This window comes from Cytobacillus sp. Bac17 (assembly GCF_024519925.1).
Classification (GTDB): domain Bacteria; phylum Bacillota; class Bacilli; order Bacillales; family Cytobacillaceae; genus Cytobacillus; species Cytobacillus pseudoceanisediminis.
Genome location: NZ_JALJRC010000007.1, coordinates 1 through 57,671, shown reverse-complemented (window position 1 = coordinate 57,671; position 57,671 = coordinate 1). Strand labels below are relative to the sequence as shown.

The 57,671-nt window shown below is 44.0% G+C and carries 52 protein-coding genes and 1 other annotated feature (1 of these 53 running past the window's edge); of the genes, 10 read left to right on the top strand and 42 right to left on the bottom strand.

Annotated elements, in window-relative coordinates:
• The 6 genes from NR125_RS11200 to NR125_RS11175 form a co-directional block, all read right to left on the bottom strand.
• Positions 1-636 carry the 5' portion of a cation diffusion facilitator family transporter gene (locus NR125_RS11200; RefSeq protein ID WP_071155820.1) on the bottom strand. It extends 315 nt beyond the left edge of the window, so only the first 636 of its 951 coding nucleotides appear in the window; the start codon lies at positions 634-636; its stop codon lies beyond the left edge, outside the window.
• Between the two features lie 129 nt (positions 637-765).
• Positions 766-1,398: a response regulator transcription factor gene (locus NR125_RS11195; RefSeq protein ID WP_009334963.1), complete on the bottom strand. Its 633-nt coding sequence runs from the start codon at positions 1,396-1,398 to the stop codon at positions 766-768.
• Positions 1,399-1,443: 45 nt separating this feature from the next.
• On the bottom strand, positions 1,444-2,460 hold the full coding sequence (locus NR125_RS11190; protein ID WP_019382578.1) for a sensor histidine kinase: 1,017 nt from the start codon (positions 2,458-2,460) through the stop codon (positions 1,444-1,446).
• Entirely contained in the window at positions 2,457-3,191 is a 735-nt protein-coding gene (liaF, locus tag NR125_RS11185) for a cell wall-active antibiotics response protein LiaF (RefSeq protein WP_009334965.1), read from the bottom strand. The genes NR125_RS11190 and liaF overlap by 4 nt, the downstream gene beginning before the upstream one ends.
• Positions 3,192-3,567: 376 nt before the next feature.
• Positions 3,568-4,200: a PspA/IM30 family protein gene (locus NR125_RS11180; RefSeq protein ID WP_009334966.1), complete on the bottom strand. Its 633-nt coding sequence runs from the start codon at positions 4,198-4,200 to the stop codon at positions 3,568-3,570.
• Between the two features lie 16 nt (positions 4,201-4,216).
• Positions 4,217-4,564, bottom strand: coding sequence for a lmo0954 family membrane protein (locus tag NR125_RS11175; protein ID WP_009334967.1), 348 nt, complete (start codon positions 4,562-4,564; stop codon positions 4,217-4,219).
• A 160-nt stretch (positions 4,565-4,724) separates the two neighbouring features.
• Here NR125_RS11175 and NR125_RS11170 point away from each other — a divergent pair, with 160 nt between their 5' ends.
• Entirely contained in the window at positions 4,725-5,324 is a 600-nt protein-coding gene (locus tag NR125_RS11170; RefSeq protein ID WP_251263841.1) for a hypothetical protein, read from the top strand.
• A gap of 111 nt (positions 5,325-5,435) precedes the next feature.
• Here NR125_RS11170 and shc read toward each other — a convergent pair whose 3' ends face one another.
• Positions 5,436-7,328: a squalene--hopene cyclase gene (gene shc, locus NR125_RS11165; protein ID WP_256815342.1), complete on the bottom strand. Its 1,893-nt coding sequence runs from the start codon at positions 7,326-7,328 to the stop codon at positions 5,436-5,438.
• 225 nt (positions 7,329-7,553) lie between these two features.
• On the opposite strand from shc, the gene NR125_RS11160 reads away from it, so the two are divergent.
• Positions 7,554-8,489 (top strand): VanW family protein, encoded by a 936-nt coding sequence (locus NR125_RS11160; protein ID WP_256815340.1) that lies wholly within the window; start codon positions 7,554-7,556, stop codon positions 8,487-8,489.
• A gap of 54 nt (positions 8,490-8,543) precedes the next feature.
• On the opposite strand, the gene NR125_RS11155 is transcribed toward NR125_RS11160, so the two are convergent.
• Together NR125_RS11155 and rraA are read right to left on the bottom strand one after the other, a co-directional pair.
• Entirely contained in the window at positions 8,544-8,801 is a 258-nt protein-coding gene (locus NR125_RS11155; protein ID WP_034297284.1) for a hypothetical protein, read from the bottom strand.
• A gap of 87 nt (positions 8,802-8,888) precedes the next feature.
• The gene (rraA, locus tag NR125_RS11150) at positions 8,889-9,368 is read right to left on the bottom strand and encodes a ribonuclease E activity regulator RraA (RefSeq protein ID WP_009334972.1); all 480 of its coding nucleotides are present in this window, start codon (positions 9,366-9,368) and stop codon (positions 8,889-8,891) included.
• A 434-nt stretch (positions 9,369-9,802) separates the two neighbouring features.
• On the opposite strand from rraA, the gene NR125_RS11145 reads away from it, so the two are divergent.
• Complete coding sequence (locus NR125_RS11145; protein WP_198286722.1) at positions 9,803-9,946, top strand: hypothetical protein; 144 nt, start codon at positions 9,803-9,805, stop codon at positions 9,944-9,946.
• 33 nt (positions 9,947-9,979) lie between these two features.
• Here the strand turns inward: NR125_RS11145 and mutM are convergent, their stop codons facing one another.
• On the bottom strand, positions 9,980-10,789 hold the full coding sequence (gene mutM, locus NR125_RS11140) for a bifunctional DNA-formamidopyrimidine glycosylase/DNA-(apurinic or apyrimidinic site) lyase (protein WP_009334973.1): 810 nt from the start codon (positions 10,787-10,789) through the stop codon (positions 9,980-9,982).
• A 169-nt stretch (positions 10,790-10,958) separates the two neighbouring features.
• Here mutM and NR125_RS11135 point away from each other — a divergent pair, with 169 nt between their 5' ends.
• The gene (locus NR125_RS11135) at positions 10,959-11,411 is read left to right on the top strand and encodes a hypothetical protein (protein ID WP_009334974.1); all 453 of its coding nucleotides are present in this window, start codon (positions 10,959-10,961) and stop codon (positions 11,409-11,411) included.
• A 42-nt stretch (positions 11,412-11,453) separates the two neighbouring features.
• Here the strand turns inward: NR125_RS11135 and NR125_RS11130 are convergent, their stop codons facing one another.
• The 5 genes from NR125_RS11130 to NR125_RS11110 form a co-directional block, all read right to left on the bottom strand.
• Positions 11,454-12,590 (bottom strand): trans-sulfuration enzyme family protein, encoded by a 1,137-nt coding sequence (locus NR125_RS11130; protein ID WP_009334975.1) that lies wholly within the window; start codon positions 12,588-12,590, stop codon positions 11,454-11,456.
• Between the two features lie 119 nt (positions 12,591-12,709).
• Positions 12,710-13,903 carry a Ger(x)C family spore germination protein gene (locus NR125_RS11125; RefSeq protein ID WP_071155816.1) on the bottom strand — a complete coding sequence of 398 codons (1,194 nt, stop codon included), beginning with the start codon at positions 13,901-13,903 and terminating at the stop codon, positions 12,710-12,712.
• Entirely contained in the window at positions 13,900-15,486 is a 1,587-nt protein-coding gene (locus NR125_RS11120; RefSeq protein WP_071155814.1) for a spore germination protein, read from the bottom strand. Before NR125_RS11120 ends, NR125_RS11125 begins: the two co-directional genes overlap by 4 nt.
• Positions 15,483-16,604: a GerAB/ArcD/ProY family transporter gene (locus NR125_RS11115; RefSeq protein ID WP_009334982.1), complete on the bottom strand. Its 1,122-nt coding sequence runs from the start codon at positions 16,602-16,604 to the stop codon at positions 15,483-15,485. Before NR125_RS11115 ends, NR125_RS11120 begins: the two co-directional genes overlap by 4 nt.
• 55 nt (positions 16,605-16,659) lie before the next feature.
• Positions 16,660-16,893, bottom strand: coding sequence for a hypothetical protein (locus NR125_RS11110; protein ID WP_071155812.1), 234 nt, complete (start codon positions 16,891-16,893; stop codon positions 16,660-16,662).
• A gap of 212 nt (positions 16,894-17,105) precedes the next feature.
• On the opposite strand from NR125_RS11110, the gene NR125_RS11105 reads away from it, so the two are divergent.
• On the top strand, positions 17,106-18,632 hold the full coding sequence (locus tag NR125_RS11105) for an FAD-dependent oxidoreductase (RefSeq protein ID WP_071155810.1): 1,527 nt from the start codon (positions 17,106-17,108) through the stop codon (positions 18,630-18,632).
• Between the two features lie 351 nt (positions 18,633-18,983).
• On the opposite strand, the gene NR125_RS11100 is transcribed toward NR125_RS11105, so the two are convergent.
• The 7 genes from NR125_RS11100 to NR125_RS11070 form a co-directional block, all read right to left on the bottom strand.
• The gene (locus NR125_RS11100) at positions 18,984-19,118 is read right to left on the bottom strand and encodes a hypothetical protein (protein WP_019382593.1); all 135 of its coding nucleotides are present in this window, start codon (positions 19,116-19,118) and stop codon (positions 18,984-18,986) included.
• 62 nt (positions 19,119-19,180) lie between these two features.
• A complete protein-coding gene (locus NR125_RS11095) occupies positions 19,181-20,656 on the bottom strand; it encodes an amidase family protein (protein WP_256815331.1) in 1,476 nt (491 codons plus the stop codon).
• Positions 20,657-20,784: 128 nt separating this feature from the next.
• The gene (locus NR125_RS11090; protein ID WP_009334990.1) at positions 20,785-21,909 is read right to left on the bottom strand and encodes a DEAD/DEAH box helicase; all 1,125 of its coding nucleotides are present in this window, start codon (positions 21,907-21,909) and stop codon (positions 20,785-20,787) included.
• 165 nt (positions 21,910-22,074) lie between these two features.
• Positions 22,075-24,465: an immune inhibitor A domain-containing protein gene (locus tag NR125_RS11085; RefSeq protein ID WP_071155807.1), complete on the bottom strand. Its 2,391-nt coding sequence runs from the start codon at positions 24,463-24,465 to the stop codon at positions 22,075-22,077.
• A gap of 233 nt (positions 24,466-24,698) precedes the next feature.
• On the bottom strand, positions 24,699-28,265 hold the full coding sequence (locus NR125_RS11080; RefSeq protein WP_071155805.1) for a bifunctional 2',3'-cyclic-nucleotide 2'-phosphodiesterase/3'-nucleotidase: 3,567 nt from the start codon (positions 28,263-28,265) through the stop codon (positions 24,699-24,701).
• 213 nt (positions 28,266-28,478) lie between these two features.
• Positions 28,479-29,717, bottom strand: a complete 1,239-nt coding sequence (locus tag NR125_RS11075) for an ATP-binding protein (RefSeq protein WP_009334996.1) — start codon at positions 29,715-29,717, stop codon at positions 28,479-28,481.
• Positions 29,718-29,855: 138 nt separating this feature from the next.
• The gene (locus NR125_RS11070) at positions 29,856-30,989 is read right to left on the bottom strand and encodes a zinc-dependent alcohol dehydrogenase (protein WP_256815330.1); all 1,134 of its coding nucleotides are present in this window, start codon (positions 30,987-30,989) and stop codon (positions 29,856-29,858) included.
• A gap of 272 nt (positions 30,990-31,261) precedes the next feature.
• On the opposite strand from NR125_RS11070, the gene NR125_RS11065 reads away from it, so the two are divergent.
• Complete coding sequence (locus tag NR125_RS11065) at positions 31,262-32,518, top strand: S8 family peptidase (RefSeq protein ID WP_256815329.1); 1,257 nt, start codon at positions 31,262-31,264, stop codon at positions 32,516-32,518.
• Positions 32,519-32,584: 66 nt separating this feature from the next.
• On the opposite strand, the gene tatC is transcribed toward NR125_RS11065, so the two are convergent.
• The 4 genes from tatC to NR125_RS11045 form a co-directional block, all read right to left on the bottom strand.
• Positions 32,585-33,310 carry a twin-arginine translocase subunit TatC gene (tatC, locus tag NR125_RS11060; RefSeq protein WP_009335002.1) on the bottom strand — a complete coding sequence of 242 codons (726 nt, stop codon included), beginning with the start codon at positions 33,308-33,310 and terminating at the stop codon, positions 32,585-32,587.
• A gap of 55 nt (positions 33,311-33,365) precedes the next feature.
• Positions 33,366-33,551: a twin-arginine translocase TatA/TatE family subunit gene (locus NR125_RS11055; RefSeq protein ID WP_009335004.1), complete on the bottom strand. Its 186-nt coding sequence runs from the start codon at positions 33,549-33,551 to the stop codon at positions 33,366-33,368.
• 9 nt (positions 33,552-33,560) lie between these two features.
• Positions 33,561-35,201 carry a PhoX family protein gene (locus NR125_RS11050; protein ID WP_009335006.1) on the bottom strand — a complete coding sequence of 547 codons (1,641 nt, stop codon included), beginning with the start codon at positions 35,199-35,201 and terminating at the stop codon, positions 33,561-33,563.
• Between the two features lie 184 nt (positions 35,202-35,385).
• Positions 35,386-36,843, bottom strand: a complete 1,458-nt coding sequence (locus NR125_RS11045; protein ID WP_009335008.1) for an alanine/glycine:cation symporter family protein — start codon at positions 36,841-36,843, stop codon at positions 35,386-35,388.
• Positions 36,844-37,109: 266 nt separating this feature from the next.
• Here NR125_RS11045 and NR125_RS11040 point away from each other — a divergent pair, with 266 nt between their 5' ends.
• A complete protein-coding gene (locus NR125_RS11040; protein WP_256815324.1) occupies positions 37,110-38,318 on the top strand; it encodes an MFS transporter in 1,209 nt (402 codons plus the stop codon).
• A 39-nt stretch (positions 38,319-38,357) separates the two neighbouring features.
• Here NR125_RS11040 and NR125_RS11035 read toward each other — a convergent pair whose 3' ends face one another.
• The 9 genes from NR125_RS11035 to NR125_RS10995 all read right to left on the bottom strand — a co-directional run bounded on the left by NR125_RS11035 (position 38,358) and on the right by NR125_RS10995 (position 47,500).
• Complete coding sequence (locus tag NR125_RS11035) at positions 38,358-38,717, bottom strand: VOC family protein (RefSeq protein WP_009335012.1); 360 nt, start codon at positions 38,715-38,717, stop codon at positions 38,358-38,360.
• 89 nt (positions 38,718-38,806) lie between these two features.
• A complete protein-coding gene (locus tag NR125_RS11030) occupies positions 38,807-40,141 on the bottom strand; it encodes a CoA-disulfide reductase (RefSeq protein WP_009335014.1) in 1,335 nt (444 codons plus the stop codon).
• A gap of 101 nt (positions 40,142-40,242) precedes the next feature.
• Positions 40,243-41,031, bottom strand: coding sequence for a class II aldolase/adducin family protein (locus NR125_RS11025; RefSeq protein WP_256815384.1), 789 nt, complete (start codon positions 41,029-41,031; stop codon positions 40,243-40,245).
• A gap of 205 nt (positions 41,032-41,236) precedes the next feature.
• Positions 41,237-42,508, bottom strand: coding sequence for a S8 family peptidase (locus NR125_RS11020; RefSeq protein WP_009335017.1), 1,272 nt, complete (start codon positions 42,506-42,508; stop codon positions 41,237-41,239).
• Positions 42,509-42,903: 395 nt separating this feature from the next.
• Positions 42,904-43,965 carry an S-methyl-5-thioribose-1-phosphate isomerase gene (gene mtnA / locus NR125_RS11015; RefSeq protein ID WP_019382605.1) on the bottom strand — a complete coding sequence of 354 codons (1,062 nt, stop codon included), beginning with the start codon at positions 43,963-43,965 and terminating at the stop codon, positions 42,904-42,906.
• 13 nt (positions 43,966-43,978) lie between these two features.
• Entirely contained in the window at positions 43,979-45,202 is a 1,224-nt protein-coding gene (gene mtnK / locus NR125_RS11010; RefSeq protein WP_009335019.1) for an S-methyl-5-thioribose kinase, read from the bottom strand.
• Between the two features lie 153 nt (positions 45,203-45,355).
• Complete coding sequence (locus tag NR125_RS11005) at positions 45,356-46,171, bottom strand: STAS domain-containing protein (RefSeq protein ID WP_009335020.1); 816 nt, start codon at positions 46,169-46,171, stop codon at positions 45,356-45,358.
• 120 nt (positions 46,172-46,291) lie between these two features.
• Complete coding sequence (locus tag NR125_RS11000) at positions 46,292-46,588, bottom strand: hypothetical protein (protein WP_009335021.1); 297 nt, start codon at positions 46,586-46,588, stop codon at positions 46,292-46,294.
• Positions 46,589-46,735: 147 nt separating this feature from the next.
• Positions 46,736-47,500, bottom strand: a complete 765-nt coding sequence (locus NR125_RS10995) for a hypothetical protein (protein WP_026041772.1) — start codon at positions 47,498-47,500, stop codon at positions 46,736-46,738.
• Between the two features lie 125 nt (positions 47,501-47,625).
• Between NR125_RS10995 and NR125_RS10990 the strand changes: the two genes are divergently transcribed.
• Positions 47,626-48,666 carry a lactonase family protein gene (locus tag NR125_RS10990; RefSeq protein ID WP_019382608.1) on the top strand — a complete coding sequence of 347 codons (1,041 nt, stop codon included), beginning with the start codon at positions 47,626-47,628 and terminating at the stop codon, positions 48,664-48,666.
• Between the two features lie 110 nt (positions 48,667-48,776).
• Here NR125_RS10990 and NR125_RS10985 read toward each other — a convergent pair whose 3' ends face one another.
• The 7 genes from NR125_RS10985 to NR125_RS10955 all read right to left on the bottom strand — a co-directional run bounded on the left by NR125_RS10985 (position 48,777) and on the right by NR125_RS10955 (position 54,803).
• Complete coding sequence (locus NR125_RS10985; RefSeq protein ID WP_019382609.1) at positions 48,777-49,772, bottom strand: zinc-binding dehydrogenase; 996 nt, start codon at positions 49,770-49,772, stop codon at positions 48,777-48,779.
• A gap of 78 nt (positions 49,773-49,850) precedes the next feature.
• A complete protein-coding gene (gene tyrS / locus NR125_RS10980) occupies positions 49,851-51,107 on the bottom strand; it encodes a tyrosine--tRNA ligase (protein WP_019382610.1) in 1,257 nt (418 codons plus the stop codon).
• 48 nt (positions 51,108-51,155) lie between these two features.
• Positions 51,156-51,363, bottom strand: a binding site (T-box leader).
• Positions 51,364-51,496: 133 nt separating this feature from the next.
• The gene (gene map, locus NR125_RS10975; RefSeq protein WP_009335026.1) at positions 51,497-52,237 is read right to left on the bottom strand and encodes a type I methionyl aminopeptidase; all 741 of its coding nucleotides are present in this window, start codon (positions 52,235-52,237) and stop codon (positions 51,497-51,499) included.
• Positions 52,238-52,295: 58 nt separating this feature from the next.
• A complete protein-coding gene (locus NR125_RS10970; RefSeq protein WP_019382611.1) occupies positions 52,296-52,862 on the bottom strand; it encodes a hypothetical protein in 567 nt (188 codons plus the stop codon).
• 17 nt (positions 52,863-52,879) lie between these two features.
• Positions 52,880-53,512, bottom strand: a complete 633-nt coding sequence (locus NR125_RS10965; protein ID WP_009335028.1) for an NUDIX hydrolase — start codon at positions 53,510-53,512, stop codon at positions 52,880-52,882.
• A complete protein-coding gene (locus NR125_RS10960) occupies positions 53,513-54,334 on the bottom strand; it encodes a DUF2268 domain-containing putative Zn-dependent protease (protein ID WP_009335029.1) in 822 nt (273 codons plus the stop codon).
• A gap of 58 nt (positions 54,335-54,392) precedes the next feature.
• Positions 54,393-54,803, bottom strand: coding sequence for a GNAT family N-acetyltransferase (locus tag NR125_RS10955; protein ID WP_019382613.1), 411 nt, complete (start codon positions 54,801-54,803; stop codon positions 54,393-54,395).
• Between the two features lie 188 nt (positions 54,804-54,991).
• Here NR125_RS10955 and NR125_RS10950 point away from each other — a divergent pair, with 188 nt between their 5' ends.
• Together NR125_RS10950 and NR125_RS10945 are read left to right on the top strand one after the other, a co-directional pair.
• Positions 54,992-56,761, top strand: a complete 1,770-nt coding sequence (locus NR125_RS10950) for a sensor histidine kinase (protein ID WP_009335031.1) — start codon at positions 54,992-54,994, stop codon at positions 56,759-56,761.
• A complete protein-coding gene (locus NR125_RS10945; RefSeq protein WP_009335032.1) occupies positions 56,730-57,461 on the top strand; it encodes a LytR/AlgR family response regulator transcription factor in 732 nt (243 codons plus the stop codon). The genes NR125_RS10950 and NR125_RS10945 overlap by 32 nt, the downstream gene beginning before the upstream one ends.
• The last annotated feature ends 210 nt before the right edge of the window (positions 57,462-57,671 follow it).

The following is a 57,671-nucleotide window of genomic DNA, read 5'->3' as shown; positions in this document are numbered from 1 at the left end:
CAAAAGCAGTCCAATTAAAATTGTGCCGACTCCATCCAGGAAGTAAAGTCCTGTAAAATGAGCAATTAATATCGAAACAAGGGCAAGCAAGGCGCCAAATGTCGCAATAATATCTTCATAAAAGACCAGCCGTGTTGGAGGGGAGGCTAACCTTACATTTTTAAAGGCAACAGGCACAATGCCAAATCCTTTGGCAGGATTCCTGGTTTCATGGCCGATTTCCTTCATGGCTTTTAATAAAATAAAACCATCGACAGCAACGGCAAGAAGCATAACTCCTACATTGAGCCATAGGTCGGTTGATTCCTTTGGATGCTGAATCAATTCCCAGCCTTTATGTATCGTTTCATAGGCCATGATGGAAATAACGATAACAGCAATTAATACGAACAGGTTGATCACCCGGCCAAATCCTGTGGGGAACCTTTTGGTTGGCGCCTTTTCGGCAAGCGCACTGCCAAAAAACACAAACCCCTGGTTCAGTGCATCAGCAAGGGAATGGAGGGTTGTGGCAAGCATGGCCCCGCTGCCGCTTGCAAAAGCTGCCAGCCCTTTAGCAATCGCCAGTGCCGTATTTCCGATTGCTGCCATTCCCGATGATTTATTTCCTTTTTTCAATAAAGCAATCACAGACATTTCATCACCGCCAAATTTTTTTGTTTGGTTTTATTGTTACCCTCATGAACAGATTCTGAATCATTTTTTTCTGGTTCCTCATTCAGGCAAAATAAAAAGAGCTAATATCACAATTAGCTCTCCAGAACATTATTTAACCAGCGAGTGCTTGAAGGCATAAATGACTGCCTGGGTTCTGTCCTGCACCTGCAGCTTGCTTAATATATTGCTTACATGTGTTTTGACTGTTTTTAAGGCAATGAAAAGTTCGTCGGCGATGTCCTGATTCGTTTTGCCTTGTGTCATTAAAAGAAGGATTTCCATCTCGCGGCTTGTCAGCTCTTCATGGGGCAGCTGGTGATTTTTCTGCCTCATTTTCACCATCATTTTGCCGGTCACTTCCGGTTCCAGCACCGATTGTCCATGATAGGTCGAACGGACTGCCTCAGCTATCTCACTGGCTTTCGAGGTTTTCAGCATATAGCTTGTCGCCCCTGCCTCCAAAGCCGGATAAACCTTTTCATCATCAAGGAAGCTTGTCACAATAATGATCTTAGCTTCTGGCCATTGCTCGATGATTCTTCTTGTCGCTTCAATACCATCCATTTCTTTCATAACAAGATCCATCAAAATGATATCCGGCCTCAATTCGAGTGCCAGATCAATAGCTGTTTTCCCATTATCCGCTTCTCCTATAACCTCAATATCCGGCTGTGCCGTAAGGTAGGAAGACACTCCAATCCGAACCATTTCATGGTCATCCACAAATAAAACTTTAATCATTGGCCTCACCCTCAGAATTTAGTCTTGCCTAACAGCAGACATTATTTACATAATCGGAACCTTAACTTCAAGACGGGTTCCTTTGTTTCTTAGACTGATGATTTTCATGCTTCCGCCAACTTCAGCGGCACGTTCATACATGTTCTGCAAACCGTAGGAGCCAGCCCTCGTCTCCTCTACATCAAAACCGACTCCATCATCAGCTACACGTAGTATGGCATAATCATCTCTTTGAATCAGGAGCACTTCAAGGTTTTGCGATTTGGAATGGCGGAGTGTATTGGACACCGCTTCCTGGAGGATGCGGAATAGGTGGTCTTCCACCCCTTTATCAAGTGGAAAATCCTCTACCTTCCATTCAATCTCCATCGCTACTTTTTGAAGCAATTCGACCAGAAGCTCTTCAATTCCTTCCTGCAGGCTTTTGCCCTTAAGGGCCGCTGGACGAAGGTGCAGCAGCAGGGCTCGCATTTCCAGCTGTGATTGATGGATCATTTCTTCCACCATTTTCAGCTGCTTTGCCTGCCTTTCTTCCGGATCCTGCTGGGTTTCAGTAATCGCAGACATCATCATGGATGCTGCAAACAGCTGCTGGCTGACAGAATCGTGAAGCTCGCGTGCAAGCCTGTTCCGTTCCTGGGAAACAATTTCCTGCATCCTGTTCTCGAAATCTTCCGCTTTTTCATTTGCCAGCTTTTGAGAAATCTTTGCCTGATCTGCCATATGCTGTTGAATCTTCTCGGCCCTGACTGCTATGGAATGCAATTCTTTACCTGTTTCCTGCACATCCAATTGACGGCCTTCCTCCACCTGGTGGAGCATTGTATCTACGGCAAAAAGCTGCCGGCGCCAGTAAATGCCTGACAATAATCCAAAAGTCAGGCCAAGAGCCAGGCTTACGCTCGGCACAAATAGGATAAACGGAATATCGAGTATTTCCGTTTCCCACAGATCCCGCCATCCGGGAATGGGAAACATCGTAAAAAAAGAAGCTGTCAAAACAGCAAGAATACAAAGGGACATGCCCGCTCCCCATGCAATTTGCCGCTGAATGATACTCATACGCGCTTCACCTCGATATCCCCTACTGCAAGTGAAGTGAAAATCTTAACGCGCTGTCCTGATTGATCATAGCCGGGAGTCTGAAGCTGAAGGAGCTGGTTAAACATCTTTGATTCCTCGTGCTCTAATATTCTGGCCTTACCCACAATAGCTGAATGGCTGACACTAACCTCAACGTCATAGGGAACAAGCACCTGCACGTTTCCGATGAAGTTCCGGATGAAAATAACGGTTTCTCCCTTGGGAATAACCGTATAGCTTAAATCTATGACCGTATCACCAATGCCGGTCTGGATATTGATATCATTCCATTCGTATACTTGCTCAGGTGTTTTTTGCTGGCCGACAAATATATTGGAAAAAAGAGGACTCTTCTTTATGACTGTTTCTTTCTGGAGATTTACTGCCGGTTCATTGAACTCCGGCTGAATCCGTTTAGGATCCTTTTTGGACTGCCCAAACTGAATCAGCAGGTGAATCAAAATCGCCAGGAGGAAAAATTTCAGCGTCATCATGCTGAAAATATTGATGAGCAGAAAAATTAGCCCCAGCCAGAAAAGCCATTTTCCGGAGCTCTTAGGCATCCTCTTCCTTCCGATATATACCATTCCAATTGGCACAAGAAGAGAGAATATCACACCGCTATTAAAAAAGGCTATTTCCACAAAGAGAAAGACAATGCCCAATATGATAATCCAGCTCATATAATCGCTTTTGTTGTTAATGTTCATGTGGCATCCCCCCTTTTGTGTATATGGAATGATAAGAAATGCGGCAGCGCCTTCGGAACAAGCCAAAACGCTTGTTCCTGCGAAGAACATCCAAGGAAGCCTTGCTTGGTGCTAACCCCCGACAAGCACAAGACGAGCCTCACGGAAAGGCGTCCTTTGCCTTTTTGAGAGGCTCGGCTTGTGACCTCGAGGGGGTGGCGCTGGAGCTAACAGTTATAGACTTAAAAGGCGCAGTATCTCTACGCCTTTTTAGAATACCATTTTTTGTTCATAAAATAGAAAGAGTTTTTATCTTTTTTGGGAAAAAGATAATACAGGCAGGCTTCATTTTTGTTTTATTGCATGTTCCAAACTATTTCTGACTTATTTTCGAATATTACAATACAGGCTTCTTCTCAAGCTCTTTTTCCAGCTGTGCGATGCGGGCATCAATTGTGCTGCGGTGATAGGAGCTTTTCACCTGATGTTCAAGATGGTCAAGATAGGATTCGATTTCCTGGAATCTTGTAAAGTTTTTATCATTGTTTTGATCAAGCACCTTATCCATTTGGTGATTTGCGCGTGTGATGTTTTCACGGCCCATCAGCTCCATGCGGCGGATATGCATATCCTTCAGTTTATGCTTCATTTCCTCGTATTTTCTTTCAAGGTCACCCATTTGCTGTACAGCCTGGTTCAGAAGATCCTTCAAACGGCTGGCACGCTCTTCATACTGCATTTGCTCCTGAGCTGCAAACTGATAGAGTTCTTCCTCACCTGCCTGCGATGCAACCTCTGCCTGGCGCTTGCGTTTGTCTGCAAGGTTTTTCGCCTGCTCGTATTCTCGAGTGAACTCTTCTTTCAATGTATATTGACGTTCCAAAAGCTTGCGGACCTTTTCGGTTTCACGCTCACATTCACGAAGGTATTGGTTTAAAAGTGCGATTGGATTCTTTTTCTCCTTTTTATCCAACACTTCGTGAAGGTCTGCCATTACTGTATCTTTGATTCTCGTTAATAGGTTTGCCATATCTATCTCTCCTTTTTTAGTTTCTGTTTAAATCCGCCCATTGCTTTTCAAAGTTAGCAAAAGGGTCATTTTCTTCTTCCACTGCACTTGAGCTTGAATCGTTCCATTTTTTATATACCAGATATAGAACATATGCAGCTGCAAGCCCTAAAATTGCCGGGAAGTTGGAAGCGGTTGCCATCAAAGCGATGAACCCGATGATTCCATAGCCGATTTTTGCCATCGTGCTTTCTGCTTTTATAAATTGTTTAAACACAAAGTATAGAATCGCCGCGCTTACTGCCAGACCCACTATTGGTCCAAGATTTGAAACCAGCACCATGGCTGCAATTCCACCTGCTATCAGTAATCCAAGTTTTTTCATTTTCGTTTCCTCCTTTCTTGATTTCATCTTACCTGTTTCGTGTAAATGCTATAACGAGCCTCAGCTTTATTTTCAAATAAGACCTGAGACGTAGCAGATAGTCGGCCTCTTTCGACCCAGATGGGAAATATGGAAAAAGAATGTACGTTAATGCGGAAAAATGCGGGGTACACATGGGGTAGGCAAACAAATAATGAAGCTGCATCGCGCAGATTTTTCATACAGCTATGGAAATGGAGGTCCTCCCATGTTTGGGTATGATGATTTTTTGAAATTTATTCAAGCCTTTTTTGTGGTTTACCCGGCGGTCACACTGATTCATTTATTGGGGCATATATTCTTTGCAGGCATTTTTGGCGGAAAAGGGATCCGTGTTATCATTGGCACAGGCAAAATCCTATTCTCAATGAGGTTTTTAGAGGTTAGACGGTTTTACTTCTGGTATGGAGGATGTGAGTTTTCAGCATTAAAATACAGCAATAAACTGACCAAATCTCTTATTTTTTTAGGAGGGTCTATTTTTAACATAGGCAGTATTTTTATTGTGAATTACCTGATCCGGCTGGGCATTCTGGATGCAAACATGCTGTGGTACCAATTTGTATATTTCTCCTTTTATTACGTCTTTTTCGCCCTGCTGCCAATGGATATGGCAGATGGCACACTTAGTGACGGGAAGGCTATGTACAAGCTCTTGTTTAATAAAAATAAAGATGATTCCTCAGCAGACTGCCAGCTGGTTGATGAGGAGAAAAGATAGGTGAGCTGCCAAAATTCTGTTTTTTTGGACGGAATTACAAAGTTATGAGCGAAACCTCAAAATTATCCGCAAAAACCCTGATTAATAAGCCAATAAAAAAGGAAGCCCCGATCATTCGGAGCTTCCTTTTTGCATGAATTTCTTTTCATAATGGCCTAGTGCCAATAGCGGCCAAATATACCGGTAACTGTGATAGTGCATGTATAGGAAACCGGCCATTCCCTGACCTTTTGGGTAATTTGTCGTCCAGTCATTTCTTTGGCCTTCGCGAATCAGGAAAGCCATGCCTTTTCTGATCTCAGGGCTGTTTTCATGAGAAACGGCAATTAAAGCATCAACGGCCCAGGCAGTATGTGTTAATGTACTGCTTCCCAATGGAACATAGCGTTTTTCAATATCGCTTCTGCAGGATTCTCCCCAGCCGCCGTCCTCATTCTGGACAGACTTCAGCCACTCAACCGCTTTTCTGATGTACTTCTCATCTTCCTTTTCCCCTGCAGCGGCGAGGCCGGTAAGGGCTGCCCAGGTTCCATACAGATAGCAAATCCCCCAGCGCCCATACCAGGAACCGTCTCTTCTCTGATTCTTTTTCAGCCAGCTTATTCCTCTTTTAATTGAAGTTTCAGCTCCTGTAGTGAAGGTACATAAATATTCAATGGTTCTGCCAGTTAAATCTGCTGTGGACGGATCAGTGAGAATAAACTCTGCTCCTTGAATAGGAATTAGATTCAGAAGGCGGTTATCTACGTTTTTTTCAAATGCCGGCCATCCTCCATCACGGTTTTGCATGGATAGAACCCATTGGTCTCCTCTCTGCCTGGATTTCTTGGCAGCTGCTCCCGTTTGATTGTGAAGGCTCCTCAGACTGGCGGTCGTATCATCTACATCGGGATGCATGGTATTGAAGTCTGAAAATCCCCAGCCTCCAGGAAGCCCCTTGCGGTTGTGGACCGTCCAGTCTCCGTGACGGGTTTGCTGCCTTGAAAGCAAATAGTTATTCGCGTTTAAAATCGCCGTATCTGATTCATCTACACCTGCCTCCTGGAGAGCGTGGGAAATTAAAGCCGTATTCCATACTTTAGCGTCTGTTAACTGAAAATGGATATGTCCATCTATTGTGCAGGACATTCCCTTTAATCCCTTTACCGCCTTGATGATTACTGGATCTTTTGGAGAGCAGCCGAGAGCGAGGAGGGCAAATATCATATAAAAAGTGCTGCTGAAATAATTTAATGATGTTCCATCCGGTTCAATCCGCTCGAGCAAATATTGCTTTGTTCCCTCATATGCCATGCTGCGGAGCCGATCAGGCAATCCAATTAAGCTTTCGGCCATATCGGTAAGAATATCAGCAAGTTTTCTCCATTCATCAGAACGGCTTTCTTCCCATAGTTCTTCCCTGTCCCTTGTTCCATAGATTTCATCCAAATCAGGACTATTTTCCGTTCTTCGCCTGAATTTTTTGCTGCCAAGCAGGATCACCGGCAAGAGATGAATTCTGGCAAAGCTCGAAAGCTGGTAGATGCTGATTGGGCTGGATGGAGGAAGCAGCACTATTTCGATTGGCACTGGAAAAACAGCCGGCCATGGATATTGGCCTGTCATGGCAAGCATGATTTTCGTAAATATTCCTCCTTTTTTTATCCCGCCCTTTGATAAAATAAATTTCCGTGCAGCTGAAAGAGCCGGGTCATTCTTCTGCCTATAGCCTGAGTACAAAAGGGCGTAGTACGCTTCAATGGTCAAAGATAGATTTCCTTCTTTTTCGTCTCTAAAAAGCTTCCACGCACCACTCTCATCCTGGCGGCTTTCTATTCTTTCCGCCAGTTTCCGAATTAGCTCTTCATCCTTCGTTTTGAGCGTCCTCAGCAGGATAATCATATAAACATCAGTCATGATTCCAATTTCAAACGGATATGCCCATGAGCCATCCTGTAATTGGCTCCTTTTCAGCAAATCGGTTAGCCGGGTAATTTCTGCCTTGACTAGCTGCACATTCCTCATTCCCTCACTAAAGTTTTATTACACTATATTCCTTAATCAATTAAAGAATTCGGCCTTCCGGGAGAATGTGCCAGGGGCTTTTTAACGGACAGAGGATGCAGAAGTCCGGGGGCATGATGACAGAGCTTCATGGCAGCTTCAAAGTGAAGCCAATAATCAATCATTTTTTCGGCACATGAAACAATTCTCTCCTGTCCATACTAAGGGCGGAGGTGCACCTGCGATATGAAATTCTCATGGGTATTGGGGATCATGCTATTAACACAAACACAAACTGCCAGTCTTCCTGATGACTTATCCATTGAAAATGACGGCAAATCCATTGCAAGAGTCAACAGGACGGAATATGAAATGCCTTTTCCCGGGCTTCCGCTAGTGGACGGTGAACGGTTCACTCAGCTGCTGGAAAAATTAAATCGCCAGACGTATATTCCGCCTAGGAACGCGTACATAGGCGAAAGCGGACGCATCGTTGCTGAGAAGCCTGGAAAAATACTGCACCGCAAAGCATTCACAGATATTTTTTATACATATTTTTATAATAACGGGCCAGCCAGAATTGAGATCCCAACGCTCCCCGTTTACCCGAGAGTGGATCGTGATCTTATCTCCCATATCCGAGTTAAAATGATCGGCCAGTACGTTACGTATTTTAATCCGAATAACACCTCACGCTCCCATAATATTCAGCTTGCAGCCGAAGCCCTTGATAATTATGTTGTTTTTCCGAATGAAGTATTTTCTTTTAACCGTGCTGTCGGCAAAAGAACGGCGGGGAAAGGATATCAGCGTGCTCCGGTCATCGTTAGAGGAGAACTGTCAGAAGATATCGGGGGCGGGATCTGCCAGGTATCCTCCACTCTGTTCAATGCAGTTGACCGGGCAGGTGTCAAAGTGATCGAGCGTTATTCCCACAGCAAAAAGGTTCCCTATGTACCGCCTGGCCGGGATGCAACGGTAAGCTGGTATGGCCCAGATTTCACCTTTAAAAACCGTTACAGTTCTCCCCTGCTCATTCGGGCACAAGCTATGCATGGCCAAGTGGTAATCAGAGTATACTCCTCTGATGAAATTGACTATGAGCCCCGAAGGGTCCCGAAAGCTTCAACAATGCTGCCGGAAGAAATCAGCATTGAAAAGGAAGCAGGTTTAGAGAACTGATAGCTTTGTCGCTGCATTCAGGCAGGCATCCAAATCTGACAAATTTAATGTCATCTATAAAAAAAGGCTGATGACCATTATTACCAGCCCGAAGATCGCAGAGCCGCGCTTCACGCTTCTATTTTGCCGGGGCTTTAGGAATAAACTGATTATAAAACCAACTGGCAATACAATGCCATTAATGCTAAAAGTAAATGTGCCTAACAGATAATAACCAATCAGTTTCAGGATCAAATGCTCTTCTTCCTCATTCCTGCTGCGGAACAAAAGATAAATGCCGGCTGCCCAAAATAGTATAAATATTATAAACATATGTGCACCCCCTCTTAATACGGTATTCTATGTTAAGCAGGAAAGTGCTATAAAAGGAAACACCCGCTTTTCAGCGGGTGTTCAGCTTTATATGAGGGCTTTTGATGAGACAATCACGCCATCTTCATCTGCATAGACATATTCTCCCGGCTTCCAGTCAATCCCTCCGAACGTAACCGGGATGTTTCGATCCCCTTTTCCTTCTTTTCGGCTTTTTAAAGGATTGCTGCCTAGTGCGAGGATGCCTGTATCAAGGCTTCCGAGCTCTACTGTATCCCGGACGCACCCATAAATGATCACACCGGCAAGCTTTCTCGATTGAGCAATTTCACCAAGCCTGTCACCCATTAAGGCGCATCTTTTTGATCCGCCGCCATCCACCACCAGCACACTTCCCTCTGGAATGGACTCCAGTGCCTCTACTACCAGCACGTTATCTTCAAACACTCTAACCGTTGAAATGGGACCGGAAAACTTTCTTTTTTGCCCATAAGATTTAAACTCCTGCTGACAAATGAGCAGTTCTTTGCTGTGGTCATCACATAAATCGGCCGTTTTGAAATCCAAAAGAGATCCCCTCCTTTAGCGCTTTTGGCTGTAAAACACTTTATGCCATCTTCTTTACTTCGATATGCAGCACCCTGTTCCCTTCCTTTTTTAATAATCGAAAGGGAAAGATTGAAGATTTCTGGCATATACCTTTTAGTAAGGAAACGCTCTTGGTTCAGAAAAGCGGAAGCGCCTTGCCCACAAAGGAATGCAGACTCGCTTTCGGTCGTGCGATGTTTATGCTTTCGAAGCCTTCCCTGTCCTGCGGGCCTCAGGCATAAGACGGTTCCTGTAAGAAGGCGTTCATCCTTCTGATAGTAAAGGCATAGATCTGAGAGTCCTTAGGAGCCGCAACAAGACATGCTTGCAGCATCGGGTGGGCAGGCGGCTGCTTGCGCTGGACAGTTATCGGCGTTCAAAATTCTATCTTTTAAAAATATGGAGGTTAAAGGATGGCTCTAATGTGGGCAATTACAATCGGTTTTATGGTTTCATTGGGACTGGCCGGATTTATGCTTGTCCATTTTTTAAAGGGTACAATGGATTCCAGTGATTCCACGACAGTTGATAGGATTCAGAGTGATCCGGAAGAGTAGAGAAAATAGGCTGCAGTATGTGCAGCCTCTTTCTTAGTTTTGGCAATTTGCGCAGTAAAACGTTTTCCGGGAAGAAATTTCTTCTTTCACTATAGGGCTGCTGCAGCGGAGGCAGGGTTCTCCTTCTCTGTCATACACTCTGCACTGCTCATTATATCCCCCGGTTTTGGCATCTCCTTTAAACAAAGGCTCTTCCATATAGCCCCCAAACTGAATGGCCCGGGTTAATACGCCCTTCATGGACTGATACAGGATTTTTATTTCATCCTCATCCAATTCATCTGCTTTTCTCATAGGCAGCAGCCCAGCCTCAAAACAGATTTCATCGCTGTAGCAGTTGCCGATTCCCGAAAGAAACTGCTGATTGATGAATGTCGTTTTCAGCATGCCTCTTCTGCTTCCGAGCCGTTCGCGGAAGGCCGGAAATCCCAGCGTTTGACCCAGAGGCTCCGGCCCAAGATCTGAAAGCTCCTTTTCCACCTCTGTGTCTGTCAGCAAGTGCAGATAGCCAAGTCTTAGTCCAATAAAATAGAGCTTTTTATCTCCAAAAGAAATAATAACCTGTTTCGTGCGGTCAGGATTGTCCGCTTCATTGCCAATATACATCCAGCCGCCCAGCATCAGATGCAGCAAAAGATTTTTACCGGAACTCAGCTTGAAAATAAGATGTTTAGCCCTTCGGGTGATTTCGGTTATTTGTGCATTTATCAGCTGACTTTTTAATTGGGCAGGCTGCACGTTGATGGACTTTTCCCGATTTACTTCTACATCAGTAATGACTTTACGGGCCAGCTGCTCCGTTAACAGCCTTCTGTAGGTTTCCATTTCCGGAAGTTCAGGCATAGTGTCAGCTCCTTCCTAAAATACTGTATCCTTAGTATTTAATGGAAGGAATCACTTCATTCCTGAAAACTGCCACCTTGAATTTTTTTACAAATGTTCAATATTTCGCAACAGTAGTTTCCAATATTTTGATGTTGGAAATGTTGAAATTAAAGGGAGGTTTTTCCAAATGAAAAAGAACTATTCCAGCAAGCAAACTTTTATGTTTTTTATTATTTATTTTGCGTTATTATGCTGTTTAATTTTTGCGGCTGTCACCCTTAAACCTTCTTTTCAACAAGAACAGCCTTCAGAAATTTCTTCTGCTTTTTCAAAAGAACTCCAGATTCAGAAGAACAAACAGGAAATGAAAGCAGCTGAGAATGAAGGGAAATGGCAGCCATCCAATACCTTTGTGATCACAGCCATTTCCATTGGCTCTTGCCTGGGTATCATCGTTGTGCTACTTTGGGCCCGTCATGAAAACAAAAAGAAACAGCAAGGGCAAGTCTCTAACCCGAATAGATTGACCAATAAGAAGTGGTTCTGGTACTTGGTTTCAATGGGCATTGTTCTGCCCAAGGATGGCAAATTGACATTCAGCCTGAAAAACTTCGTCTTAACTGTTACCTTGTTGGTTTAATTGAAGCATTGGCTGTTTGACCAGCTTGAGAGCATCTAATAGTCATCCCAGACTCCGAATAATAGCCTTATTCAGCTGCGCAATAATATCATCCGCATGTTCAATTCCGATGGATATCCGGACCACCTGCTTAGTAATGCCAAGTTCCCTGCATACTTCAGGAGGCAGTGCCCTGTGCGATGTGGTCAGAGGGTGGGATACGGACGTTTCAACACCCGCAAGTGTCGGCACAATTTTAATCCACCCCAGCTCTTTAAAAAACTCATTCACATCAGCACTGTCAGCCAATTCAATCGTAACAATGGCGCCGAATCCTTCTTCACCATGCTGAAAAGGATAATAGACATTTTTTATTTCTTGATTTTGCCTTAATGCCTTTGCCACTCTTCCGGCATTTGCTGACTGCTGCTTCATTCTGAGAGCCAGAGTTTTCGCTCCCCTGCATGTCAGCCAGGCTTCAAACGGACTTAAATTAACCCCGAGGTTTACAATTTTTCCGCGTGCTCTTCCGATCAGCTCTTCATCTCCAGCCAGGACACCTGCTGTAATATCGCTATGCCCGCCTAAATATTTGGTTGCACTGTGGACGACTAAATCAATGCCTATCAAATAAGGCTGGCAATGATATGGAGTGGCAAATGTATTATCGATCAGGGTTACGAGATTATGCTTCTTCGCCAGGCGGACGACTTCTTCAAGGTTTTCCACCCGCAATAAAGGATTTGTGATGGATTCAGAATAAAGAAGCTTTGTATTCTCCTGTATGGCTTCCTCCACCTGCGCAGCATCAGAAAAAGGAACAACGGTTACTTCTATGCCGAGCTGTGTCAGCTCTTCCTTGATTAAATGGAAGCTGCCGCCGTACAGGTCATCCGCTGCCACAATATGGTCGCCGCTTTTGACTACAGCAAGCACTCCCGCCAGAATGGCGGATAAACCGGATGAGGCAGCCGTCCCGGCCGGTGCTCCTTCCAGGGTGGCAATTAATTCACCAAGCTCATCCGTATTCGGATTGCCGACCCGGGAATAAAGATAATTGCCGTTTCCCTGATAAAATCCCTCCAGCTCATCCAGATCATTGAATGCGAAGGCGGAAGTTTGATAGATCGGTGTTACTTTACTTTTAATCTTGCGTTTGCTCTTATTTTTCAAGTGCAGAACAGAAGTCTCGAATTTCATTTGGCCTTTCCCCTTTAAAAGAAATAAGGGCTGGACAATGCCCAGACCTTCAAAAATTAGCTGAATTATAGAAAAATTATATCAATACAGCTTTTATGCGTCAATGAAGGAAAGAATCTCTATTTTACTTCCTTCAGAAAGCTTTTAGTCCTGATGCCTGTTCGCCGAATGATTAAAGTTGTGTCTACATTTATATCAGCATCAGCAAATTTTTCGTCCCAGTTTTTCTGGACTTTTTTGAAATTCTGATAATCCTGTCTAAGCACATCTTCACCAAAGCCAAAAATATCGGTGCCATATTCCTGCTGAACCTTCTCAATCGTTTTTGTGACCATTTCATTAATCTGTTTTTGGGCAGCTTCTCCACTTTCTTTATATGTCTTTGCTTTATCAAGCTGATTGTTGCAATGAGTTCCGTCAATATATGCCTCTGCTCTGATTTTTACATTAATCTTTGCTTTCCCATTTTCGAGTTTCCCTTTAATCTTTGTCCTTGTATCATATACTCTAAGCCCCATATACTCGCTTTCACTGCATTTTACGGTAATGGATGTTTTATTGATTTTATTCTGAATCCATAAGTAATTTCTTGAATCCTCCAGTGTCAGAAATCCTTCGAGCTTATCACCTTTGAATATAGCCAGTGAGTCCAGGACCACAAGCGCATCCGGGGTGACCTTCATCATATTTTCCGCACTCGCGCCAGCTTCCGGGTCACCCTTAATCCTGACAGCGGCCATTACAGGCTGACGTCCCGGTGCTGTCCAGGCTGTAATGACATCATTCATCCTCACTCCTGGGTCTCCCCCCCAATCCTTCATCATGGTGTCCAGCTGAGTGTGCAATTTTAAAGAAGTAGATTTCTGAAATTGATACGTCACTTTTAATACATCGGATCCCTTCCCCCCCCTTGCAATCAATATATTAAAATCATCCCGGATTTCCCGATTTCTCTCCAGAAAATCAATAAAGTCAATAATGCCTTCTTTAGCAAGTTCCTCCCCAATAATCAAAGTGCGCATGTGGGAATAGATCAAATGCCTGGATATCCCTTCATTCACTCTATAGGTCAGTTCTGCCAGTGTGTTTCCTTCAGCAGAATAAACAATAGATGGCGCATTTCCGCTGGCGGTGCGGTTATTCAATTCTGTCGCATTTATGCCTTCTACAGTCAGGATATACTTATCGTTCTCGCCCTTATCCACAGCCATTCCTGTTACAACAGTTATTTCACTCAGCTCTCTCTGATCCCAGCATCCTGAAAGCAGAATAGCCGTCAAAATAACGGCAAACATCACACCATATTTTCTCAATTGGACTGCTCTCCTTCCATTGGAGGAGGAGAAGGCGACCCGGTCTTTGGAAACTTTTCAGGATTCTGTGACTTTAGATAAGCTGGCCGCTTCCTCATGCTCCAAACCGGGAATCGGAAAAAGACATCTTTCTGCTGCTCGATGATAAATGGAGCAACCGGTGAAAGATACGGAACGCCAAAGGATCTGAGTGAGCTTAAATGGGCGACAATAAAAACAAGTACTATCAGGACCCCATACAGGCCCAGGAAAGCCGATACAATGATCAGCAGGAATCTTAACAGCCTTGCTGCTGCAGCAAAACTATAAGTGGGTGATACAAAATTGGCAATGGCTGTAATGGCAACAATGATGACCATTATATTCGATATAATCCCTGCTTCAGCTGCAGCCTGTCCGATGACGAGCGCGCCAACAATTGAAACAGTCTGCCCGACAGCCCTTGGCATTCGAACACCGGCTTCACGCAGAATCTCAAAGGTAACTTCCATCAATAACACTTCAATGACTGCCGGAAATGGCACCCCTTCCCGCTGTGCAATGATCCCGAGAAGCAGAGGTGTCGGCAGAAGCTCATGATGAAAGGTTAAGATTCCGACATATAAGGATGGCGTAATCAAGGCAATCATAAACGATAAATACCTGATCAATCTTAAAAAGCTTCCCATCATGAAGTTTTGATAATAATCTTCTGCAATGGAAAAGAAATCTACCAGAACAGCCGGAACCACCAGCACAAAAGGAGTCCCATCAACAAGGATGGCAATTTTCCCTTCAAGCAAATTGGATGCCACGGCATCAGGCCTCTCTGTATTCAGTGCCAGCGGAAAGGGTGTAGCGGATTTGTCTGCAATCAGCTCTTCAATATTTCCAGATTCAAAGATTGCGTTCACTTTGATTTGACTAAGCCTTTTGCGGACTTCCTGGACGATCTTCTCATTTGATATGCCTTCCATATATCCGATGTATACGGAAGTATTAGTCTCAGATCCAATGATGAATTTTTCAAAACGAAGATTTCTGTTCTTAATTCTTCTCCTCAGGAGACGAACATTTGTTGAAATCGATTCTACAAACCCATCCTTTGGACCCCTTATCACGGTCTGGGTGCTTGGCTCTGTTACTGATCGGTCTTCACCTGAAGCCATGGAAAGGGAAAGCGCTTTTTCCATATCTTTAAAAAAGATAATGATGTTTCCATAAAGCAGAGCAGTAATGATATTATCGAACGATTCAACCAGCTGGTAGCCTGCCCCTCCGAATTTCTCCTTGCATAGTGATTTCAGATCGTCCTCCGTTGTTAACTCAATGCCATCCTCCTTCCCGCTGAGTGATTGAAGAATCGTTTCCTTTAATAACTTTGTATCAATCATAGTTGTAAGGTAGATGAGCAAAGCATCTTTCCCTTCTGTTTTCAGCTCATCCATGCTTAAATCAACCGTGCTTCCGAACTCTGCATTTATTCTGTTTTTCAGCTGTTCCAGGCTCATGCTTTTAAGATCTGGGTCAGTGTTTGCAGCTTCCTGAGGCTGAACAGAATATTCTTTTTTGCGCATTTTTAATAGTGATTTAAGAATACTCAAAACTTCATCCCCTTCACGCCGGGTTTAGCCTTTTTCTTTCGCCGCTTCCATAAAACCGCGATCAGCAGAAGTGATGGCAGTCCGAACTGCAATGGCAAGTGCAAAAAGTATGGGACCATCTCAAGCCCCTCCTGCCAATGATCACCGAAGTTCACGGATATTAATATAGAAAAGGATGAAACAATCATGGCTACAGGCAATGAAAAATACCGGTAAGGAAGGCGGAAGGTGTACTCAAGGCCTTTCAATCCTGCAAACATGAATACAGAACCCTTTACCAGAATCCCCAGCATCATAATAAATACAACGAGTGCATCAATTCTTTCAATGAAATTGCCGATGGAGACCTCACGAGCTGAGCTGAGCATGGGAAAATTGGAACGCTGCAAAGCATCAGCCCCCAGTGTGACAATCATCAGAAACATTGCAAATAATAAAAGCGCACCTGCAATTCCCACTCCGAGCATGGACACACGCAGGCAATATTTAAAGTTGGTTACAACTGGAAGAATGAGTGTAAATGCGATAAGCTCTCCGAAAGGGAACACGATCAAAGTTGGAAATAGCGCATTCAAAACCGGTTTAAGCCCATCTCCGAGCACAGGCTTAATCTCATATAAATTGGCATTGCCGCTTGCAAATAATAGGATGGTCAGAAGAAACAAAAAGCCGAATAAATAAGGAGTAAAAATTTCCGAGGTTCTGCCAAGGACTTCAAGACCGAGATATAAAATATAGGCCATCAGCAGACAGATAGTCAGCGAGATAATTTCAATCGGCGTCGACGGCAGAATGGCCGAAGCAATCAATTCGCCAAAATCACGGACCACCCTGCAGGCAAGGTATAAGAAATAAACCACGTAAGTAATAGAAAAAATAATTGCAATCGGCCTTTTAAAGCCAAACTCCATAATCTCGAAAAAATTTTTTCCAGGCACCCGGCTAATTAGGAGGTAATAGAATAGCATGACTCCAAACCCTATCATTATGGCGGCTGCGATCGCAATCCAGGCATCCTTCTTGGCATCCCCGCCTACTCCGACAACAATGGCGCTTCCTAAAAGGAAATTGATCAACAATGTCAGCAGCTGGCTGAGAGAGATATTCTCTTTTAACATTCCATCACCAATCCCTTTTAAAATGTTCGTTCAGTTAGCATGTCCCAGCGATTCCTTACCTGGATGACCCTGATTTTTTTTTCGCTTTAAAAAGACGAAAATCAATGACTGCACTTGAAAGCAGTCCAATAAGTACAGAAACAACAACGATCATTCTTCCAGTGGCAATTTCTGTATACAGTAAATTCCTCAAAGCTTCCAATATCGTATAATCAAATATTTTCATATCAAAAAGTGCAGTTAATATAGTCAATAGCAGAAAAATGCTCAGATAGCTAAATGTAATCATGACTGTACCCCATTAACATTCGATACTGTATATCTTTTCTCGGCCTGCACATTTTATCCAGAAATGATGAAAAAAACAGTGAAAAACCGGTTTTACCCTTCCACCTGATTAATTAAGAATTTAATGGGTATGGTTATAGAAGGAGAATTTGTATAGGAATAGGGTTTGCAGGAAAAATTATGAACGAATATAACGTTACAGGAGGACAGGGTATGACGACATCCAACCACAAAACGCCCCAATATCCAGAGCCTTATTGGAGGGAGGAGGAACTTCCGGCCTTCGATAAGCTCAGAGAAGATGCTCAAACGGAAATTGCCATTGTAGGCGGCGGCATCACAGGCATTACAGCGGGTTACCTTCTTGCCAAAGAAGGCTTTAAAGTGTCCATTCTTGAAGCCGGCAATATATTAAACGGGACTACCGGCCATACGACAGCAAAATTAACAGCACAGCATGGATTAATTTATGATGAATTGATCAGTCATTTTGGCGAGGAAAAAACCAAACTCTATTATCAGGCTTCAACAGATGCTATAGAATTTGTCCGGAACATTGTATCAGAAAAACAAATTGATTGTGATTTCAGCAACGAAGAAGCAATCATATATGCTGTTTCAGAAGAGTATGCACGAAAAGTTGAAAAAGAGCGGCAAGCATACGAAAAACTCGGAATTCCAAGCGGAATGAAAGAGAGCATTCCTTTTAACATCAACACAACAGCGGTGCTCTCCATGTTTGATCAAGCCCAGTTTCATCCGCTGAAATACCTGAAAAAGCTTCTTAAAGACTTTGTGGATTTGGGCGGTATTGTTTATGAAAATACAACAGCTGCAGACATTGAAGATGGCAGCCTGCCTGATGTCGTGACCAGAGAAGGCCATCGCCTGAAATGCAAATATGTCATTGCAGCTTCCCACTTCCCTTTTGCGGATAAGAAAGGTTTTTATTTTGCCAGATTATCTCCGGAAAGATCTTATGTACTTGGCGTAAAAACTAAAGAGGATTTTCCTGGAGGCATGTATTATAGTGCCGATTCACCGACCCGCTCACTGAGGTACACACCCTATAACGGAGACAAACTCATTTTAGTGAGCGGCGACAGCCACAAGACGGGTCATGGACCAGATACGATGAAGCATTACGAAGCCCTTGAAGCCTTTGCGGAAGAGGTGCTCGGCATAACCGATTATCCTTATCGCTGGTCTGCCCAGGATTTATATACGCTTGATAAAGTCCCGTATATCGGCCCAATTACGTCCAAACAGAAGAATATCTTTGTCGCAACAGGCTACCGGAAATGGGGAATGACAAACGGGACAGCAGCTGCAATGCTGATAAAAGATCAGATTATGGAAAGGGACAACCCTTATGCCGAGCTGTTTACCCCATCCAGATTTCAGGCTGACCCAAGCATCAAGAAATTTATTGCAGCCAATACTGATGTAGCTGGACAGCTGATTAAAGGGAAGCTTGAATTTGTGCCTAAAGAAACGGCAGATCTGTCTCATGATGAAGGCGGAGTCGTAATGATCAATGGCAAGCGGACAGGTGCTTACAGGGATCCTGAAGGCAGCCTCCATCTTGTAGATACAACCTGCACCCACATGGGATGTGAATGCGAATGGAACCACGGCGACCGCACCTGGGACTGCCCATGCCACGGCTCCCGCTTCTCCTATGACGGAACAGTCGTTGAAGGTCCGGCAGCCAAGCCTCTGAAAAAGGTTGAAGAATAACTTGAAGAAAAAAGACAGTTCTCCTGAGAAAACTGTCTTTTTCTATGGATTTATCAGCATTTTTGCGAGGATTCACTTGCTTGTTTTGGAGATAGTACCAATTTATGAGCGGATAAATCTTTTTATGTGCGGATAGCTTATTTTTATGTGCGGAAGCACTTTTACTATATAAATCTGGCTGCCTGAGAGATTGTGACTGCTTTTACTTTCGGATAGCTGGGTTTTACTTGCAGATAGCTCTTTTTTATTTTCGGATAAACCCTTTTATTGCCGTATAACTCATTTTTATTTTCAGATAGCCTTTTTCACGCCTAACAAAAAATCCTCCTTCTATAAAGGAGGATTTGCTCATCAGTCCTGCACGTTGTTTTCTTTCTTTTCTTTGCTTCCCGTTGTGAATTCAACAAGCTCTTCGCTTGTGCGCTGCGGTCTGTGTTTATTGTTATTGCGCTGTGCATTGCCGTTTCCGCGTTTAGTTCTGCCCATATTCTCATCTGCTCCTTTTTTGTTTTTCAGAAGTAGTATGAGTCAATTAACCGGCAGTTATTCTATGCCAGCACTCCAAGTTCTGGAGCTTTCCTATGCCTGGTGGCATGCTCAAAGGCATAAGCAAGCTTAATAAGGAGCGGCTCACTGTAGGCAAGTCCTGTAAATGTAATGCCCACAGGCTCACCTTCAGGCGTATAGCCGGCCGGTACTGTGATGGATGGATATCCCGCTTTTGCAGGGATGCCTGCTCCATAATTATTCGGAAACACGATGGCATCGAGGTGATGCTCTTTCATCACGTAATCAATGCCCTTCTCTCCTGAAAAATAAATATCTTTCTCAAGTGCAGATATATAGGCCATTTCCGTCAGATTTCCGCTTGTCTCCTCTGCCTCAATCAGGATGGATTGGCCGTATTTTAAGCACTTTTCGCTATTATTTTCATTAAAATGAATGACATCGGACAGGGTGCGAATATTAAGGTGCGGTGCGACCGTTCGCAGGTAAGCATTCAAATCTGCCTTAAATTCATATGTCAGGACATCTCGGCTCCACTCCTCTTTAGTGGATGGGATCACCACCTCGTCTACCACCTCTGCACCCAGCTCCTTTAAATCGTTTACTGCCTTATTCATGACTGAGAGCTTTTCAGAACTTAGGTAGTCAAAATAAGTCTCCCGGGCAATGCCGATTCGTGTACCTTCTAATCCGGCTTCATCAAGGAAAACGGTAAAATCCTTGCCCCGCAGATCTTTATTTGTCATGGTAATCGGATCATTTTCGTCAGATACTGCAAGTACGTTTAATAATAAAGCGGCATCCTTAACCGTTCTCGCCATAGGACCGGCAGTATCCTGGCTATGGGCAATTGGAATAATGCCGGTTCGGCTGACAAGTCCGACTGTCGGCTTAATTCCAACGAGAGAATTCTGACTGGCAGGACTTAAAATGGAACCTGATGTCTCCGTTCCGATGGCTGCGGCCGCAAAATTAGCGGCGATGGCTGCACCCGATCCTGCACTGGAGCCACCCACATCAAATTTACCCGGTCCATATGGATTCAGCGTCTGTCCGCCTCGTGAACTGTATCCGCTTGGCATCCCTTCCGTCATAAAATTGGCCCATTCTGTCATATTGGTTTTTCCTAAAATGACGGCTCCCGCTTGCCTTAATTGAGAGGCCACAAACGAATCCTTCTGTGCACAATGATTCTTCAAGGCGAGTGAACCTGCAGTTGTCTGCATTTTGTCCCCTGTATCGATATTATCCTTTAACAATATGGGAATGCCGTGAAGAGGGCTGCGCGGCCCCTGTTCTTCTCTTTCCGCATCTAGAGCAGCTGCAATATGCAATGCATCCGGATTGAGTTCTAACACAGAATGAATGTTTTCATCCAGCTGTCCAATCCGGTTCATGTACATCATTACAAGGTCTTTGGAGGTAATTTCCCCATTCTGCAATTTTTCCTGCAATTCATCTATCGTCGCTTCAAGCAGATCTTCATCATGAAAGCTCTTTAGCCTTGGATTCTCCATTATTTGATTTCCCCTTATTCTTTAGTTAAATAAAGCTCCACTTACTAATTCGCTTAGAAAAGGGGAAATTCCTTTATATAAGAAAAATGCCAGGCACCAACTGATATAGGTGCCTGGCTGTTTGATCTTTATACGATATGGCCGCCTCGCATTACTTTCTTTTCTGCAGTGTGGCCTAGTTCTTTTGCCATTTTCTTGAGTTCGCGCTCTTCTCTTTCAGTAACCAGAGAGATAACGGTTCCGCTTGCACCGAATCTTCCTGTTCTTCCCGAGCGATGGACATATTGATTCATATCTTTCGGGAAGTCGAAATGCACCACATGGGTGACTCCTTTGATGTCCAGCCCTCTTGCCGCAACATCTGTAGCAATCAGCATATTGGTTTTGCCTGTGCGGAAGTTTTTGATTGCTTTCTGTCTGTCGAATTTGCTCAGATCGCTGTGCAAAGTGCTTGAAGAGATGTTTTTAAAATCAAGCTTTTCTGCCATGACGGTCAGGTTGCCAATATCCTTAACGAATACCAGTGCTTTAATGTCCTCAAGCCTTGAGATTTTTTCGAGCATCTTAATTTTATCCCTTGCTTCTGCCACAAAATAAATATGGTCCACACCTGCAGCCTGAATGGTTTCATCCTTCTCAACACGAATCACTTCAGCATCAGCTGTCAGCTCTTTCGCAAGCTGTTCAACAACCGGAGGCAGTGTGGCTGAGAATAGCAGGACCTGGCGTTCTTTAAGCGTAGACTTAACAATATTTTGGACAGTCTGAGCATGTTCTGGAACAAGAAGCTGGTCTCCTTCATCGAGAACAACTGTTTTCACTTCATGCATTTTCAGCTTTTTCTGTTTAATCAGCTCAAGCACCCGGCCTGGCGTTCCCAAAGCAATATGCGGATGCTTCTTCAATTTTTCAAGCTGCCTTTTTACGTTGGCTCCGCCAATAAAAGAAGCGGCTTTAATCCCGCTGCCTTCTGCCCATTTTTGGATCTCGCTTAATATCTGCATCACAAGCTCCTGTGAAGAGGCTAAAATGACGGCCTGAACCGCCTGTTTATCCGGGTCAATATTTTCAAGGACCGGCAGCAGGTAAGCAAGTGTTTTGCCTGTTCCAGTCGGGGACTCGGCAATAATATCCCTGCCTTCCAAAGCCAGCGGAACCGCCTCTGCCTGAACGGTCGTCGGCTGTGCAAATGCAGACTTTTCCCATGCCTTCTGGATAAATGGCTTCATATCTTCAATAAAAGATTGTGTCATATGTTACTCCTTTTAACTTTATTACGTGTAATCAAATAATTATTTTTAGTATAGCCGAAAATCGGAAAAAACTAGTATCGGTAATGATACTAGCTTATAGGCAGGAAGTTGTCCACCCTTAACAGAAAAAGGCGCGAAGCCATTTCTGGCTCGCACCTTTAAATCTTATTTGTGAATCCATACTGCTCCGGCAGAGTTGTCCTTTGCTTCACCGACCACTTGGAATTTCAGGCCATGTTCCGGAACAATTCGTCCAGCATCAGGAATGAGGCTGTTGATGTATGTTTTAGAATCATCAAAAACAGATATTCCCTTTAAACCTGGGTAGTCATAATCACCTCGGGTTGGCGAGCTTACTTCCCATGCTGGTGTTTTGTCCAAGGAAAACGCAGCATCTGCAATCTGATATCTTGTGCTTTGAGATACCGTTTCTTTTCCATCTAGCAGACCGGTAATGGCTTCCGGATGTGAATCCACCACTCCAAGGAAACCTTCTCCAGGATGAACACCAACCCAGTTATCTGTGTGGCTGTCATCTGCATACCAAACAACTAAACCAGTGTTATATTTTACTCCTCTTGATTGGGCAAGTGCCGTATCAGAGCCTGAGTAGTTTCTCCACTCCAGATAATAATGGTTCTTCGCATAGCTGATTCCGTTGGAAACAATGAATCCGTCAAGAGTCATCTGAGATTCGCCTTCAGCATCGTCGGTAAAAATAACTTCCTCATCAGCCGTTACGGAAATATTATCAATAGCAAATCCATCTAATGCCAGTCCACCATCTGTTACATATTCGAATGTCAGGCTAACTTTTTTACCGGCAAATTCGCTTAAGTCATATGTCTTATCTGCCCATTGTCCTTTTGAAGATTCAGCACGGGCATCGCCATCTGTATCATCATCACCAATTACATCGAGCTCAGCTTCTGTCCCATCGGCTGCTTTTGCAGTAACCGTTAGATAATCATAATCAAACTCAATATCATAATAAACTTTCGCATTGAAGGCAGCTGTTTCAGCATTTGTTAAGTCAAATTCAGGTGTCGTCAAAGTGGTATGAAGGTCATCGCCTTTTGTGCTGTAGTAATATTTCTCACCGAACGCTGGTGCAATTCCCTTCACTTCTTTTTCAGGAAGATTTACTTTTACAATTCCCGGGTTTTTAGATTTGGTTACACTTTGGTCAATAACAGTTGCCAAGCCTTTTTTATCAATATCTGCATAATTTATTTCCATAATATTGGCCCAGTTTCCGCCCATGCCTTTTTGAAAGAATTCTTTGTTTTGCGGCGAGAAGCTTGTAGGCTCAGTACCTGCAATTTTTCCGTTCCAGCTGCCGCCGCTCATGATGGACCAGGAAGCAACCGGCTCACCTTGACCGGTGTATTGTGTATCATACTCATCCGGCAATCCCAAATCATGTCCGAACTCATGTGCAAACACCCCGACAGCTCCGTCTTCAGGCTGAATCGTATAATCAAATGCGCCCATTTTTCCGCCCCAATAATCTACCTTGGCAGTTGTATTCGGAACTGCAAATACTCCGTCAAGCGTCCAGCGGTGAGACCAGATGGCATCATCACCGAGCGCACCTCCGCCAGCTTCCTGCCCTGTACCAGCGTGGATAATCATGAGATGGTCAACTAATCCATCAGGCTCATTAAAGTTACCATCTCCATCTAAATCATATAGATCAAATTCATCGTATGCAGAAAGATCCATTCCAGCGTCTGCAGCTGCTTTTAAAGCCTCTTTTACTAAGTCCCGTGGCCCAAGAGGAGATAGATTGTCATGGCCTCCGTTAGGGCTATCATCACCATAATCACTCGCATTTCCAGGGACCGTCAGCCATTCAGAAACAGTGCCGTCAACCGTATAGCTGCCTCCGGACTGTTCTTCATAGAACTGCTTAAATGTTTTTACTTTATCTCCATTAAATAATTCAAATTCAGTATCGCCAAACATTAGTTTTTCATAGTGCTCTTTGCTGAAATCATCAGCATACATATAGCCCTCTTCCTGTATTACATTGTTATGCTTGAAATCTTCAAATTCAGTTAATAGCACAAGCACTTTGTCTGTTCTGACACCGCCATTGTAGTTTGCTTCTTTGGCCGGATCTACTTTTACATAGCCGTCCGGTTTGCCCTTTTTATAGTTTTTATGGCCTTTATTCAGCTGCTTTGACAGCTTGTCTTTTTGTTTGGTTAAGAATTCTTTTGTTTTTTTGTCAAACTCATCCTTATGGTCATGGCTATTTTTTGTACTTCCAGGCTGCTTTTCACCTTGTTTTTCATTTATGTAATCCTTTACTGCCTTTTCTACTTCTTTTGAGGAAGCATCCTTTTTAACTAATCCTCTTTCTTTTAATGCCTTTCCCAGGCGTTCTTCATTCACAATGTTCAAATCAATCGGTGCAGAAAGTTCCTCAGCTGAAGCTTTTGAAGGAGCTGCTGTTGTCCCGGCAAAAGATCCCGCAAATAGTGCAGCTGCCATCATCGTGCTGGCTGTAATGGAAGATACAACCTTAAAAGGTTTATTCTTATTACTCATTCTTATAGCCTCCTATTTAGTTTTTCTGAATTTTCGAAGTGCGAGATTAATTCTATCAAACTAACATAAAGTTTTTAATAGTCTAACAATACTGTTATTTTAATATTTTGATAATATTTGAATGGGTAATTGTAATTAATTCATTCGCTGAAACGAGAAAAAATAGGTACTTTCACCTATTTTTAGGACATATAGAAAAGGGAGCATCAGACTACTCTGATGGTCCCTTCCTATTATTTATTCAATTTTGTAATCCTTCCTTCAACCGCTGGGTTTACTTCTTTCTGTTCTTTGATGTAGCTGATTAAAGCATCAAGGTCGACAATATCCACTGTGCGGTTTTTACCGTTTAAAAGAGCGCTGTAGCCGTCTCCGCCATCAGCCATATAGTTGTTTACCGTCACAGAATATTCCTGTTCAGCAGCGATTGGCGTTCCATCTGTCTTTACTAAAGATACGATCCGATCTCCGGCAGCTCTCGAAGAATCATACGTTACCTTTAAGCCGGAAACATGCATGATTCTCTCTTTTGAACCCCATTGCTGTTCAAAAAGTTCTTTTATCTGGGCACCGGTCAATGTCAATGTCACAAGGTCATTTCCGAAAGGCTGTACCGTAAAAGCTTCTTTCCACGTAATATCTCCAGCATCAATGCCTGCACGGACGCCGCCTGAGTTCATGAAGGCAAAATCGGTATTGGTCTGCGCAATCATGGAATCTGCAATCAGGTTGCCCATCGGAGATTCTCCATCAGCATTTACCTCTCTCGTAATACCTGTTGAAGTATGACCGATGACTTCATTTAAAATCGGAGCCACATCAGCAATATAAGCATCAAGCATTTGCTTAATTTCTGCAACAGGTTCAACGTCACGTGTGGCGCTTACGATTTCAGCCTTTTTAGCAACAATATCTTTTGTCACTGGATCAATTGTTAAGTCCACATCGGAAAAAGCAGTTCCATAGGAATAAGATTGAACAAGCAATTTCCCGTCCACCACAGTATTTGTGTACTGATGGTTATGGCCGCCAAACATCACATCCACTTCATCATCAACTGCATTCGCAATGTCAGCGAGTTCCTCTTGAGGATTAGACCCATCTATATCGGACTTTACAGGGTTATGAGTAATGACCACAATCGATTTAATACCCTGTTCCTTCAGCTCAGCTGTGTACTTGTTGATTGCTTCCGCTTCGTCCGTGAATTCTACACCTGCCGTTCCGCTTGGCGTAACAATTCCAGGAGTATCGGAATAGGCAATGCCAATAAAGCCGACTGGCACTCCATTTACTTCTTTAATTACATAGGGATCAAGGATTGGCTCCTTTGTTGTTTCATCCACTACATTAGCTGCAACATACGGGAAGTTTGCTCCTTCAAACTCGCCATACTTCTCCACAGTTTTTGGATGGGCCCCGCCATTGATAAGGCGTCGCATTTCGTCTACCCCTTCATCGAATTCATGGTTGCCGACTGTACCTATATCAAAGCCGATCTCATTAAGCATTTTAATTGTTGGCTCGTCCTGAAGAAGGGCCGAAACAGGGGAGCTCGCCCCTACTGCATCACCTGCATGCAGCATAATTGTATTGGGATTCTCTGCTTCACGCTGTTTTAAGTGTGCAGCTAAATACTCGATTCCACCCGCATTCAAACCGGAATTAAATGTATCAAGCTGACCATGGAAATCATTGATCCCCAAAAGTTGGACATCAAATGGCTTTGGCTCCGGGAATTGAAGCGAATATTTCGCAAAGCCATTGGCTGCTTCCCCCGCATAGCCGATTCCGCTGCCTTCAGCAATCGCATCCTTTGCATCCGGTGAAGATTCGAACGTTACATTTACGCCACCGGCAACCGGTACAAATGACCAATTGGCATCTGCAGAAGGATCGATGGTTTGTTCTTCTCGGATATAATCAATGATCGCCTGGCGGTTTTCATCCGGATAAAGCTCTACTGCCGTGTTGTTTCTAACTCCAGGGAAAGTGCCGCTGGCCCGATAATTATTTGTCACAACGATGAATTCCTGATCCGGATCAATAGGTGCTCCGTTATACTGAAGATTTTTGATTCTATTTGCATCAGCATTAACCTGCTTGCCATCTTTATCATACTTAGCAGGTTCTGTTACATCGATCTCATATGTCACACCATCGATTACATCATAGTTATAAGTAGGGAAATCATTATTAATGAGTGACTGTTCTCCCGCTTCATTATCTTTTATCTGATTGAACTGGCCTGCAGACATTTCAAGCCATTCCTTCACATCTGCCCCTTTAATTTTTACCGTAGCGACTGTATTCGGATACAGGTATAGATCGGCTACATTTTTAATGGCGATTGTGCCTTCAGGGATATATGTGTAATAGCTTGCCCCGTTGCGGCCGCCTGCTTTAAAAGGAGCTCCCGCCGAAAGCACTGGTGTATTTTCATCTGGTGTTCCTTTTAATTGCTTCTCAATATACCACTTCTGTGCATTCGTCACAATTTGAATGGACGGGTCATCTTTTACAAGTGCAAAATAGCTGTGGATATCAGCTTTTGTTTCCCCGACAGGCTGGCGGACATAATTCACGGTTCCTTCATGCTCTTCCTTTACAGCTTTCAAAATAGCAGGATCTGCATCTGCAAGGCTTTCCTTGACGGTCGCGCCGGATTCATTTTTATAACTTCTAAAAATAGACCTTAAAGATGACTGGGAATCCTTAACCTCCCACTTGCCCTTTACCTTGGCAATAGTCAGGTCCATAACGCCAAGCTGATTGCCCCAGCTGCCAGGCATGATGAAGGGCACCCCGTTGACCGTTCCCTTTTCTGCATCCACTTCAGGAAGATCGGTGAAATCTCCCGGAAAATTCTTATGGTTGTGTCCGGAAATAACCGCATCAATGCCTTCTACTTTTGTTAAGTCGTAGGCTGCATTCTCTTCCATCTCAGCATATGCTGCGTCCCCCATGCCGGAGTGCGCAAGTGCAATGATAATGTCCGCACCTTCATCTTTCATTTTAGGAATATTGGCTTCTACTGATTTTACAATGTCTTTTGTGATGATTTTTCCATCAAGATTGGCTTTGTCCCATTGTGTAATCTGCGGAGTCACAGCACCGATAACCCCAACCTTAATGACCTGTTTTCTTCCTTTTTCATCAACGACTTTTTTCTTGATGATTTTATATGGTTTAAAGTAATTTTTATCGTTTTCCGGATTATTATCATCGTCGTCTTTGTAGACATTGGCATTTACATAAGGAAATGGCGCATCATCCAGAACCTCATCCAGATATTCGAGGCCATAATTGAATTCATGGTTTCCTACCGTAGCGGCATCATAATCTAATAGTTCCATAGCCTTGAACACGGGATGCATTTCCCCATCCTCAAGCTGATCTACTTTTGCTTTATAATCGCCAAGCGGATTACCCTGAATGAGGTCTCCGTTGTCAAATAATAATGTATTCTTTGCTTCTTTTCTTGCCTGTTTGATTAAGGTAGCTGTTTTAGCCAGACCAAATTCAATGGTTTCTGCATCTTTATAGTAATCATAGTTATAAAGGTGTGTATGTATATCTGTTGTTCCCAGTATCCGCAGGCTTACTTCATGGCTGAATTTAAGTTCCGGTTTCCCTGCATGATCAGGCTTTGCCGCCATGACAGAATCATATGAAATAGGAGCTGCTAAGACAGATAGGGCCATCGTTGTTGCGAGTATCGTCTTTCCAAGTTTGCGCATAGGCTTTTTCAAATGAATACATCTCCTCAAATTATAGTAGATTAGGATGATAACATTCATAATTCTATCTATTTTTAGACTTATTTGAGAATGAGCAATTAGTCGGAATTAACATAGGAAAATCATTAAATTTTTGTAAAAAAGAAGCCTATTTACCTAATAAAATACAGCACCCTCATAGGGTGCTGTACGATTTCGAATAGTATTATTATAATGTCAGTTACTAATTTCCAGGTCTGCCCTGTATATTAAATGACATCACCCTGAATTCTTTTATTGGGTTGGCTGCTCTATAGGAATAGTAAGAGTCACAATTGTCCCTATCCCCTTTTCACTTTCAAACGTGATTTCCGCCTTGTGTTCATCCACAATCTGCTTGGTAACCATCAGCCCTAAACCGGTTCCATCCGGCTTAGTTGTATAAAATGGATCCACGACCCGTTCCATATTCTCAGCATCAATCCCGCAGCCTTCATCTTTAATGCTGATTAAAACCTTGTCACCCTCCGCCACTTTGGCCGAAATCAGGATCGTGCCGCCTTCTGGCATAGATTCCATCGCATTCTTGATCAAATTAATAAAAGACTGCTTCAGCATATTTTCGTCACACTGAACTTTAGGAACAGCTTCCAGATTTTCTGTTTCGACACGGATATTCTGATTGGCTGCCTGTTCATGTATGATCGAGATGACATAGTTAATCACTGCATTCAGTTCAACTTTTTTAAACAGAGGCAGCCTTGGCTTGCTTAGGATCATAAGGTCATCGGCAATCAGATTAATGCGGTCGATTTCCTCAATCATGATCTTGTAGCGGTCCTGATCTTCAGGATGTTTTTCCATCTGCAGCTGAGTAAATCCTCTTAAAGCTGCTAAAGGATTTCTTACTTCATGGCCGACTGCCGAAGCCATCTGTCCGACAGCAGCCAGCTTTTCAGTCTGGCGGAGCTCCTGGAAAACATGTGTCAGCGAGTGAATATAGGAATAGAAGCGGTTCAGCAGAACATATGAAACACTTGAAAAAATGGCCATAAGCACGATTGGCACCATTACCTTTTGGCTGCTCAACAGTAAACCAGCCAGAAGATACTTCGCAATCATTCCGCCGGTTACTATCCAAAAATAGCGCTTATTCACAAAAATCGGCGCAAATATAATAAATAAAAGTTCTACTGCGCTTCCGCTCTGAAATTCCTTCGACTCACCGAAATAGATCAGCATGCTGTTACTAAAATCTATCAGGAAAAAGCCTGCAAAAAATAAGTATTTTACCTGAAAAGGGCGTTTTGTCCTGATTAAATACAGCGCTAAGGGCAGGAGTCCGATAATAGCCAGATAATACCCCCATCCAAGCCCGCCCTTTGGCAGGCCGGTACTGCCGCCAGTATTGAGGGGAAGCAGATAATAATAAAACAAATCATAAAGTGTTAATATTATATAGAATAGCCATATAAAAAGCTTAACTGCTTTTGTTTCTTCTTTTATCAAAGTCTGTTGGTTAAAGCCTTTCATTTCCATGCTCCTTGGTTAACTCTATTAATAATGTGTCTTTAGCACTATTATATACGTTTATGTCGAAATATGTATATTATGTTATATTCTTAAACTTCAAAAAACCAGCCCGGGTATATCCAGGCTGGTTTGTGTTTGTTAAGGTTTTAAGATGACTTTAATGCAGTCATCTTCATGGTCATTAAAAATTTTATACGCCCGATCAGCTTCTTCGAGCGGAATCTGATGAGTGATGATAGACTTCGGATCGAATTCCTTATTCGTTATTTTTTCAAATAGCTCAGGCATGTAGTGCACCACAGGCGCCTGGCCCATTTTAATGGTGATGTTTCTCGAGAAAAATTCCTCCAGCGGGAACATATTATAAGTCAGCCCGTATACACCCGTCAGCTGGACAGTTCCGAATTTGCGGACAGCTTTCGTCGCGATTTGGATCGGGCCCAGCGTTCCGCCCTGGAGCTTAAGCTTCTGCTCGATTTTTTCAACAGCGGATTTCTTCCCGTCCATGCCGACACAATCAATGACTACATCAGCTCCGCCCTGGGTGATTTCTTTTAGATAAGCTCCCATGTCATCATATTTCGTAAAGTCATAGACTTCCACATCATTGGTAAGCTTGGCGTGATTGAGACGGTAATCGAGATGATCTACTGCAATTACCCGTTTAGCTCCTTTCATCCAGGCAAATTTCTGGGTCATTAACCCGATGGGACCGCAGCCGAGGACGATGACTGTGTCTCCTGCTTTAACGCCTGAATGTTCCACACTCCAATAGGCTGTCGGCAGAACATCCGATAAAAAGAGCAGTGATTCATCCTCCAGTTCGCACGATTCCGGTATAACAAATGGCATGAAATTGCCAAACGGCACCTTTAGAAACTCTGCCTGGCCGCCCGGATGGTTTCCGTATTTCTCGGTATAGCCAAAGTAGCCGCCTGAATCATGATGCGGGTTCGAATTATCACATTGGCTTTCCATATCATGCTGGCAATAGAAGCAATGCCCGCACGATACATTAAATGGGATGACCACCCTGTCGCCTTTTTTTACCCGTGTCACATCAGGGCCTGTCTCCTCAACGATCCCCATAGGTTCATGCCCGATAACATAGCCGGGCCGCAATGGCATATTCCCCTGATATAAATGAAGGTCCGATCCGCAAATGGCGGTTGACGTGATGCGGACAATGACATCATCCCGCTTTTCAATTCTGGGATCCTCTACATTTTTTACTTGAATATCTTTCGCTCCCTGGTAGGTTACAGCTCTCATATTTCACCCTCCTTTATTGTCTTAATAGGCTTTTACCCTCCTTAGAGCATGATTAACTTTATTAGTATCCAATTCATATATTGAAATATTTACCTATTACTGAAAGAATATTAATTTGCATGTGAGGATGCCAGCCGGGAATTTCTTGATATAAATGCTGAATTTGAGTAAAAATAGGCCCAAAGTATCGTTTTATTATTCTGAATTTTGTAAATATAATAGAGTCACAGCTATTCAGCTGTGACCATACATATTCTGAGAGGAGATTTTGGATGAAGAAAAAAAGAGTCATTGGGTCAGCATTACTAAGTGCAGCAATGGGACTATCTGTATTTGCGTCAGGGGCATTCGGTCAGCAGGTTGAGAGCAATGAAACCTATCGGGTTGTCATTCAGGGCCCAAGTGCAGAAAAAGCAAAGGCAAAATCGAACTATGGAGTACGATGGGATTTTGGCCAGAAAGGTTTTACTACTACGGTTAATGCTAAACAGTATCAGGCACTTTTAAAAAATAAAAACTTAAAGATTGATAAAGTTGAAGAAGTAAAGAACTCACCTGTGACCGCAGCAAAACCTGGATCAGGGGCTGCATCAGCTCCGGCAGACGGTACACCTTGGGGAATTGAGGCCATTTATAATGACAGCTCCATCCAAAGCACTTCAGGCGGAAACGGGGTAAAGGTTGCCGTTCTGGACACAGGTGTAAATACAGCACATGCTGATCTTGCCGGACAAGCTGAACAGTGTAAGGACTTTACACAAAGAAAGTCACCTTTAATTGACGGCAGCTGTGGGGATAAGAACGGACACGGCACACATGTTGCGGGTACTGTACTGGCTCATGGCGGTGATAACGGACAAGGTGTTTATGGGGTAGCCCCAGACGCAGATCTCTGGGCATATAAGGTGTTAAATGACAGAGGATCAGGGTATTCTGATGACATCGCCGGAGCTATTAAGCATGCGGCCGATGAAGCGGTCAGCACAGGATCTAAAGTGGTCATTTCCATGTCATTGGGTTCAAGCTCTAAAAGCACATTGATTGCAGATGCAGTTGATTACGCCTATAGCAAAGGTGTCCTGGTAGTTGCTGCTGCCGGAAATGATGGTCCTGCCGATAACACGATTGGCTATCCTGGCGCATTGGTGAATGCTGTTGCAGTAGCGGCTCTTGAAAATGTTCAGCAAAATGGTTCTTACCGTGTTGCAGATTTTTCATCAAGAGGCAACCCTGCTACTGATGGCGACTACCTAATCCAGGAGCGTGATGTCGAGCTCTCTGCACCAGGCAGAGCAATTGAATCCACCTGGTATGATGGCAGCTACAGCACAATCAGCGGCACATCCATGGCTACTCCTCATGTATCCGGATTAGCTGCTAAGATCTGGGCTCAGAATCCATCCATGAGCCACACCCAGCTTCGCAGCGAGCTTCAGAACCGGGCCAAGCAAAATGATATTCTTGGCGGAACAGGAGCTGCAGCAGGTGACGATTATGCATCAGGCTTTGGCTTCCCTCGTGTTAAGTAAGAGAATAATAGAAAAGCTTGGACATTTACGGTCCAAGCTTTTTTTGTGTTTTGATTTTTATTATAGTTACTGCAAAACAGCCTGCTTTTTCTGCTTTCGGTTATAAATGATTTTGGACAGGCTTACACTCGCCTCGTACAGCAGCAGGAGAGGCAATGTAACCAAAATATCTGAAATAAAATCGGGCGGTGTAACTAAAATCGCCACCACAATCAGCACGAAATAGGCATACTTCCTTATCTTCTGCAGCGAATAGGGATTGAGGATGCCAAGGCTGGTCAGGAACATAATCACAACCGGAAGCTCGAACAGAAAGCCGAATGGCAGTGTTAAATGCAGCACGAATTGAAAGTATTTTTCCGTTGTAAAAAAGGCGGTGAACATATCTCCCGATAAGGTCATTAAAAAATTCAGAACCAGCGGCAAAAGAATGAAATATCCGAATGCTATACCGGTAATGAACAGGAAAAATAACGCGGGAATATAGGATAAGGCTACCTTTTTTTCCATTCCGGTAAGCGCCGGGCTGACGAACAGCCAGATTTGATGGGCAGCTACCGGGATGGCGGCTGCAATGGCGACAACAGACGCAAGCATAAAATAGACCCATAGAATCTCAGAAGGACCGAGAACAGCCAATTTAAAATCCAGATCCCTAACCAGCCACTGGTAAATGTCGCTGACAAAAATAAAGGATAGTGCCAAGAACGCTATAAAGACAGCCGCTATAATCATCAGCCTCTTCCGAAGCTCTTCAAAATGCTGGAGGACATTTACTGCCTCATTATTCATATTATTCACCTCACTATAAAAGGAAGGAAGATATCTCTCCCTTCCCTATTCATTCTTATAGCAATTCTTTTTTCTTTTCTTCCGGCTGTTCGTCTGAAACCAGTTCGCGTGTGGATTTTTTAAATTCTTTCAGGGTTGTGCCGAATGCCCTGCCGATTTCAGGAAGCTTGGATGGGCCGAAAATGATCAGCGCCAGCACTAGAACAATAATCAATCCTGGTATCCCGATATTTGATAGCATAATAACCTCCTAGTATTTGAAGCCTGTAATCGCCACAACTCCCGGGCGCGGCATAGTATCTCCCTTGCGGTGCGGCCATTTGCTTGTCAGATTGTTCAGGTCTTCCGTCTCTTCTCCCGGATGCTGAATGGACAGGAACAGGGTTGTTTCGTTTGGTGTAAAGGATGGTCCAGTTAGTTCTGCTTCAACGGGAGCTGAAGCAAACTGAAAGGCTTCGCCGGTATTTTTTCCGATAGTCGGGATGACGAACATGCCATTGTTGGCGAAATGCGTGTAGATTCCTGTATTCAGCTTGCTTGATGACATATCTGTTACCGTCCAGAGATTGCCAAGGCTATCGAAAGTTAGATTATCAGGTGCACTGAAGCCGCTCTGTTTTCCGCCGGCTGCGAAAATTTCAAAATCAAAAGTCAGTGCACCCAAGTCATCTCCCTCTTCAATAAATCTAGTAATATGGCCGTGAAAGTTGCCATGTTTGTCATTGTTGGTGTGGGCAATGAATACCGTTTTATCGAACGGGCTGATTTCCACATCTTCCGGACGGTCAGTAGGTGTTCCGCCAACAAGCAGAGCTGCTTCATGGCAGTGAACAGCCACATCGGCCTGTGTTTGGAATTTCTTTAAAAGATCTGCATTCCCCTTGACAGCTTTCTGCACATTTTCGATAGTTAATGGCACCCATTTTCCGCTGCCCATATTAGCCACATAAAGCGTCCCTTCTTCAAGAAGGTCTGCATTTGCTTTTCCGCGGGATTTTACATATTTATTTTTGCTGATGAACTTATACACGCATGCATCTTTCTTATCATCACCCATATAAACCACAACCCGATTGTCATTGGTCAGGCCGACTGCTGCATTTTCATGGTTAAAGCGACCAAGGGCGGTGTGCTTGCGCGGCTTGAAATTAGGATCAAACGGATCGATTTCCACAATCCAGCCATAATGTGTTTCATTTAATCCTGCATCCTTTGAGGTAGATTCGAAATTCTCCTCAGCTGATAAAACCGTGCCCCACAATGTCATGCCGCCAGAACAATTAGCAAAAGTTCCCTGTACATTCGTTGCACCACCCACTGCTTTTGAACCTTTGGCAGGACCTGTGAGCTGGAATGGAGTCAAGCCTGTAATACGGCGCGCATATTTGGAATCCGTGTCCATTTTCCAGGTGCCTTCTTTATCACGGTATACCTCGATAATTGATCCTCCCTGGTTGTATAGCATTTTCTGAATTTGCGCTGCCGTATACTTGCCATTTGCCGGCCTTGCACCATGAACAAATAGATCGCTTGAATATTCATGATTCACCCATAAGAGACCACGCTTGTCCTTATCAATTGGAAAATATAATGTAAAGTCATTGTTAAAGCCGAATGTATCGCCTTTTTTGTTAATGACATCTCCATATGCTGCCACAACATCGTATTTGTATCCACGTGGTAAAACAAGGTCATCTTTATCTGTCGGGTCAATCGGCTTAAAATTTAATCCAGAGATTTTCTTCTGGAATCCGAATAAATGGGAGGCTGCCTCAACACCCTTAGCCTCCGCTTTTGGTACCATTGCCCCCAAACCTGTCGAAGCGACAGTCAATGCTCCAACACCTGTACCTACATACGTTAAAAACTTGCGGCGATTCAATTCAGTCATCCTAAGCACCTCTTCATATTATTCAATAATATTTGCATCGTATTTATGTACCAAACCAAACCCAAGTACAATACTAAAAGATGAATATTAAGAGAATGCTAAGAAATAACCTGAAAATTGTAAAAGTAGTTTAAAGATTGTAAAAAAAAATGCCCGGCATCAGCCGGACATCTCTTATCTTCTATTAAGATACTTTTTCTTCCTGCGGCTTGTATTCCTCTTCCCAATACTCAGCATTTTTAATGCCAAGCTTCTTGGAATTGAATACTGGATCAAGACCTTGTTTCTTCTGGGCCTCGTAATCTTTCAGTGCAATCAGGGCCGGTTTTCTTAAGATAACGATGGCAATTAAGTTCAGCCAAACCATCAGTCCCAAACCAACATCTCCGAGCGCCCACGCCAGGCCTGCTGTTTTAACAGCGCCATAGAATGTTGCAGCAAGCAAGACAATTTTCAGGATAAACATAGCCAGCTTGCTGTTCTTGCCATTAATTAAGTAAGCTACATTTGTTTCAGCTATATAATAGTAAGCCATAATTGTTGTAAAAGCGAAGAAGAACAGAGAAACAGCAACGAATCCGGCACCAAAACCAGGAAGTGCAGATTCAACTGCCGCCTGTGTGAAACCAGGGCCGGCTTCCACTCCAGGAAGGTTTTCTACAATTGGAGTCTTTCCATCAGCTCCAACTGTATTGAACATGCCTGTAAATAGAATCATGAAAGCAGTTGCGGAACATACGAATAACGTATCAATGTACACAGAGAATGCCTGCACGAGACCTTGCTTAGCAGGGTGGGAAACCTCAGCAGCTGCAGCTGCATGCGGGCCTGTACCCTGACCAGCTTCGTTTGAATAGATACCGCGCTTTACTCCCCAGGCGATCGCGCTTCCGATAATTCCGCCAAACATGGAATCTGCACCAAAGGCACTGCTGAAAATTAACGAAATAACACCAGGCAGTTCGCCAATGTTCATGCCAATAATAATTAAAGCTACTAAAATATAACCCACAGCCATAAATGGTACAGCATATTGAGCAACATTTGCAATACGCTTAACACCGCCGAAAATAATCAGTGCAAGTAACCCGATTATAATAAGGCCTGTTACTGTTTTATCAATGCCAAACGCATTTTCCATTCCAAGTGCAATTGAGTTTGACTGGATGCCAGGCATCAAAAGCGCCATAGCCAGCAATGCAGAAATAGCGAAAAGGACGGCAAACCATTTAATTCCGATTCCCTTTTCAATATAATAGGCCGGACCGCCTCGGTATAGCCCGTCTTTTTTCACTTTGTAAATCTGTGCCAGCGTCGATTCAACGAATGCACTGCCTGCTCCGATAAAAGCAATGGCCCACATCCAGAATACAGCACCAGGTCCACCCATTGCGATGGCAGTGGCAGTACCTGCGATGTTACCAGTTCCTACACGGCCGGAAAGAGCAATAGATAAGGCCTGGAAAGACGAAACGCCCGCTGCGGAACTTTTCCCTTTAAACATGAGCAGTACCATATCCTTGATATGGCGGACCTGTAAAAATCGAGTTAAGACTGAGAAGAACAACCCTATAGCTAAACAGATATAAATAACAGGTGTACTCCATAAAATGCCGTTTAGCTGATTAACAAAAGCTTCCAAACAACTTCCCCCTTTTTCATATATATTCTGAATCTTTTTCCTATTAGGAATTATAGAATAAATACTGTTATAAGACAATGTTTTTTTCACGGACTCTGGTAAAAATGTCATAGAAAATTCGGCCTTTCCTTAAAAAAGCCGTTTTTATCATGGTTATCAGGATATATAAAAATTAGATTGATAGCATAACCCTTCCTCTTTTTAGAAATTTTTAGTATTATATATTTAGGGAAACGAAATGTTTACCGGAAAGAAGTGTTTCAAATATGATAAAACAGACGAAAAGAAATCTAATGATCATGTGGTTTGCCAATTTCTTTGTGGCAGGCAGCATGACGATGGTGCTTCCCTTTATTTCGTTATATATAGAAAGTTTTGGCGACTACTCTCCAACTTATGTACAGCATTGGTCAGGGTGGACATTTGCGATCACATTTGTGACTGCATTTCTTTTTTCTCCTGTGTGGGGAAGAATCGGGGACCTTTTTGGGCGCAGGAAAATATTGATACTGTCCGGAATCGGGATGGGCATATCCATATTCCTGATGGGGTACGTGACAAACGTCTGGCAGCTGTTTTTTCTCAGACTGTTTACAGGGATTTTTACCGGCTTCATCGGAATGTCCCAGGCGTTTATATCCACACAGACTCCGAAGGAAATTGCCGGCAGGGTGATGGGGACACTGCAGACCGGAAGCATTACAGGTTCATTGATGGGCCCCCTTCTCGGCGGAGTCCTAGCTGATTTATTCGGTTTTTCAGATACCTTTAAATGGACCTCCATCGCCATCTTTGTTTCTGCCTTTCTTGTCTTTTTTACAAAAGAACACAAAGTCCAAACAAAAAAGGGCGAGAAAACGCGGTATTCAAGCAAGGCAGTCATCCAGCATATTATCAGCAACCCCGTTTTGCTGACAGTTATGCTGATCTCAACGCTTGTTCAAATCGCACACTTCAGCATTCAGCCTATATTATCTTTATATGTCAGTGAATTGCATGGACCTGAAAATCTGGCGTTCTTTGCGGGAATTGCCTTTTCGGCTGCAGGGCTTGGCAATCTGCTGATGGCCAGGCAATGGGGAAAAATCGGGGACCAGCATGGCTATATAAAAACATTGGTTATTCTCCTCTTCCTCGCAGGCGTGTTTTATCTGCCGGGAGGATTTGTCTCAAACATGTGGCAGCTTGTACTTGTCCGCTTTGCGCTTGGAATAACCATCGGGGGCATCATCCCTGTCCGGATCGCTTATATCCGCCAGGAAGCCCCGGTTGCCATGCAAGGTGAAGTGCTCGGCTACAACACTAGCCTCCGCTTCTTCGGCAACATTATCGGTCCGGTCATCGGCGGTTTTATCTCCGGCTATCTGGGTTTTTCTGCAGTCTTCGTTGTCACAAGCTTACTCCTCATCCTGAGCGGGCTGATTCTGCTCGGAGCGATGAATCGCCATCCCAAGCTTGCGAAGGATTCTTATTGATAACTGAAAAAGCTGCCATAAAGTGAGGCAGCTTTTTCCTTATTCTTTAAAATGGCATACGCCCAGCTTATTGCCGTCAGGGTCTTCAAACTCAAACCACTTTACCGTTCCATCATCCTGGATTGGGCCGGCTTTCACCTTATGCCCTGCCAGATGCTGATGTGCTTCAACAATATCGGAAACATAAAAGTTAAATGGCATATGAGAGGAAGGAATTACTTTTTCAGAACGGACAAGGGTTAAAGGTGTTTCCCCGATTTCCAAGGCTGCATACCCTCCCTGGTCATCCCTCCATCTTACCGGGAAGCCAAGCACAGTGCTATACCATTCAATGGCTTTTCCGAAATCAATTACCTGCAGAAAGACTGTATCGATTCTTGTAAACATTTCAGCCTCCATAAAAGGGATTTTATATGGACAATATTCAACATCTTCTTGCAAAAACCTCCTGAGAAAACTAAAAAGCCAGCGTTTCCGCTGACTTTAATCTATTTTTTCGCTGCGTTGCTTGCGATATGGACAGCATCCCAGACACCCGCAAAAGGCGGGGCATAACAAAGATCCACCATGCCAAGTTCTTCTGCTGCCATATTATTATGGATGGCAACGGCAAATACATCGATTCGGAGGACCGCCCCTTTATTGCCGATGGCGTGGGCTCCGAGGATTCGGTTTGTTCCTTTTTCACAGATCAGCTTGATCCAGATAGGGGTCTGATTCGGGTAATAGCTTGGATGATCTGCGGCTTTCACAAATTCAGTTGTATAGCTGACGCCAAGCTTCTTTGCATCTTCCTCGGAAAGTCCCGTTCTTCCAAGCTCCATATTAAAAATTTTAATCGCGGCGCTTCCCAGAGTTCCCACATAGTTTTCATGGCTGCCGGCTATATTGGCCCCAGCCAGGCGGCCGCATTTATTCGCGTTTGTTCCCAGCGGGATATAATCATTTTCTTCAAGCACTTTGTGATAAACCTGAGCGCAGTCCCCCGCTGCATAAACACCTTCAATATTTGTCCGCATTTCACGGTCGATGATGATGGCTCCATTTTCCGCCAGCTCTATACCCGAACCTTCCAGAAACTTGGTAGCAGGTTTTACACCTACAGCAACAAGCACTAAATCAGCTTTATAAGTTCCTTTATCCGTTTTCACACTCTCCACTTTCCCATTGCCGCTGAAGCTCTCTACCTTTTCTCCCAGATTCAATTCTACACCGTGATCACGAATTTCTTTTTCAGCGATATCTGTTATTTCCTTATCGAAAGGAGCCAGGATTCTCTCTCCCATTTCAATGACACGCACATTTTTGCCGAGGGTTTTCATCGCTTCGACCACTTCGATTCCAATATAGCCTCCGCCAACAATGACAACATCTTTCACTTCTGATTTGCGGGAAATTTCTTTTAATACCATCCCATCTTCCATTGTTTTCAGCACCTGAACATTCTCAAGATCAGCTCCAGGAAATGGAGGCATGATGGGAAACGTGCCTGTTCCGATCATCAGCTTATCGTATGTATCCGTAAACATTTCTCCTGATGCAAGGTCTTTAACAGTTACTTCCTTCTTGCTTGTATCCACTTTTAACACTTCATGCTGAAGATGTGTTTTGATGTTCCTCTCAGAAAATTGCTCCTGTGTTCTTGCGATCATTTTTCGGTAATCATCATTTTCTCCAGATATATAATAAGGAAGACCGCAGGCACCGTAAGATAAAAACTTGCCTTTTTCGTAGACGGTAATTTCAGCTTTTTCATCCATTCTCCTTAATTTTGATGCGGCTGACATACTTGCAGCCACCCCGCCAATGACCAGCAGTTTCATCGGAATCTCTCCTCGCGTTTCAATAAGGTATTCAAGATAGGTTTCGTTAAAAGGTTGAAATTATACAACATTACTATACCCTTATAGCTATCCCACTTCGGCTATTTTAAAACGTTTTTCAAGACTTCTTCGGTTACTTTTTGAACAATGCTTTCGATCATTTCTTCTTGCAGACCGGGAGCTGTCCGGATATTCTTATCATTGCCAGGAACCGGTATTCCGCCTGTTTTAATGCCCATTTCCTCACGGATTGAGATCAAATCTGCAATTTGTCCTGTGCTTAGTTCGTTTGACTTCTGCATGATGTGTTCTGAATACATCAGCATGAGTGCATAGTGTTCCAGTGATTCCATTCGAAAATAGGCCTCTGTGATGTCCCTGCCCCAGGTTAGGGCGCCATGGTTGGCAAGAAGAACGGCATTGTAATCCCTGCAGTATGGGGCAATTGAATCAGGAACTTCCTGTGTGCCCGGAGTGGCATACGGGGCAACCGGCACTTTGCCAAGCAGGACTATCGCTTCCGGTGATACAGGTTTTTCCAGGCTGATTCCGGCTATGGCAAACGAAGTGGCGACAGGCGGATGGGCATGGACAACTGCCTTTGCTTCAGGGTTTTCCTGATACACTCTGAGGTGCATCTTCACTTCGGAAGAAGGCTTCAGATTGCCCTCTAGCACGTTGCCTGAAAGATCCATTTTGACCATCATTTCAGGGGTCATAAATCCTTTGCTTACTCCAGTTGGTGTTGTCCAGAGTTCATGGTCGCCCACCTTAATGGAGATATTTCCGTCGTTTGCTGCAACGAAGCTTTTATTGTACACTCTTTTGCCGATTTCACAGATCAGTTCCTTTGCTTCCCGATCGCTTATATATGTATTTTGAACAGCCATGGCTGTCAGCTCCCTTCTATTTACATCCACTCCCTATTGTATATTCAAAAGTGATTTGCATCAGCAATTTTTACAAGTTTTCATTTTTCGCTAAAATATGATCATTTCCGCGGAAATATTATGTAATTCGAGGAGATTCATTCTACTAAAAAAAACCGCCCGATCAGAGGATCGGACGGTTCTTCGGGGGTATGTTGCTGATTGCTTATTTCACGCGGGGATATCCAAAGCCTGATGCATAGTCATCACCAGCTGCTGCTCCGTATCCGCCTTTAATGTCATATTGCTTGGCACGGTTTTGAAGCTCTGTGCGAAGCTGAGTATGGCTCATGGATGGGCTGGATGACCAAATTTTTGCTGCAAGGCCAGCTACGTGAGGTGTAGCCATGGATGTTCCGCTGATCGTGTTATAGCCTCCGTTATACCATGTAGACTCGATGCTTGCTCCCGGTGCAGACACTTCCACGTCTTTTTCCTGAATGACATAGTCACCGTCAGTGCTAGGATTTCCGCGGGACGAGAAGTTGGCTACACGGTATGTACCGTTTTGCTGGACGTTTTCAAGGGCTGCAACTGCAATCGCATTCTTTAATGCTCCAGGATAGCCGATTGTATTAGCGCTGTATCCGGAATTTCCTGCTGCGGCAACAACAAGGACACCTTTGCTGTAGGCATAATCAACCGCACTGCTGATTAGAGAATCTTTGCCGCTTGAACCAAGTGACATATTGATGACTACTTTTGATCCTGTGCGGGATGCTTCGTCCGCAACGTGGCGGATTGCTGCTGCAATATCATCTGAGTAGCCTGAGCCATTATCGCCAAGTACCTTGTATGCCCATAATTTCGCCTGTGGAGCTACTCCATAGATTCCCTGGCCGTCGTATCCCCCATGTGCTAAAACCGTCCCAGCTACATGTGTACCATGTCCCTGACGATCAGTACATGAGCCATTTACAATCGGGCTGGATTGAGTGAAATCCTTACATTGCTCTGCAGAGCCTTCCAGGTCAATATGGCTTGTATGAACGCCTGTATCAAGAACAGCAACCTTAATGCCGCTTCCGCCTGACGTACTGGTAATGCTGCTGTTATTATAGATGGAAGCAATTCCCCATGGTGTCTGATCACTAGGATATCCCGCTGCCTGAATAGAAACCGAATCTTTCTTGGACACTTCCGTTCTGGCAGTATCAAGAGTAACTTCGCTTACCTTTTCAATCTTTAAGTTCTTATTTTTGAGCAATGCCTGGTATTGCTTTGCATTGACTTCAGCAGTCATGCCATCACTGCCAAAATCCCAGCGCTTGTCCACCTGTGAATTCACAGAAGCTTTAGCGTTTGACGGCCCCTGGATCAATACCCGGTAGGTTTCGTTTTGAGTCTCTGGTTCTTTTGCAAATGCCCCCGCTGTAAAAACTGATAAACCCATTGTCATACTTAGAAGTGCTGCTCCTAATGCCCTTTTTTTCTTCATCCTTTTTCTCCTCTCGAATCTATATTTTTTCTGTCGGTTCTTGTTGTATTTAAAGTATATTTAAAATATTCAGACTCTAACAATATGCTAAATTATTTAATTCTCATACTTTAGAATCAGGTACAGAAACATAGTTTCTTAAAAAGTATCAGGTATTTTGGAGGGTTTACAAATACTTTCTACTATCTGAATGGTAATTACTTCATAATTTTTCCATAAACTATAGGATTACCCCAAATAAAATAGTACTTTTGATTGATGAAAAGAGTTAAATTACACTCTATTTTTATCGGAATCAGGGATATTTTCCTAGTTAAACGCTTTAAAGATATAAAGAATAGAAGTGGAAGCATGAAAATGCCCCCTGACCACTTGGCCAGGAGGCGGAATTCTTCCTATTTAAACATCTTAGACAGACTTTCAGTAAACGGTGCATAAGCTATGCCATTCTCCGTAATAATGCCTGTAATCAAATCATGATCTGTGACATCGAATGCGGGGTTATAGGTTTGTACACCTTCTGGCGCCATCGGCTTTTCGTACCATTTAGAAGTAATTTCTTCTGAATCTCTTAATTCAATATGGATATCGTCCCCTGTTTTGCATGCGAGATCGACTGTTGACAGAGGGGCACAAACATAAAAAGGTATTTTGTAATGTTTTGCGAGAATCGCAACGCCAGAAGTTCCAATCTTATTGGCTGCATCCCCATTGGCTGCCACGCGGTCACAGCCGACAAGTACCGCTTGAATCTTGCCTTCTTTCATTACGATGCTGGCCATATTGTCACAGATCAGCGTAACATCGACACCTGCTTCTTCGAGCTCCCATGCTGTCAGGCGGGCCCCCTGCAAAAGCGGGCGGGTTTCATCAGCGTATACTTTAAAATCATATCCCTTTTCCTGGCCTAAATAAATCGGAGCAAGAGCTGTTCCATATTTAGCGGTGGCAATCGTACCTGCATTGCAGTGTGTCAGAATACCCCAACCAGGCTCAAGTACAGAAAGCGCGTGCTGTCCAATCGACTCGCAAACCTTTTCATCCTCAGCCCGTATTTTTTCTGCTTCCACTTTTAGGGCTTGCTTTATTTCGGCTGCAGCTTTGCCTTCTTCCTTCAGGAAACGGGCTTCCATGCGGTCGAGCGCCCAAAACAGATTAACTGCAGTTGGCCGTGATGACGCCAGGTATTCCTTCGCCTTTTTAAAATCCATATAAAGTTCTTCATAGCTTACTGCTGCTGATTGCTTTGTGCCCAAATAGACACCGTAAGCCGCCGCTATTCCAATGGCAGGTGCACCCCGGACCTTCAAATGATAGATTGCTTCCCATATATCCTTTAATTCTTTCAAATGCAAAAAGTTCTTTTCATTCGGCAGAACTGTTTGATCTAATAGAATGAGCGTGTCGTTTTCATCATCCAATCTGACAGACTGGATGACATCCACTGGTTTTCCCATCATGCTGCCTCCTTTAGAACCTTTTTTCACAGTCTTTTAGAATACGTACAAAATCCTCACCTGTTTTAAAAGATTCCCTATCCATAATAAACATTTTTCCGGCTGCCAGACAAATCTTTTCCGCTGCAGCTCTGCTGCTGTATTCTTCAATGGAAGTGACATCCTTGACAGATGCCAGCCCGATAATTCTTCTGCACAGTTCAAGTCCCGTGACAGCTGCTGTGTCACGCAGGACTGCATCCAGATAATATTCTTTAAACCCATCATAACGGGCTGTTTGCTCAGTTGCTTTCTCCTCCCATGCCCGGAGGAATTTCTTTTTGAACAAGTCGATAATATCTTCTATTGTATTTTCGAGATATTCCAGCTGAACCTGTCTTTCTTCACCATCTGCCATTGTATATTTCGCGTTCACATAGGCGAAAATCAGGTTGGCGATCACGTTGCCGACATCGTAGCCGGCAGGGCCGCAGAATGCGAATTCGGGATCAATGATTTTAGTAGAATCTTCTTTTACAAAAATCGAGCCTGTGTGCAGATCGCCATGCAGAAGGGACTGGGCATGGGTCATAAACTCGAATTTAAGCTTTGCAGTTTCAAGCTGAAGCTTCGGGTCTTCCCATATTTCCCTTTTGGCAAATTCCCTGGTGCCTTCAAACACTTCATTTCTCGGACAATCGTAAAACGGTTCTGTGAAGACGAGGTCCTCTGAAATTTCGCATAATTCCGGGTTGGTGAATTTTTGGACCAGCTCTTTCTTTTCCTTATGCCCCATTACAACATCGGAAGTAAGCAAAAGGGTATTTACCAGGAAAGTCGAGATATGGTCAGCAAACAGCGGGAATTTTTCATGCCGCATTAAGGCTGTTCTCATGATGGTATAATCAGACAGATCCTCCATCGCGGTACAGTTCATAATGGGATCGTAGCTAAACACTTTTGGCACAAAACCTGGAGCGAGTTTGTTTTGCAGATCCAGAATTTCGTATTCAATGCGGTTGCGGTCAGGAGACAGCTTAAATTCATCAGAGATTCTGGCAACCGGACCAGCCTGCTTGATGATCAGAGACTTATTGTGTTTATGGTCCGTCAGCTTGAACACATAGTTTAAATTGCCATCGCCAATTTCCCTGCAGTCCAATTCGGCATCTGGAGCAAAATAATTCAGTCTTGTTTTGGCATATTCAATGGCTTCCTGTTCAGTCATTGTAAAATAGGCGGATGTAAAAACAGTCATGCAAAAAGCCTCCAATACGAATCTTTTTTGATAGTAGCTATGTTTTGTGAATTTAATATATTTGAAAATATCTAAATACTATCATGGGAGTGGGGGTTCGACAATATTTTTTTATATAAAAAGAAGCCGCTTCAGCAGCTTCAATCATTTAATTTATTTAATGCTTCTAATCGCCTGCAGGACGTTCGAATATACTTCAAGGGATGATAAGTCAATGCCAAGGGTAACGGCTTTCTTTGCCAAATCCGGTCTGACACCTGTGGCAATGGTGTTGACACCGATCAGCAGGAGGATATTCCGGATATCAAAGATGTGCTTGGCGATTTCAATATCTATATTCACCGTGCCGGAAAAGTCGATAATTAAGGTTTCAATTCCCAGCTGGCTTACCCGCGGGACTGTTTTCTCAATGATGATTTGTGCTCTGTCGTAGTCTATGCTGCCGATCAACGGCAGAATGGCAATGCTGTCCTGAATCGGTACAATGGCAGCAGACAGTTCATTTACCTGGGATTGGGTCTCCTTTAATTGTTCCTCCGAGTGCCGTTCAAAAGCAAATACGGTTTCATTAATGCTGATGTCGAGTATGTAGTTTACTTTTTTCACAATAGAAATAACTTCATCCGCTGTTAACTCAAATTCCATCCCTATATTACGTAATCTATCAGTAAAAACAATGCGGGTGTCCGGATATCGGGTGACTATATCGGAAATTTTTCCTCCCAGGGAGGCAGCCCGTTCGCCGTTTCCTTTACTCCACTCGACCAGTCCTTCAGGAACCCGATTTTCGCTGTTAGCAATCATGACTCCCAGATAATTTATAAACTCAACATACATCGAAACGGCCGCATCAATTTCCTGTTTGGGAATTTCGAAACCAAACCGGCTTACGATTTCTGCAACAATCTCTTCTGATAATACCTCCGCATTTTGAGTAAGATACGCTGAAACTTTTCGAATAGGCTCCATCTGTATGTATATCCCCTCTCTTATGTCCTGCTTCGATTATATCCTACTATATCTTCAAAATAACAGAATGGAGAATAAATAGGAGGATTTCCTTAAGAGGAAGAGTCATTAACTATGGTTTTAAAGCCATTCCTCATAATCTTCTTCCTTTATTTCGCTGATCAGCAGAGATTCAAACCTTCTGTAAAGCTCCTGAATGTCGGCATTGCTGTTAATCAGCGGCAGCTTGTTTTGATAGTCTTCTTCCGACTTAAAAAAACTGATTTCTGTCCACTTTGTCTCATCTATCTTGTTTTTTAACATTTTGGTCTGAACATCGATGTAATTCCGGTAGATATGACCGGCTTTCCGCTGGAGCAGCATCAGTTCCTGTTCGTTTTCCGGGCGGATATGATATTGATAGAGTTTTATGTACATGGCAGCTCCTTTAGTTCCTGGCGTTATGGGCAAGCTTGAGATGTTTTGAGTGATTTTTTGTGTTTATGGGCGAAAGTCAGATCTTATGAGCGAATCCAGTTTTTGAGTGACATTCAGATAAAAAGATTCTCAACCAGCATCAGTTTTTCAATCTCCCAGCTTCTTATAGAAGCCCAATGCTTCAATTAAAAATTCCTTATCATACCCTGTCTTTTCATGAATCCGGGCAGACCATTCTTCAATAGTATCCACAGGAGAGTCATGATACAGGCCTTCTGTTGTACTGAGGAAGCTTTCCCAATTATAAAATTCCCAATGGGCGGTTTCATTTTTATAGGGAATCCGCTGTTCCAGCAATGCCTTTGGATAAATAGTGTTCTGAGATCGTTCAGCTGCTTCCAGGAAAATGTTCATGGCTGCCGGATCCGTATCATAACTCTGCCGCGATATTTTTCCGTTTGGGCGGTGATAAGCAATTTCCAGCTGTCCGTCTTCAGATGAGACCTGAACATCTGCTGCCGGGAAAAATCCGCTTACTTTTTCCGGCGTAAAGTCTCTTGCCTCCGGATCAATTAATATGGGCTGCAGCCATTGGTCGCCCAGGTCACATAGAAAGCGGCGCCCCTCTTCATCCACTGCCACCACTGCTGCATGGGCTGAAGATGTTTTCAATTCGTGGCCAACCGGATAGGCATCGATTCCAGCCTGCTTAAATTCATGAAGAAGCCAGATCGCCAGGTCAAAACAGTTTCCGGTAATGCCATACTGATCATGGTGCTCCTTCATTAAGGAAACCTCCCGCTGCTTTTTAATGCCGGCTTTATCGTAAAACCATGCTTTTGTCAGGGTCTCCATCGGAAAGCGATCAAATTTTTTCCAAACTGACAAAATCGAATGGGGTGCGTTCAACATAATCATCCTTTCGTATATATACCATTTTACTATTCTTTGTCGATTGTAAAATTCCTCTTCCTTTTGTTTGAACCGCTATGTATGATAGAGTAATTTTAGAAGAAAGCATTTAAAGGAGGCTTCATATGGCCAAGTACAGAGGATACATAGGAACATACACAAAGGGTGAAAGTGAAGGGATTTATTCATTTGTTCTGGATGCAGAAGCAGGCAGAATTTCCGATGTGAAAACGGCAGCAAAACTGGATAATCCCACTTATTTAACAATCAGCCAGGATAATCAATTTTTATACTCGGTTGCCAAGGAAGGCGAATCCGGCGGAGTAGCTGCCTATCGTTTGGACAGCTGCGGTTCACTTGAGAAAATCAACAGCCAGGTGGCAGATGGCTCTCCTCCTTGCCACGTCAGTGTCGATACATCTGTCCGAAATGTTTTCAGTGCAAACTACCATAAAGGGACAGTGGAGTCCTACTTAACAAATGAAGACGGCTCTCTAAACCCTGCCGTTTCGGTAATTGAACATAGCGGATCCGGACCTGACAGCAGGCAGGAAAAACCGCATACTCACTATGCAGGACTTACTCCGGACGAAAAATATTTAGTTGCAGTTGACCTGGGAACGGACCAGGTGATTACGTATGAAGTGAATGATGGAATTCTGAAGGAAAAAAGCATCCTGTCTGTAAAGCCGGGCTGCGGTCCGAGACACCTTGTGTTCCACCCAAATGGAAGGTACGCCTATGTAATGACTGAGTTTAGCTCAGAGGTTCTTTTGCTTCAGTACCATGAGGATGGAAGCTTAGTTCAAAAGCAGGCTATTTCCACGATTCCGGAAGGTTTTACGGAAAATAACCAGGGAAGCGCCATTCATATTTCTTCAGACGGCCGCTTCATTTATGCCGGCAACCGCGGACACGACAGCATTGCGGTGTTCTCCGTCAATCCCGATAATGGAGAGCTTGCTTTTGTGGAGCATACCTCCACAGAAGGAAACTGGCCGCGCGACTTTGTGCTTGATCCAACCGAGAAATTTTTGATTGGCTCCAACCAGAATTCCAGCAATATTGTTTTGTATTCCCGTGATGAGAATACCGGGAAGCTTTCATTACTTCAATCTGATGTTATGGTTCCGGATCCGGTTTGTGTGAAGTTTTTACATGTGTAAGAAAAGCGAAAGAGCCTTGCCCGCCCCCGGCACCTCGAGGGGGCAGGCTCTGGAGCTAGACAGGAAGAAACAGGGTGAGACACTGCTTTTCGCAGAATCTCACCCCTTTTTTATACACTAATTTTAAAAGCAATCTTCCCCCATTGTTCTGCGTTATCGAGTCTGTCAAAAGCTTTCTCGAATTCTTCCAGCGGAAGCGCCTGATCCAATACCGGCCTGATTTGATGCTTTTCAATAAACTGGAGCATTTCATGGTATTCCTCCGCGCTACCCATTGTTGAGCCAAGCAGGTTTTGCTGGGCATAAAAAAGGCTGCGGAGATTTAGTTCCAGCTGATCTCCTGTGGAGGAGCCAAATGTTACGATGGTGCCGCCATTACGCAGGATTTCGAGCGATTTATTGAATGTCGCAGGGCCAACTGATTCAATGACAAGATCCACTTTTTCCCCGCCAAGGACTCCATTCCAGTCTTCACTGCTGTTCAGGGCTTTATCCGCACCGAGTTCAAGTGCTCTCTGACATTTTTCCTCCGAACGGGAAGCTGCGTAAACGGTTGCTCCCGCTGCTTTTGCAAATTGCATTAAGAAGGTTGCAACTCCTCCTCCAATCCCTGGAATGAACACCTTCATGCCTGACTGAAGCTTTCCTCTTGTGAACAATGCTCTGTAGGCGGTTAGTGCAGACAGGGATAGGACGCCCGCTTCCTCCCAGGTTAAATACGCCGGCTTGGGTGCTGTGTTTTCAGCAGGAATGGTGATATATTCGGCGAATGTGCCATGAAACGGCAAGCCGACGATTTCAAAGCCTGCTGGCGGTGCATCGCTCTTTTCCTTCCATCCCAGTCCGGGATTGATGATGACCTCATCACCTGGCTTCACGTGTGTAACGCCTTCTCCGACTGAGTCTATGACTCCCGCTCCGTCTGAACCGATGACAAGCGCAGGATCTTCTGGCTTGTGGCGGTTCAGGACAAATAAATCACGATGATTCAAGCCTGCCGTTTTTAATTTCACCCTCACCTCGCCGTTACCCGGATCGGACTTTTCCAGTTCACCATAAGATAATCCCGCGCGGCCTGCTACTCCTTCATGAATGATCGCTTTCATTTCCTTCACCTGCTTTTCTTTAAAAATTTCGTCTATTCTATCATATCTTGAAAGTGCCAGGAGGAAAAAGCGATATGCCTACTTTGCACTGCTAAGCCTTAGTTTCACAAATTTTCTTTTGCCTGCCTGCAGAACTAATCCGTCTGTGATTTTCACGAGCATCTGAACATCGCCGACTTTCTGTCCGTTTAAACGGATGCCGCCGCCCGCAATCATTTTTCTGGCTTCCGTTTTGGAGGAAAGCAGGCCGAGGCCGGCAAGCAGGTCTGTAATGAGGACTTCACCTTCACCCTTCCATTCGGCTTCCGGGATCTCATCCGGCATGGCTCCCTTTTGGAAAATAGTTTTGAAATGCAGTTCGGCTTTATCGGCTTCACCTGTGCCATGGTACATGCGGACGATTGTTTTACCTAAAAGCATTTTGGCGTCACGCGGATGAAGTGTGCCGTTTTCGAGCCCCTCTGCGATTTGCTGTTTTTCTTTTACTGGCAGATCTGTTGCGAGATTGAAGTATTTTGGAATCAGCTCATCCGGGATGGACATGGTTTTGCCGTACATATTATTGGGATCTTCATCGACACCAATGTAATTGTTTTTTGATTTGGACATTTTCTCTTTGCCATCCAGGCCTTCAAGGAGCGGCATCAGGATGACCACCTGCTTTTCTTTTTGGAAATGCTCCTGCAGATGGCGTCCCATCAGGACATTGAAGTGCTGATCATTCCCGCCAAGCTCGATATCGCTTTCGAGTACAACCGAGTCATATCCCTGCATCAGCGGGTAGAAAAATTCATGAAGAGAGATCGGTTTGCCTGTGGACAGGCGCTCTGAAAAGTCATTGCGTTCCAGCAGGCGGGCAACTGTTATGCTGGCAGACAGGCGGATGACGTCTTCAAGCTGGAGATCCGAAAGCCATGCTGAGTTGTAGTGAAGATCGACCTTATTCATGTCCAGCACTTTGCTGAATTGCTCGAAGTATGTTTTGGCATTACGTTTCACCTCTTCATCGGTGAGCTGGTTTCGGGCTGCGGATTTGCCTGTCGGGTCGCCAATTTTTCCGGTAAAATCGCCAATAATCAGCTGGATGATATGGCCATTGTCCTGGAACTGCTTTAGTTTATTCAGCACAACCGTATGGCCGATATGGACATCCGGTGCAGAAGGATCAAGCCCCAGCTTAATTTTTAAAGGCTGGTTTTGAAAAATGGACTTGGCTATTTTATTCTTTAGCTCTGCTTCAGGCAGAATATCCTGGACACCATTGCGGTATACCTCCAGCTGCCTCTCTGTTTCGTGTTTTTGCTGGGCTGTTAATTTTCCAAAAAAATCCCCCATGTCCCCTATCCTTTCTATTATCGGAATACAAAAAACCACGCCCCTAAAGAAAGGGACGTGGCTAACGCGGTACCACCCTTTTTGAAGATTGCTCTTCCACTCAGCGGATTAACGGCCCGTGCCGTTCCCTGCTACTCCTGTTCACAGAGAAAGTTCAAGAAGGTAATTCACTGTTATCTTTGTGCTGATTTTCACCAGGCATCAGCTCTCTAAAACAGGGAGATAAGCAGCTACTTGTTTCTGTCATTACGTTTAAATTTGAAATTTTTATTATTTTAGCGGAATGGAGGACATTGTTCAAGTGTTTTTTCTCAAGCAATATTAGATGAAGGTTTTTCAACCGTAATACTATATAAAAACCAGGAACATGCAATGCCCCTGGTCCATGGTTATTTCGTTAAGATAATCGGTCCTTCTTTTGTGATGACAACGGTGTGTTCACATTGAGCGACATGGCTTTTGTTAGGTGTAACGAACGTCCAGCCGTCGCTCATTTCCCTTACTTCTTCATCACCGCTTGAGATAAAAGGCTCAAAGGCAACAACCATGCCTTCTCTTAACAGCTGTTTATCCCATGGATCAAAATAGTTCAGGATATGGTCCGGCTTTTCATGAAGGGAGCGGCCGACACCGTGTCCAGTCAGATTCATGATAACGTTGAATCCATTGTTTTTGGCAACCTTGTGAACTGTCTTTCCGACAAGGCTCAGCTTGCCGCCCGGCTTTAATTTTTTCAGTCCTTCATCGAATGCCTCCTGAGCCGCATCACATAATTTTTGCAGTTTCTCGTCTTCACCAACGACAAATGATAGGCCTGTGTCTGCGAAGTAGCCATCTTTTGATCCTGAAACATCAATATTTACAAGATCGCCCTCTTTAATCACCCGGCTTCCAGGAATGCCATGGGCCACTTCTTCATTCACGCTTATGCATGTGAAGCCTGGAAAATCGTATTCTCCTTTAGGGCCTGAAATCGCTCCGTGCTTTTCAAAAAGCTCTCCGGCTAAGTCATCAAGCTCCTTGGTTGTTACACCTGGCTTAGTTTTTTCAATCATCTCATCGCGGATCTCCGCGACAATTCTGCCGATTTCCTTCAGTTTTGCTAATTCTTCTTCATTTTTTACAATCATAAGAATCCTGCCTTTTCAATAGTTGTTATTTCTCTATTATAATCTAAATGTGGCGTGCTTAATAAGATTTCGCCTTTTCTGTTGCTAAAAACCTAATAATCAACAGGAAAGTGATAAGGCCTGTTAAGGAAAACAGCAATGCTTCGAGCAGATGTCCTCCATCATTATTAGATTCTGCACGACTTGGTGTTCTTGCTTCACCGCTCAGTATTTTTCCGTAAAAACCCTCATGACCTGATAAAATTCTGCCATCCTGCACTTGGACCATTCCATTGGGACCGGCAACGGGAACAAGAAAGCGGGCTTCCTTTGTTTTCTCCAAAAATAACAGGAACTTGCCTCCATCCTGCTGATATTCCTCAGCCCATCCTTTATCGTAAACATCAATGCCTGCCGTGATGGTTTCTGTTGCTTTTCCTTTATATACTTTCTCGACTTGAAACTGCCTTCCGTAAAAATTCCCCTTGCTTGATTTTTGTTTGCTTTTAAAATTATATGTTCCCAGCACAATAACTTGTGAGCGGGATTCGACCATTTCGGGATTAAGTTCAAGCCATTTTGTTGCGAATGATGATGAACCCCCTGCCAGCAAAAGCGCAAAAAGTATGAAGAACACCTTTCTCATTGTCTTCTTCCCTTCAATCATACCTTTGATTGAACAATCTGTTCACGCATCGAATGCAGCACACGCTTATAATAGTAATCCTGATGCGGGACAAAGTCCGTTTTCCTTACATTTATGGAGTTGGGGATTCTTATGCCATTATCCACCTGGAATCCTTCTGCCTCAATGAGTTCTTTTCCGCCAAACCACAGTCCATAAAACTCCTCCATTGCAATCTGGTATATCCCAGTAACCTCTTCAGGCTGCGGGCTAAACTCTTCTAAGGAATAATTGCTGTGATACAGGAAAACGTGGGCCAGTTCTTTGTCGATAAAATTTTCTTTCTCTGCTATGTAATCAATGACGCCCAGTGGCACCAAGTCCGCAAAATCAACATGAATCCCCAGTTCTTCCTCCACTTCTCTCATGCCGTCCATGACAGATTCATGGCTTAAGAGGTGGCCAGCAGCAGTTATATCCAAAAGGCCAGGGTAATCCTTTTTCTCCTTGCTGCGGTATTGAAAATAAATATAATCCTGATCTTTTTCCCTGCTGACGAACCAGCAATGGAACGTTTCATGCCAGTGGCCTTGTTTATGGACCTCTTTACGAGATGCGACACCGATTTGTTTTCGGTTATCATCAAATATATTCAGAAGTTCTGTTTCCAATTAAATGGCCTCCTTGATTATATAGCTATTAAATATTTCATGCGGGTCTGCCTGATATAAATCCCGATACCTCTCAATCTTCTCCTGCTCCGCATAATGCCTTACCATTTTATAAGCAAAAGAATAGCCGGCAAATACCGGGATTCCCATCTCTTTATTGCCAAAACAGATTTTGCTTTTTAAGACATCGTCTGCTGTACTCAGGTTTTGCCGGGCAATTTCTATATAATTCTGCTCGATTTCCTCAGTAAATTCCTTCTTCCACCAGCGTTTATCCTTATAAAGCGAAAGACTGAAATACTCGGCGCCCCCCTCCATTTTATACCAGTCCGCGAGAGTAAAGGTTTCCAATGTAAGATTGTAGATCGGATTTTCAGGGGAAGCATGATGGAGCTCATGGGCAATCATATAGTTTAAAAAGTCGGTGTCCGGCTGTGGGGGAATAGCTATAATGATGGTATCTGGACCTATTGTGTAGCCATTTGTCCACATGGATTGATCAAAACTCTGAAACCATGGGAAAGGAAGTGCTGGAACGATTGTTATGGTTAGGCTTTCAAAGTGAAGATGGCTCTCAGCTTCTTTGCACGTTTCTTCAACGATCGCTTCGATTTCCTTAGGATTCCAGCTGTATTTAAGAGCCTCCGCTTCTGGCAAAGCTGCAAATGCAAATAGCTGAAATCTTTTGGCGAGCTGTTCCCAGTCCTGCATCCAGGATTTCCTGCCGATTAAGGGACTGATCTGAGATTGAAGGAAGCCCTTTAGGTTTATCCGGTTTTCAATTAGTTCTTCAGGTGTAATTTGATTGAGGGTGTACTTCATAGAAAGTCCTCCTTATTAGAGGTAAGCAGAAGGGATACTCATCTTCCGCCATCCCCTGTCACTGCTTTCCTGATTGGTTCTGATAATTCCGCTGCACCATTCCGGATGATTTAATCATTCCGAACTTTTCATAAAACGGCTGTAATTCAGGGTCACACATAATATCGATCATATAAATACCGTCCAGCTCTTCCAGCATGCGGGTGACCAGCTTTTGACCGATTCCCTGCTGCTGATAATCAGGCAGTACTTCAAGCAGCGGAATGTAGGCTGATAGCACTCCATCGCTGATTGCTGTGATGAACCCAACCACTGCATGTTTATCACGGTCAATGGCAAGCACGATTTTCGTGCTGTTTTTTAGAAGCTTCAGATGCTTTTCAGGGCTCGGCGGATTTTGCCACCCATCAAAAAAACCGTCCAGCATATCTGCTGATATTCCTTCTGGATCCACTGCATATTTGATCATTTTATCAGCTCCAATTTCTATCAGAAAGAAGCATCCAAAAATCCTCCTGACCTTTTAATCAATTAATTTTCGACAAATATGCAGGAAAAGCCTGTACATTTTTTTGAAAAATTCAAACGGGTTATTTTTCATTTACTCTTTAATCCATTAGAATAATGTTAACTAACTTGGTTAAAGGGGTTCTGAGGATGCTGGAACTGCTGATTACGATGCTGGAGCGGCTTGGAATCATTGTCACCATTGCGCTGATTCTGACAAGGTTCCGCTTTTTCAGAGAGATGATTTATGGCGAAAGATTAAAACGGCAGCAGGAGTATAAAGCCATTCTTTTTTTCGGCTTCTTTGGCATCATTGGAACCTATTCAGGGCTGGCCTTCAATACGGACACACTGCAGTTTAACCGCTGGGCATCCGAACTTGCTACAGATGAAGCCATTGCCAATTCCAGGGTGATCGGGGTTGTGCTCGCCGGATTGCTTGGCGGTCCTAAAGTAGGAGTTGGGGCAGGAATTATAGCAGGATTCCACCGATTTACGCTTGGCGGCTTTACCGGGATTGCCTGCGGTTTGGCGTCGATAGTGGCGGGGCTACTTGCCGGATTTTTCCGCCGGAAAAATGAACATGTGAAGCTATCGTCGGCATTCTTCATCGGTGCTACGGCTGAAGCCGTACAGATGCTGATTATTCTCGGTATGTCACGGCCTATAGAAAAAGCGGTTGCGCTAGTCGAAATGATTGGAATTCCCATGATTATAGCAAATGGTCTTGGCAGTGCCCTATTTTTACTGATCATAAAAAATGTCATAAACGAAGAAGAAAAAGCAGGAGCTTTTCATGCACAGAAAACACTTCGGATTGCTGACCAGACGCTTGCACACCTTCGTGAAGGGATTAATCATAAGTCCGCACTGGCAGTCTGCCTGATTTTACATAAGGAACTCCAGATGAAAGCAGTTGCAATCACCAATCACACCGAAATCCTTGCCCATGTCGGCCTTGGAAATGACCACCACCGCTCCGGAAGCCCGATCCAGACCCAGATAACACGGGATGTCATTCAAAACGGGGAAATTGTGGTTGCCAATGACCAGACCATTCACTGCCGGCAGGAAAACTGTCCTCTTGGCGCAGCCATTGTCGCTCCTTTAAAGCTGCGCGGCGAAACCATCGGAACGCTGAAGTTTTACTTCACTTCGGAAAAAGAAATGACTAATCTCGTGATGGAGCTAATTTCCGGGCTAAGTGTACTGCTCAGCAATCAGCTCGAAATCGCTGAGGCTGATAAAGCCTACCAGCTGGCAAAGGAAGCTGAAATTAAAGCACTGCAGGCGCAAATATCACCGCATTTTTTATTTAATTCATTAAATACGATTATTTCCCTTGTGCGGATCGAGCCTGCCCAGGCAAGGAAATTGCTCGTTTCCTTATCTCATTTTCTGCGGCAAAATCTGACGGCCACAACAGTCAGCTGTACGACCCTTGAACAGGAGCTCAGACATGTAAAGGCCTATCTGTCAATTGAAGAAACCCGGTTTGTGGATCGGCTCGAAGTTATATACGACATTGATGAAGATGCCCTTTTGGAAAGAATCCCGCCGCTCACTCTGCAGCCGATTGTGGAAAATGCCGTAAAGCATGGGATTAAGAACAAGGAACAGGACTGTATCATTATGATCAAAATTCAGAAACAGGATGGAATGACGTTAGTAAAAGTGAAGGATAATGGACAGGGAATGAGCCGGGAAAGAGCCGAACAGCTCGGCAAAGAAACCCTGCAGTCAGAATCGGGCTCCGGACTTGCATTGTACAATGTAAACCGCCGGCTGACCATGATGTTTGGTGAGGAAGCTTCGCTGCAAATTGCCAGCACTCCAGGCTTCGGCACTGACATACAATTCGCCATTCCGCAAACGGAGGAAAAAACTGATGGAAAAAACGATCCGAATTTTAATCGCTGATGACGAACGATACAGCAGAGATGAATTAAAGCATTTACTCGAGGAGTTTCCTGCTATCCAGGTTGTCGGCGAGGCTGAATCTGGCGAAGCGGCCGTGATGAAAGCCATCCAGCTTCAGCCGGACGTCGTTTTCCTTGATGTGGAGATGCCCAGGATGAACGGGATGGAAGCTGCCAAATCATTGCAGGAGCTAAAAAAGGTGCCGCTCATTATCTTTGCAACCGCCTACCCGCAGTTTGCTGCTGAAGCCTTCCGCTATGAAGCAACCGATTATTTACTGAAGCCCTACGACGAGGAGCAGCTCGAACAGACCATCAGGCGAGTGGAAAAATTGATTGGTGCCAAAAAAGAAAATGACACCAGCAAGCCCGCCGGCAAGCTGGCTGTTGAAGAAGATGGGGAAATACTTTACTTGGAGCCAAAAGAAATCCTCTATATCTACCGGGATGAAAAAGTATCCAGAATTATAACCAGAACCGGTGAGCATGAAACTAAAACCCCGCTGAAAGATTTGGAGAGCCGGCTGCTTCCCTTTAGCTTTTTCCGGATTCATAAAAGCTATCTGGTGAATCTGGATTATGTCACACGACTCACCCCCTGGTTCAACGGGGCATACCAGCTTGAGATGGAAGGCCGGGAAGAACTTCTGTCTGTGAGCCGGAACTATGTGAAGGCACTGCGGGTGCGATTGGAATTGTGAAAATGCATCGGTGACGGTGCCTTTTTGTTTTTTGTGGGGGGAAGTTTTTGAGGGGGATTGCAGTGATTCAGAGATTGATTGCTTTTCTGAGGGGGGTTCTGAAATCGGGTTTGGGCTCTTTTATTGGGAATTGCGCCAGAATCGATGGGGATTGCGCTCTTCTGCTTCGGTTTCGCGCTGTTCTTGTGTCTGTTTGCGCTTATCTGGGAG

Excerpts from the sequence above, each read along its gene's own strand:
- NR125_RS11195 (WP_009334963.1), bottom strand. The coding sequence starts at position 1,398 with ATGATTAAAGTTTTATTTGTGGATGACCATGAAATGGTTCGGATTGGA.
- NR125_RS11190 (WP_019382578.1), bottom strand. The coding sequence starts at position 2,460 with ATGAGTATCATTCAGCGGCAAATTGCATGGGGAGCGGGCATGTCCCTT.
- liaF (WP_009334965.1), bottom strand. The coding sequence starts at position 3,191 with ATGAACATTAACAACAAAAGCGATTATATGAGCTGGATTATCATATTG.
- NR125_RS11180 (WP_009334966.1), bottom strand. The coding sequence starts at position 4,200 with ATGGCAAACCTATTAACGAGAATCAAAGATACAGTAATGGCAGACCTT.
- NR125_RS11175 (WP_009334967.1), bottom strand. The coding sequence starts at position 4,564 with ATGAAAAAACTTGGATTACTGATAGCAGGTGGAATTGCAGCCATGGTG.
- NR125_RS11170 (WP_251263841.1), top strand. The coding sequence starts at position 4,725 with ATGCGGGGTACACATGGGGTAGGCAAACAAATAATGAAGCTGCATCGC.
- shc (WP_256815342.1), bottom strand. The coding sequence starts at position 7,328 with ATGAGGAATGTGCAGCTAGTCAAGGCAGAAATTACCCGGCTAACCGAT.
- NR125_RS11160 (WP_256815340.1), top strand. The coding sequence starts at position 7,554 with ATGAAATTCTCATGGGTATTGGGGATCATGCTATTAACACAAACACAA.
- NR125_RS11155 (WP_034297284.1), bottom strand. The coding sequence starts at position 8,801 with ATGTTTATAATATTTATACTATTTTGGGCAGCCGGCATTTATCTTTTG.
- NR125_RS11145 (WP_198286722.1), top strand. The coding sequence starts at position 9,803 with ATGGCTCTAATGTGGGCAATTACAATCGGTTTTATGGTTTCATTGGGA.
- mutM (WP_009334973.1), bottom strand. The coding sequence starts at position 10,789 with ATGCCTGAACTTCCGGAAATGGAAACCTACAGAAGGCTGTTAACGGAG.
- NR125_RS11135 (WP_009334974.1), top strand. The coding sequence starts at position 10,959 with ATGAAAAAGAACTATTCCAGCAAGCAAACTTTTATGTTTTTTATTATT.
- NR125_RS11130 (WP_009334975.1), bottom strand. The coding sequence starts at position 12,590 with ATGAAATTCGAGACTTCTGTTCTGCACTTGAAAAATAAGAGCAAACGC.
- NR125_RS11115 (WP_009334982.1), bottom strand. The coding sequence starts at position 16,604 with ATGTTAAAAGAGAATATCTCTCTCAGCCAGCTGCTGACATTGTTGATC.
- NR125_RS11110 (WP_071155812.1), bottom strand. The coding sequence starts at position 16,893 with ATGATTACATTTAGCTATCTGAGCATTTTTCTGCTATTGACTATATTA.
- NR125_RS11105 (WP_071155810.1), top strand. The coding sequence starts at position 17,106 with ATGACGACATCCAACCACAAAACGCCCCAATATCCAGAGCCTTATTGG.
- NR125_RS11100 (WP_019382593.1), bottom strand. The coding sequence starts at position 19,118 with ATGGGCAGAACTAAACGCGGAAACGGCAATGCACAGCGCAATAACAAT.
- NR125_RS11095 (WP_256815331.1), bottom strand. The coding sequence starts at position 20,656 with ATGGAGAATCCAAGGCTAAAGAGCTTTCATGATGAAGATCTGCTTGAA.
- NR125_RS11090 (WP_009334990.1), bottom strand. The coding sequence starts at position 21,909 with ATGACACAATCTTTTATTGAAGATATGAAGCCATTTATCCAGAAGGCA.
- NR125_RS11085 (WP_071155807.1), bottom strand. The coding sequence starts at position 24,465 with ATGAGTAATAAGAATAAACCTTTTAAGGTTGTATCTTCCATTACAGCC.
- NR125_RS11080 (WP_071155805.1), bottom strand. The coding sequence starts at position 28,265 with ATGAATGTTATCATCCTAATCTACTATAATTTGAGGAGATGTATTCAT.
- NR125_RS11075 (WP_009334996.1), bottom strand. The coding sequence starts at position 29,717 with ATGAAAGGCTTTAACCAACAGACTTTGATAAAAGAAGAAACAAAAGCA.
- NR125_RS11070 (WP_256815330.1), bottom strand. The coding sequence starts at position 30,989 with ATGAGAGCTGTAACCTACCAGGGAGCGAAAGATATTCAAGTAAAAAAT.
- NR125_RS11065 (WP_256815329.1), top strand. The coding sequence starts at position 31,262 with ATGAAGAAAAAAAGAGTCATTGGGTCAGCATTACTAAGTGCAGCAATG.
- tatC (WP_009335002.1), bottom strand. The coding sequence starts at position 33,310 with ATGAATAATGAGGCAGTAAATGTCCTCCAGCATTTTGAAGAGCTTCGG.
- NR125_RS11055 (WP_009335004.1), bottom strand. The coding sequence starts at position 33,551 with ATGCTATCAAATATCGGGATACCAGGATTGATTATTGTTCTAGTGCTG.
- NR125_RS11050 (WP_009335006.1), bottom strand. The coding sequence starts at position 35,201 with ATGACTGAATTGAATCGCCGCAAGTTTTTAACGTATGTAGGTACAGGT.
- NR125_RS11040 (WP_256815324.1), top strand. The coding sequence starts at position 37,110 with ATGATAAAACAGACGAAAAGAAATCTAATGATCATGTGGTTTGCCAAT.
- NR125_RS11035 (WP_009335012.1), bottom strand. The coding sequence starts at position 38,717 with ATGGAGGCTGAAATGTTTACAAGAATCGATACAGTCTTTCTGCAGGTA.
- NR125_RS11030 (WP_009335014.1), bottom strand. The coding sequence starts at position 40,141 with ATGAAACTGCTGGTCATTGGCGGGGTGGCTGCAAGTATGTCAGCCGCA.
- NR125_RS11025 (WP_256815384.1), bottom strand. The coding sequence starts at position 41,031 with ATGGCTGTTCAAAATACATATATAAGCGATCGGGAAGCAAAGGAACTG.
- NR125_RS11020 (WP_009335017.1), bottom strand. The coding sequence starts at position 42,508 with ATGAAGAAAAAAAGGGCATTAGGAGCAGCACTTCTAAGTATGACAATG.
- mtnA (WP_019382605.1), bottom strand. The coding sequence starts at position 43,965 with ATGGGAAAACCAGTGGATGTCATCCAGTCTGTCAGATTGGATGATGAA.
- mtnK (WP_009335019.1), bottom strand. The coding sequence starts at position 45,202 with ATGACTGTTTTTACATCCGCCTATTTTACAATGACTGAACAGGAAGCC.
- NR125_RS11005 (WP_009335020.1), bottom strand. The coding sequence starts at position 46,171 with ATGGAGCCTATTCGAAAAGTTTCAGCGTATCTTACTCAAAATGCGGAG.
- NR125_RS11000 (WP_009335021.1), bottom strand. The coding sequence starts at position 46,588 with ATGTACATAAAACTCTATCAATATCATATCCGCCCGGAAAACGAACAG.
- NR125_RS10995 (WP_026041772.1), bottom strand. The coding sequence starts at position 47,500 with ATGTTGAACGCACCCCATTCGATTTTGTCAGTTTGGAAAAAATTTGAT.
- NR125_RS10990 (WP_019382608.1), top strand. The coding sequence starts at position 47,626 with ATGGCCAAGTACAGAGGATACATAGGAACATACACAAAGGGTGAAAGT.
- NR125_RS10985 (WP_019382609.1), bottom strand. The coding sequence starts at position 49,772 with ATGAAAGCGATCATTCATGAAGGAGTAGCAGGCCGCGCGGGATTATCT.
- tyrS (WP_019382610.1), bottom strand. The coding sequence starts at position 51,107 with ATGGGGGATTTTTTTGGAAAATTAACAGCCCAGCAAAAACACGAAACA.
- map (WP_009335026.1), bottom strand. The coding sequence starts at position 52,237 with ATGATTGTAAAAAATGAAGAAGAATTAGCAAAACTGAAGGAAATCGGC.
- NR125_RS10970 (WP_019382611.1), bottom strand. The coding sequence starts at position 52,862 with ATGAGAAAGGTGTTCTTCATACTTTTTGCGCTTTTGCTGGCAGGGGGT.
- NR125_RS10960 (WP_009335029.1), bottom strand. The coding sequence starts at position 54,334 with ATGAAGTACACCCTCAATCAAATTACACCTGAAGAACTAATTGAAAAC.
- NR125_RS10955 (WP_019382613.1), bottom strand. The coding sequence starts at position 54,803 with ATGATCAAATATGCAGTGGATCCAGAAGGAATATCAGCAGATATGCTG.
- NR125_RS10950 (WP_009335031.1), top strand. The coding sequence starts at position 54,992 with ATGCTGGAACTGCTGATTACGATGCTGGAGCGGCTTGGAATCATTGTC.
- NR125_RS10945 (WP_009335032.1), top strand. The coding sequence starts at position 56,730 with ATGGAAAAAACGATCCGAATTTTAATCGCTGATGACGAACGATACAGC.